Genomic DNA, 57,671 nt, shown 5'->3' with positions numbered 1-57,671 from the left:
CGTCGAGGCCCTCATAGGCCGCGTAGGGAACGCCGACCGGTGCATCGCTGGGCAGGTCGATGATGCCGTCGTGATCGTCGGAGATCTCCAGTTCCGCCGCGGAGCACAGCATGCCGGCGCTCTCGACACCGCGGATGGTGCCGACGCCGAGCGTGATGTTCTTCCCCGGAATGTACGTGCCGGGAGGCGCGAACACGCTCTTCATGCCGGTGCGGGCGTTGGGGGCACCGCACACGACCTGGATCGGCGCGCCTTCGCCCGTATCGACCATGCAGACGCGCAGGCGATCGGCATTGGGGTGCTGCACGGCGGAGATCACATAGGCCACCTTGTACGGCGCCAGCGTCTTCGCCTTGTCCTCAACCCCTTCGACCTCCAGGCCGATGCGGGTGAGCGTCTCGACGATCTCGTCGAGGGAGGCCGAGGTGTCGAGATGATCCTTCAGCCAGGAGAGGGTGAATTTCATGCTGTATCTCCTGCAATCGGCAGGTTGGATGGGATATTTGCGAAGATCGTATCGAGAACGCTGGCGAGCGCCGTCATGACGTCGTGGTTCCAAAAGCGAAGGACCTGATAGCCCTGCGCCTGGAACCAAGCATCTCTCGTCCGATCCTGATCGATATGCCGGTCGAAACCATGTTGGGCTCCATCAACTTCGATCACGAGCCTTGCGGCATGACAGATGAAATCCGCCACATAAGGTCCGATTGGCACCTGACGGCGGAAATGAAGCGCCTGAAACCGGTGAGCCTTGAGAGCATGCCAGAGCTTGCGCTCGGCAGGGGTCATCTCACGGCGCATCCGCCGGGCCTGCGACCGCATTTGCGGCTTCACGCGAGCATGCGCGGGGCCATCCCCTCCCCCCTTGTGGGGGAGGGCCAGGGAGGGGGGTACGGCGCCATCGGGTTGATCGGAGTACCCCGTCGACCCGTTGCTACCCCCCTCTCCATCTCTCCCCCACAAGGAGGGAGAGGGCTGCATGGGCTCGCGCGCGATCATCAGGACGTCAATCCGCTCACGAGGCTCGGGATGTCGAGCGGGCGGAAGCCGTAATGGTTCAGCCAGCGCACATCGGCCTCGAAGAAGGGACGCAGGTCCGGCATGCCGTATTTCAGCATGGCGATGCGGTCGATGCCCATGCCCCAGGCGAAGCCCTGGTACTCGTCGGGATCGAGGCCGCAATTGCGCAGCACGTTCGGGTGGACCATGCCGCAGCCGAGGATCTCGAGCCAGTCGGTGCCCTCGCCGAAGCGGATTTCGCCGCCCTTGCGCGAACACTGGATGTCCACTTCGGCGGACGGCTCCGTGAAGGGGAAGAAGGACGGGCGGAAGCGCATTTTCACCTGCTCGACCTCGAAGAAGGCCTTGCAGAACTCCTCCAGGACCCACTTCATGTGCGCGATGTTGGCCTGCCTGTCGATGACGAGGCCTTCCACCTGGTGGAACATGGGCGTGTGGGTCTGGTCCGAGTCGTGGCGATAGGTGCGTCCCGGAATGATCACGCGGATCGGCGGCGCCTTGGACGTCATCGTCCGGATCTGCACCGGCGAGGTATGCGTCCGCAGCACCTTGCGCTCGCCCTTCTCGTCGGGAGCGAGGAAGAAGGTGTCGTGCATCTCGCGGGCCGGGTGCCCTTCGGGGAAGTTGAGCGCCGTGAAGTTGAGATAATCCGTCTCGATGTCCGGCCCCTCGGCCACGGAGAAGCCCATATCGGCGAAGATCGCCGTCAGTTCCTCGATCACCTGGCTGATGGGATGGATGCGACCCCGGGCCTCGGGCGCCTCGGGGACGGGCAGCGTCACGTCGATGCGCTCGGCGGACAGGCGCGCTTCGAGCGCGGCTTCGGCGAGCGTGTCCTTCCTGGCCGCGATGGCGGTCTGCACCTTGTCGCGCAGGCCGTTGATGAGGGGCCCGCGCTCCTTGCGCTCCTCCGGCGTCATGGAGCCGAGGGTCTTCAGGAGTTCGGAGACGGAGCCCTTCTTGCCGAGAGCGGAGACGCGCACGGTTTCGAGAGCCGCTTCGTCGCCGGCGGCATCGACCTGGGTGAGCAGGTCACGTTCGAGTTGATTGAGATCGGTCATCGGTCCCTGGCCAGATGCGAGCGCCAAATGCAGGCGCCTTGAGTGAGGCGCGGCGCGGGAACCGTCAAGTCTTCCGAGCCGCGAAATGGCGACCGACAGCGCAAAAAGGCCGTCAGCGCGAATGGTCTCGGAGAAGGGGGAGAAAGGCGGTGCGGCTGAACCGGCCAGCCGCACCGAAATCTGGTCTATCCGACCTTAGGCAGCCTGCTGCGGCAGGGCGGCCTTGGCGGCGTCCACGTAGGCAGCGAAAGCCGCCGGCTCATGGATGGCCATTTCGGACAGGACCTTGCGATCGACCTCGATCCCAGCCTTGCCGAGACCGTCGATAAATCGGGAATAGGTCAAGCCATGCGTGCGGACGGCAGCGTTGAGACGCTGGATCCAGAGAGCGCGGAAGGTGCGCTTCTTGTTGCGACGGTCGCGAGTGGCATATTGCATGCTCTTCTCGACCGCCTGCTTGGCGATGCGGATCGTGTTCTTGCGGCGGCCGTAGAAACCCTTGGCGGCCTTGAAAACCTTCTTGTGCTTGGCGTGGGCGGTAACGCCCCGTTTGACGCGGGCCATGGAAAAACTCCTTCAAAATCCGGGATGTGGGAAAAGAACCGCCTTAGCCGTTCGGCAGGAAGTACTTCTTCACGTTGTACGCATCGCCCTCGAACAGGGTCGTGGTGCCGCGCAGGTTGCGGATCTGCTTCTTGGTCCGCTTGATCATCCCGTGGCGCTTGCCGGCCTGGGCGTAAACGACCTTGCCGGTGCCAGTGATCTTGAAGCGCTTTTTCGCGCCAGACTTCGTCTTCAGCTTGGGCATTTGGCTCTCCTTTGGACAGGCGTCCGGGGCGGCAAGCCGCACCTTGGCCTTTTCATTGCTGCATTGAGCAAAACGAACCGCCACGGCAGCCCTAACAGCCGGGCGGTTCAATGAAGGGCGGCTTATGACAGAAGGACGCCCAAAAAGCAATGGCCGCCGGAGCCCCGACGGCCATGAATTTCGCCTGAGAAAGCGTACCCTTAGCGCGGTGCCAGGACCATGACGACCTGACGGCCCTCGAAGTTCGGCTCCATCTCGACCTTGGCGAGATCGCCCACATCGGCCTTGACCCGGTCCAGAACCTTCAGGCCGAGGGATTGGTGCGCCATCTCGCGGCCACGGAAGCGCAGGGTGATCTTCACCTTGTTGCCTTCCTCGAAGAAGCCCTTCATGGCCTTCATCTTGACCTCGTAATCGTGGTCATCGATGCCGGGACGCAGCTTGATTTCCTTGACCTCGACCGTCTTCTGCTTCTTGCGCGCCTCGGCGGCCTTCTTCTGCTCGAGAAAGCGGAACTTGCCGTAATCGAGGATCTTGCAGACGGGAGGATTGGCGTTCGGCGAGATCTCCACGAGATCAAGGCCGGCCTCTTCGGCAACCTTGAGGGCATCGAAGAAAGGCACAACGCCCCGGTTCTGCCCTGCATCGTCGATCAGCTGCACTTCGCGAACACCGCGAATGTCTCGGTTGGCGCGCGGTCCGTCCTTCTGCGGCACCGGCATGGCTCTCATTGGTCTGCGAATGGCTCGTATCTCCTGTTGAGGGCTAGGCTGGGGACCGGGGACTCCGGAGGAATCCCTGCTGGTAGGCTCAGCCTTGCCACGAATGAATCGACATTTCGCGCAAATCTGCGGGAAGTCAACTCGTTCTATGAGTAAAACGGCCCGTCAGGAGGGCCGAATACACATCCAGGGTGCTGGATATCATGCGCTCGAGCGAAAAATGACGCTCCACATGGGACCGGGCCCTGGCCCCAAGGGCAATCCTCGCGCTCGCCCCCAGGCTCAGCGCCGCACCGACCGCCTCGGCCAGGGCCTCGACGTCTCCGGCCGGGATCCGCCAGCCCGTCCGCTCGTGCGGCGGAACGGCTGGCGGGGCCAGAACCGTCTCGGGCACCGCTCCGAGATCGGACACCACCACGGGCGTTCCCATGGCTTGGGCCTCCACGGCTGAGCGGCCGAAGGCCTCCGGCTCCGTGGACGGCACGGTGACGACGGAAGCCGCCAGGAAGGCGGCCGGCATGTCGGTGCAGTGCCCGACCCGGCGCACGATCCCCTTCAGCTTGCGCGCCGCGATCAGGCCGTCGAGATCCTTCACATAGGCATCCCTCCCCTGGGGGTCGCCCGCAAGGATGTAGGCCACATCGGTCAGGCCGGCATCGCGCAGCCGGGCCGCCGCTTCGATCAGGACCTTCTGTCCCTTCCAGCCGGTGAGCCGGGCCGCCAGCAGGACCACGCGCTCATGCGGGGCGACCTCCCAGGCCTTCCGCAGGGCCTCGATCCGCTCCGGCGCCACCGCATGGGGCGAGAAGACGGAAAAATCGGTTCCCCGGTGGATGACCCGGATACGGTCCCCGGCCTGGGGGTAGACCGAGCGGATCAGCTCGCCGGTATAGTGGGAATTGGCGATGACCGCGTCGCCGCGCGCCATCACGGAATTGTACAGGACCTTGACCGCCGAGCGGCCGGAATAGCTGCCGTGATAGGTGGTGACGAAGGGAATGTTCATGGAGCGCGCAGCCCCCAGGCCCACCCAGGCGGGCGCCCGCGAGCGGGCATGCACCAGGGAGACCCGCTCGTGATGGCAGATCCGGGCGAGCTTTCGCACGTTGACGAGCATGGCGAATGGGTTCTTCGTCGCGGCCGGGAACGGGATCCACACGCCGCCCTTGGTCTGAAGCTCGCCGACGAGCCGTCCGCCCTCCGTGGCCACGAGGGCGCGGGCGCCGGCATGGACGAGGCCTTCGGCGATATCGACCGTGGTGCGCTCGGCTCCGCCGGCCTCGAGTTCGGGCACGATCTGCAGGATGGTCCGACCCTCCAGCGGATGCACATGGGAGGACGGAAATGCCATCCCTCCGCCGGGTCGCGTTGAAAAACTCACGGATGTAAGAGCCTTCTCAAAGGAATCGTCTAGAAACGGTTGCTTCAAAGCAGTTGAGGATGAGTTAACCATGCCGCAAAGCGTCACGGTAGGCCAGGATGCCCGCCCCATCGCCGTTTTATCCCGGGAGGGCAAGGGGCCGCCCGTCGTGTGGCTCGGGGGGTTCAAATCCGACATGCGCGCCACCAAGGCGAGCGCCCTCGATGCGTGGGCACAGGCGAACGGCCGCGCTTTCCTGCGGTTCGATTATAGCGGCCATGGCGAATCAGGGGCGGCCTTCGAGGACGGGACCATCTCCCGCTGGCTCGAGGACGCACTTTCCGTGATCGAGCGGTTCGTGAGAGAGCGGCCCATCTTCGTCGGCTCGTCCATGGGGGGGTGGATCAGTCTGCTGGCGGCCCGCCATCTCATGGCGAAGCGGCCCGAGATCGCCCCTGCGGGAATGGTTCTCATCGCGCCGGCGGTCGACATGACGGAGCGGCTCATGTGGGACCGCTTCCCCGACGCTCTCCGCAAGAGCGTGCAGGAGACAGGGGTCTATCACCGGCCTTCCGCCTATTCGGACGATCCCTACCCGATCACATGGAAGCTGATCGAGGACGGGCGCCAGCACCTCCTCCTCGACGGCCCGATCCAGACCGGCTGCCCGGTTCATATCCTGCAGGGCATGGAAGATCCCGACGTGCCCTGGGACCATGCCCTCCGGCTCGTCGAGCACCTGCCTGGAGACAGCGTGTCGCTGACCCTGATCAAGGATGGCGACCACAGGCTCTCCCGGCCGGAGGACATCGAGCGACTTGTCGCGGCCGTGGAAGGAATGGCCTGAGCGAGGTCAAGAGCGGTCGCACCTTTTCGCTGACAAGCGCTTGGATCGGCGCGAGGCGCGAGGCCCTCCGCTTCCTGAAGAGCACGTCGTCGAGCGGTCACACGCCGCCTAAATCTCCACGCGGTCGAGGAGCGGGAAACCGTGGAGCCGGAGTCCAATCCTTCCACGTCCGACGCGCATGAGCCTGATCGGCGCTCCCTTCTCTTCCAGGCGGCGCCGGAGCAGCAGCAATCTCGTGTCGAGATTGTCCTTGACCTTGGGCAACCGCATCGTGGCTGAAAGCCGAAGCTCGCGGTTGGTGAATTCGTCTCGGCCCTCGCGCTGATGAGCATCGAGCATGAACATCAGCAAGCGGCCCGCGACGCCCTTGATGAGGTATTCGTTGTCGATGAAAATACTATCGTCCAGCGTGTGATACGACACTCGGAAAACGCGCCCCGCCGGTTGATCGAACGAAGTGTGAGCCTTAGAATCCTGCCCTTCGTTCGCCAGACTTTCCGCCAGGCAGAGGGAAGCTCCAGCCTGGGATGCGACGATCGTCATGATGGCCTTGTCGTCGGCGCTGAAGGCGAAGCGCTCCCGGCTTTCGGCGAGCAGAACACCCGTGACTTTTCCCTGCACGATCATCGGAATGCCGATCCGGCTCATTGAATCCGGCAAACTTGGCCATGCCGTCGCCCCGTGTGGCCGCCCTTCATGCCATCCGGACCGGGCCCTATCGGCATGCGGCGTCACGTCACTCATGTCAGCGGCATCAAGGATGCGCCCATCGGATGGAACCACGCCGATAAACCCGTCACCAACGGGCACCTGCGATCCGGCGCCCGCCCGTTCGTAACCGCGACTTCCGCGAGGGATCAGACCCCCGCGCGACGCATCGTGAAGAAGCAGCATGATATTCTCGTATCCGAAGCGTTCGCTGAGACCGTCGAGAACGGTATCGACGATCTTGTCGGCCTCATTCTGCCGTGTGATCGCCTCCACAAGTATGGCGGCATCCAACAATGGGGATGATTTCGGCATGGATGGCGGTCTGTTCAGATCAGGAGAAACCGGCCGCCCGAGCCTCGGACATGGCATGTGAACTCACATGCCATGTCCGAGGATCATCTTTTGGAAATGCACATCTTGGGGCGCGGCCGCGCGTGTTCGAACGATGCTCCGCTTTCTCAGCCGGGACATTGTCCGACATCGATCGGCGGAGCCGCTTCAGAGATCCATTGGACCAGGTTCGTGAAAACCGAACCTGCTCTTCACGGGTGCGCCCCCCAGATTCCGCACGATGCGCCAGGGCTGTTTCCACTGGCGTGGAGCCCTCTCTGCTTTTCGATGAGTCGCATTTTTTGGCGGTGAACCGGATCCACTTCACCGGAAAATGCTCTTGCGCGTCATGCGGGCCCGGAAGGCCATGCCAGTGATCCGAAGGACCGCGTGAGCGAAAGGTGGACGCGCTTCTCCGTGGTGAATGATGCGCAGGCTCAGAGAAGAAGCATCGGATGGGATGCCAAAAGGAGGTCCAGCTTTGGATCCGATGCCCTAGCGGAGCCGCGCGTAACGCCGAAATGGACAGCGGTGACCGGAGCCGATCATGCCGGTTTGCAATCAAGCGATCCAAAGAGCCCCGTCGATCATATGAACGATGGGCATTCACTCTGACGTCTCTGATCGTGCACAAAGGTCAGGTCAGAGATCGCGTTCCACCAGTTTGCGGAATCGTACGGGTCGCCTTGTTGAGCCAGAAAGCGGCCTTCTCGTGCCGCCAGTTCAATCGCAGGGCATTTCTGAAATCGTCTATGGCCTGATCATGTCGACCAACACTGAAGAGAATGCGGCCACGGATCAGGTAGAACCGCACAGTATGGGGAGAGGTGTGCTTAAGCTTTTGCAGGGATAATCCTAAGCTCCAGCGTGTGAAGAGGGCCGCAAGTGGCAATCTCGACAGTCCAATGCAGTCCCGATCTTTTGGCATTGCTTCTTCCCAAAAGTACATACCGGCCTGAGCCATCTCAGTTCGTCGAAGCTGATCGCCCCTCCCGGCTGAGCAGAAAAAGTGGCACCGCTCTTCCTCTGCGGAAATCGGAAAAGCGAACGACTTGTCGAGAATGCGCAGAAAACGCTTTGACTCCATCGGTTTGATGCTTGACCAGCATTCGGCAAGGCGGAAAACTGAAACATGGTTTCGCGGAACAGACCCATCTGGAACCACCTTTCATAGAGAGCCATTGATGTTCTCGTCAGGAACGGGCTACGGCAGTTTCCTCACCTTGACCTTTTGACTCCCGGAAAAGCCTGTGCAACGGAGCGTCGCCCGGCCTGATTATGGCGAGCCGTGGCTGTCCCTGCTGGTCCGGCACAGGTGGACTTCAACGATAGATCACCTTTGAAAGGGTCTGCCTCGGCGTTTCACCGAATGTGCGCTTGTAGAGAGCACCGAATTCGCCCAGATGGCCGAAGCCGCAGGCCAGCGCGATCTCCGTCACGGTGCCCACAGCCGGATCCGCCGCGAGCAAGGCCTTGTTCACGTGCTGCAGGCGAACCGACCGGAGAAAGGCCATGGGTGTCATGCCGCGGAAGCTCTGGAATCCATTCTGCAGGCTCCTGGCGCTCACCCCCGCATAGGTGGCAATGTCCGCGAGCGACAAGGGGTCGGAGTAATGCGCTTCGATGTAAGCTTCGGCGCGTTTCACATAAAATGGTGCCGCCGCGGATTGGGGTCGCAGGAGCGCATCGGTGTATGTGTGACGTTGAGACAGAAGAAGTCCGGTGATCAGAGACTGCTCGAATTGACGCCAGGCTATGGGCGATTGCCTGATAAGGGCTTCCGGATCGGACAACTCCGTCTCCACATATTCAAGAAGCCTCAGCCAGCTGTGTCCAGGCGGAGTTTCCAGATCAACGCCGATGTCGAAATCGAGAAAGCCCGGAAGATCATGGCCGAGGAGCTTGGCGCAGCATTCCGCGATCTTGTGCCGGCTCGTGATGAGGACACGATGCTCGGCATCCTTCGGGATCGTGAGGATCCGCTGCGGTCCGGAGGAGAAGATCACGCCATGACGCTGTGAGATCGTGAAGGATTCCCGGTTGATCTTAAGCTGACTGGGTTCGCTCGGGCCGACCACGAAAGCCATTCGATCGTCGGCCTCCTCCGGGGACTGATCGATCTCGACATCGCTTTCAACGTGGACCCGGAAGATGCCCAGGTCGAAGTGCCCCCGATACCCGAACATGCCGCCTGCCGGCCTGTCGCGCGATGCCGGGGTCAGACGCTGGGGCGACACGAAGGTGTTGAGGGCATTCTCCAGCTCCTCGAGCTTGGTCGAGCGCCAAGTCTGGTCAATGATGGAATCGATGTGAGGCGCCGCTTCGGCGTCCTGATCCAGCGTATCGTCCATGACCGTCTACTGAGGAGATATGACTTTTGCTTTTCTCACCGCGATATATGAGCCGCGAAGGCGGTGAACACCTCGCTTATCTTAAAAGCCAGCTAACCAAACCCTAAAAGAACGCTAATCCCTTTCAGGGAATGATCCGTCTGTCGACGATGTGTCTTTCTCGATTGCCGCCTTGTCGGCCGCAATGACAAAGCTCTCGCACCAAAGCCTCTCGACAGGTCCGGCTCGAAAGCTGTCAGCTCGGTCGTTGCCCCCCTACTCACTCCGATGCGCCATTCTTTGAAGAGCGAATGCCAAGCCGGAATTCATTCGGTGTGACAACGAAGAAGCCCCGGCAGGAGACCCGCCGGGGTTGAGGGTAAAGCCGATGGGGCTCGTCAGATGACCCAGATATCCGTGACCTTCAGGCCCTTGACCTTGACGATCTCGACCTCGCCACCATTAGCGGAACCGTTGGTGTCGTAGTAAAGAACGCCGCCCTTATAGACCAGGTAGTCGTTCTTGTCCTTGGCCTTGTTGATACGGAACATCGTGACGTCGAGCTTTGCAGGGACATCGAACGTACCGGTCGTCCCAAGCTTCTTGAAGATGGCGTTGTCGAGGAAGAGCTTGTCCTGACCCGACTTGAAGTCGAAGATCTGGTCGAAGTTCGTCGTCTTGCTGGTCTTCTTGTTGAAGACGAAGGTATCGTTACCCGCGCCGCCATAGAGCTTGTCGTTGCCTTCCTCGCCGTAGAGGACGTCGTCGTCGGCGTCGCCCTTCAGGATATCGTTGCCCTTACCACCGAAGAGAGCATCGTTGCCGAGGCCACCGAACATCTTGTCATCGCCTGCCTCGCCCTTGAGGAGGTCCTTGCCGGCCTCGCCCTTCAGGGTGTCGTTACCTGCGCCGCCAGACAGAGTGTCAAGGCCGTCACCACCCAGGAGAGAATCGTCGCCGCCCTCGCCGAAGAGCTGGTCGTCGCCGGCCAGACCCTTGATGGTATCCTTCGCGGTGCCGGTACCGCCTTTGAGGATGTCGTCCAAGGCGGAGCCGTTCATCTTGTCGGCCTTCTTCGTGCCGCGCTTGTTCAGGGTGAGCTGATCCCCAACATTGATGGTGAAGACCTGATCCTGCACACCACCCTTGCCGTCATCGACCCTCACCTTGATCTGGTGAGACTTGGCCTCCTCGAAGTTGACGCCAGGTCCCGCCAGCACGAGCTTATTGGTGCCCGAGGCAATGGCGAAACGACCGCCTGCATTGTCGAGAAGCGTGTAGGTGAGGACATCATTGTTCGCGTCGGTTGCGCTGAACGTGCCGATCTCCGCATTCGGACCCGGCAGAGTATACTCCAGGACGGAAGCATTGCTCAGCGTCAGACCTGTCGGGGCACTGTTGGGAGTGTTGACCGGCACATCCTTCACGACGACAGTGACCGTTTGTGTCACCATATCCCCGTCGCTGCCATCCGAAACCCGGATCGTCAGCTGATACGGTGTGTCAGCGCCGACCGGCAGCCGATCCGCATTGGCGATCTTGATCTTGCCGGTGGTGGCATCGATCGTGAACAAGCCATTATGCGTGTCGACCAGCGAGTAGGACAGCGTACGACCGTCCAGAAGGGCATCCTGGTCGGAAGCCGTCACGGTGCCGATCTCGACCGCGCCAGCATTCTCGCTAACGACGATCGTGTTGTTCGAACCGGCCTGACCGCTGCCGGACGCAGCGATCGAAGTGATCGCCGGGCCGACATTGTTCTTCACTTTGATTGTCACAACGCCGGTGACAGGAGTGACACCGTCAGTAGCCGTGATGCGGTAGGTGTCGGTGAAGTCTGCAGTGACGCCAACCCAGCCCGCACCATGCACACGGATCTCGTTTCCGACGATCTCGTACCGGTTGTCCGCGCTGACCTTGTCGTTCCCATTAATATGATCCGCGAAGGTGTAGCCAATCGTGGTCCCTTCGCCGTCGGTGGGTGCGAGCGTCTTGACGACGAAGCCATCGGTCTTGCTTTCGTGCACTTCGTGCATGCCAGACGGAGTTGGAGGCGGGTTGTTGCCCGGCACCGTGCCGACGACATTCACCGCGTTGGTGAAGGTCTTGAGCGGGTTGAACGTGTCCGTCAGGGTGAACGAGAAGTCCGTCTGTCCTGCGGAATCCGCCGTGAAGGTGACCGCAGCGAGCAGGGTCTCAATCGCATCCGCGGATCCCTTCAATGTGTACTGGCGAGTGCCGCCAGCCCCCCATTGTCAGTGACGGTCACGCCACCACCGGTCACCATCCCAGTGAGCGCACCCCTCACGTTCTGGAACGACACGGTCAGGGTGAGCTCGTCACCGTCGAGATCCTCGATGTCGACGCCTGCCAGGACATTGGCGATGGCGGTCCCGACATTGCCGCTATGCGAATCCTCTCCAGTACGGATCAGGAAGCTTGGAGCATTGTCATCATCGGTGATCGAGCCCGTCGCGCTGCCTTGGCCAGGGTTGATGTCCGCTCCTTGCAGATCAGACAGAGTGACCGTGAAGTTCTCGTTGAGTTCCGCAACCCGATCAGCCTTCACCTTCAGGACGATATCCTTGAAGGTATCGGTTGGACTGAAGGTAATGGTGTCGCTTAGGACTTCGAAGTCATCAGCATTGATCCCGGTACCGCTGACGGTCCACTTGACCGACGATCCACTGCCCGTGGAGTCACGGGTCACACGGAAGACATAATCGACGGTCCCGGCATCACCTTCTGTGACAGGACCGGTGGTGACCGCAGCGATGGACAGGAGCGGCACGTTCTTCACGGTGATGGACACGTTGCCCGTGACGGTCCCGTTCGGCGCACCCGAGTTGTCATCGGCGACGATGGCATAGTTCGGCAGGGTCGTGTCCTGCGCCACTTCCGAGAGCGTGCCGTTGACAACGATCTTGTTGCCCTCGATCCGGAACTTTCCGTCCAGGCTGATCTTATGAGCGGCATCCTGTGCGACGGCAAAGGTGTAGGAAATCGCCTCACCGTTGTCATCGAAGTCGTCCATCGCAAGAACGGTCGTACCGTTGCCGGAACGCTCATTGATGGTCGCAGCAGCCGTCGGGTCGGTTGGCGCCTGGTTGACGTTGTTGACCGTGATGCCCACCGTCGTCGCCGTGGCCGAGTCGAGCGCGCCGTCGGTGGCCACGACCTGGTAGCTGAAGGTGCGGCTGCTGCCCGTCGTCACCTGGATCTGGGTCGCGTCGTTGACCTGGATCTGGCCGCCCACGATCTTGAACGCGCCGTCCGAGCTGATCAGCCCGTTCGAGCCCGCCTGGGCGTTGACGAACTTGAAGGTCGGCGTGGTGCCGTCCGGATCCGTCGCGGCGAGCGTGCCCACCGGCGTGTTGTTCGCCGCCGTCTCGTTGATCGCACCGTTCGAGGTGTAGGTCGCCGTCCCCGGCGCCTCATTCACGTTCGTGACGTAGATCTTTACGTCCTTATCCGTCGAGACGTTGGGGCCGTCGCTGGCCACCACCTTCACGACATAGTACTTGCCGTTCGCGTCCGTCTGCAGGTCGGCCGCCTCGTAGTCCAGCGTCATGCCCGTCGCCAGGGTGATCTTGCCGTCTGCTGCCACCACGAAGCGGTTGCCCGGATTGGCGCCCGCCGTGCTCGACAGCGCGTAGGTGACCGCCTGCCCTTCCGGATCGGTCGAGCCGCCCACCGTCACGATCGTGCCCACCGTGGTCGAGCTCGCGTTCTCGGCCACCGTCGGCGTACCCGTGTAGCTCGGGGGCGAAGGAGGCTGGTTCCCCTGCGCCACATAAACCTTCACGGTCTCAACGCGGGACTGCGCGGGAGACGCGGTCGGATTCTGGGCTCCGCCGACATATCCGCCACCGTCGGTGACGCGGATATTGACCTCGTAATAATGGCCAGTCGCATCGGTTTTCGGCGCACCTGCATAGGTCAGTGCCTGGCCATCCTTCACCTTCAACGTAGGTCCACCGGCGCCAGCGACGATTTCGAAAAGGTTGCTGTTGAGGCCCGCATCAACGGCGTAGGTGATGACCGCAGCATCGTTGGTCCAGTAGGCGTCATCCTCGTCGTAAGCGCTCAAGGCGCCAACGACGACGCCCTGCTGGCCACTTGTAACCGGAGCGCCGTTGTGAACGACGTTCTTCGGCGCCTCGTTCACGTCAGTTAATGAAGTCGAGTAGTTGATATTCCAGGTGTGAGTTCCGCCGGTTCCCCGAAACTGCATGCCGGTCCCAAGCGGGTTCTCGACATCTTCATAGTCGAATTTGCTCGCACCGGTTACGGAATCCACGGCCTGATCGATCACCACGATCCAATCGCCGACAGCCCAGCGGCCACCAGGATCGGCAATCGTCGCCTTTATGATTTTGAAGCGATCTCCATTATTGCCATCGACGCCATTGGCGACATCCACGACTTCATTGAAGGCTAAGCCTGCAGCACCTTTGTCAGCGTTCCAAGCCGCAATCATGCCTGAATTGGCCGAATCAGGGATCAACTTACCGATAACGGTCCCAGACGTGATGTTTTCGCTGAATTGAAGGCTGGTCGCGCTGCCCGGTTGGGTTGAAATTCCCGGAATCGCTGCGACACGCAAAGTATATGTAGCCATGGTCCTGAGTCCCCAAGAATAGAGGTTTTAATCGTTATATCGTTATAAACGGGAGGTGGTCTAGTAAAAACCTGCCTCCCGTTACGTTTTTCCGTTACGCGATGATGTCGAAGTCGGCGAGGGTGAGTACCGGCTTGTGGAAAGGCGCCCGGAAGCTGAGGATCTCGACCTTGCTGAAGGTCGTCGCGCTGCCGTCCCGGTCGTAGTAGAGCCGCCCCACCGAGCCCGAGGTGTCGTAGATGATCCGCTGCTGACGCGTGGTCGCCTCGGTGCCCACTATGAACTGGCTGTCCAGCAGGTCACCCAGTGTGGCGCCTAGGTTAAACACGGAAGCGCTGAGCCGGATCTGGTCTGCGCCCTGGGCCTTGAAGTCCACGATCACGTCGCGGTTCGTCAAGCTTGCCGGCCGGTCGAACACGAAGACGTCGTCGCCCGCTCCGCCCGTCAGCTGGTCGCGCCCGGCTCCGCCCGAGAGCGTGTCGTTGCCGCCACCACCACCACTCAGGACGTCGTTGCCTAGATCCCCAAGGATCAGATCGTTACCCGCCAGACCCGTCGTGGTTTCCCCAAAGGTATCGAGCACTGTGATGGTGAGCTGCTGGTCCAGATGCCAATCGTCGGGATCGGTGGCATCCACTCTCATCATCCGCACGGTCACGAGGTAATCCGGCGTGGCTTCGTAATCGATCCCCACACGAGTGTCGTTCAGCAACTGCCCGCCTTCGATCTTGAAGTGACCGTCGCTGTCCACAAGCGTCCCGTCTTCCAGAACGATCTTGTAGACGTAGTCTCCAGCCACATCGGTCTCAAAGTCGCCTATCACCGTATCCGGTCCCGGGAACTCACCGATCACGTTATCCGTCAGATGGAACTCCGTCGGATCCGTCATCGTGCGGGGTGCAATCGTCACGGTCTGCTCTGCCGACGCCACCTGAAGCTCGGGATGAGCCGCATCGTAGGCTACGACAGTGAAGCTGTGACTGGTGTTCGCGTCCGTGTCGACGAGGGCGCGTGTCAGGCGCACCTGACCCGAAGCTTCATCGATCTCGAACAGACCGTCCGCGCTCGTGAGGCTCAGGCTACCGTTCACCAGGAACTTGTAGTGGTTTATCCGGAACTGATCGTTCAGCACGTCAGGATCGTTTGAACCAACAACGACAAGACCAGTGTCATCCTGATCTCCGACCCGGAGCGTCGCAAACGTCCCGAATGTCACCGCTGTCGGCGCCTCGTTGACGTCCTCCAGATTGATCGTGATGGCCTTGTGAACCGACTCGAGGCCGCTGCTGTTGCCCTGCTGGTCCTTCGCCCAGACGTTGAAGGTCCAGCTGAGCGTGGTCTGGGTCTCGAAGTCGAGTGCTCCCGTCAGCGTGATCTGGCCGGTGCTCTGGTCGAGGGTGAACAGGGTACCCGTATAGTCCCAGTAGTACCGCAGATCGGCCGGTCTGCCGTCGTCGTGCGCGACGATCTGCGCCACCGAGCTGGGTGGCCTGAAGCGTTTCCAGGAAGCCGATCGTCAGAGCCGGCGCCCCGCTGCCGTTGCTGACGCCGTCCACGATAGGTGCCTGGTTGCCGTCCACATCATCCACGTGGATGGAAATGGTGCTCTGGGCGAAGCCGCCGTGGGTATCGACCGACCGCACGACATAGTACAAGTCGCTGTTCTGATCGACAGCCGCGTTGAGCACCTTCACCACGCCATTGTCGATCAGGAACCGATTGTCCTGGCTGACCTGATGCAAGGCGTTGTTGTACCAGAACCCGATCGTGACCGTGTCGCCCGTATCCTGGTCCGAAGCGTTCAGGGTGCCGACCGGGGATCCAGCCGAAGCCGTCTCGAGGATGGATGGTGCAGGGCCCGACCAAGCCGGAGCGGACGGATTGTTGTTCACGTCGCCCGCCGAGCCTCCATCGGTCACGTTCACCGTGGCCGTGGTGGTGACCGACGGGTGGGTCGCGTCCTGGACCGAGATCGTGATGACATGCTGACCCACCGTGTGGTGAGCAGGAGTATCCTGATCAGGATCGTAGCGGAGAGCCTGCAGGATGCTCTCAATCTCGTCCGCCCTCCCGGTGAAGGTGAACGTGGCGATGCTGCCCGCATAGGTCAGCACCACGTCCGGATCGACTTCCCAACCGGTCAGGGTTCCCAAGTCGGAATCGAAGGAAACCTTGACGACCAGGAGATCGTTGTCGGTATCCGTCAGATCGATACCGCGGAAGGGAGCCACGGCCGGGCCGTCATCGGTCGCCGGCGTGACCTGCGTTCCGGGGAAGAACGCCACGGTCGGTTGCGCGTTGGCCGCATCCGTGCCGTGCCTCGTATGCACCGTCACCTGCGCCGGGTACGGCGGATGGAACGCGTCCTGGACCGAAATGTCGAAGATCGTGTCTACGCCACTTGATGCGTTCAGCGCCAGATCGTTGGCTGGATTGAACGCGAGGTCGTGCAGGAACGCGTCTAGTTCATCTTGGGTACCGGTGACGATGTAAGTCCGGATGCCGTTCACGAGCGACGTGATGACCTGTCGCGAGCCGAAGCCGGACAGCTGACCGTCCGCCTCGTTGAACTTGATGGTCAGGACAATCGAGTCGTTATCCTGCTCGATGATATCGACGCCACGGAAAAGATAGACTGCCGATCCATTGTCGGTTGCATCGGTCGTCTCCGTGCCGGCCGCAATATCGATGACGGGTGGAAGGTTCGTGGTGCCCTGACCACCCTGGGAGGTCACAACATCCACCGAATCCGTCACAGGGGCGTGATTTGCATCCTGTACCGAGATCGAGAAGCTGGTCGTGATCGGATCCGTGCTCGTCTGACCATCCGCCGGATTGAACGAGATGCCGTGCAGGATCGCGTTCAGTGCGTCAGCCGTACCGGTGAGGATGTAGGTTGAGAAACCGTTTCCTCCTATCGACGGCGCGGGAAGGCCTGCACCTGTGAGGCTGCCAGTGCCCAGAGCGACAGAGATCGTGAGCGTCAGAACATCATTTTCCGCGTCCGCGATATCGACCCCCCGGAAGGGATATACCGCCGGACCGTCGCTCGTCGCCTGGGTTGTCTCCGTCCCAAGTACGATATCGATGGTGGGCGCGTGATTCCCACTGTCGTCCCCGTGGGACGTGTGAACCGTGACGCTTTCCGAGGTCGGTAGGTGCCACGCATCGCTGACGGAGACCGTGATCTGCGTGTCACCGGGTTGATCGTTCGTGGGGTTGAACCGAAGGCCACGCAAGAGGACATCAAGAGCATCGGGAGTGCCGAAGAACGTGTAGGTCACCCGCCCAGGCATCTCCGTCTCGTTGCCGAGAAGAGTGTTGCCATCCTGGTCGATGAGGCCTCCTCGGCCCACCAGGAACGAGATCTTGACGGTAAGCTGGTTGCTCTCCGGATCTCCGACATCGATGCCGCGGAAAGGATAAACCGACAGACCATTATCCGTGGCATTCGTCTCCCTCGTGCCTTCGGCGAAGGTGATGGTCGGGCGTCCGTTGGCGCTCGACTCCGTCACGACCGTCACCGATTCCGGCGCATTGGCAAGCGGATGCAGGCCATCCGTCAAGGCGAAGGTGAATGTCGTCGTGACCAGCCCGCCGGCGGCGGAGTTGTTGGACGCATCGAAGGTGACGGCGTCCAGGAAGGCTTCGAGGTCAGCTGCCTTGCCGCTGAAGGTGTAGGTCACGAAACCCTGCGAATTGGGATTGGTGTGCCCGACGGTCACTCCAGTGCCCGAGGTCGACGGGATTCCAAGGGTTCCGTTGTCGCCGTCGAACGTCACCTTCAGGAAAATGGTGTTGTTCTCACTGTCGTCGAGATCAAGACCGATGAAGGGTTTCACCACACCGGCGCTGCCTTGGCCATTATCCAAAACAGCGAAGTGCTCGGCATCGTTGTCAATCGTCAGCGTCGGCGCAACGTTGGCAGGCGTATCTTCGACGGTGACCGTCAGCGGATTAGCCGAGACACCGTCACCGTCAGTCATGCTGATGGCGAACTGCGTTATCCTGTTCTGCGATCCCACATACTGATCCGTCGGATTGAAGGTCAGCTGCTTGACGATCTGGTTCACCCAACTGAGCGATCCCCTGACCATGAACGTGTATGGATCGCTCAATGGGTCATAGACATAATCGACCCCCTGCACGCCCAAGTCCAAGGCACTGGTGAAGATGCCATTGGCGCCGTCGAGGCTGATGAACACCGTAACGACGTCGCCCGGTTCAAAGTCGTCATCCTGGAAGGACACATCATGGAACGGCTGAACCGTCGAGGTATCGCCGATGGGTCCCCATTCCGTCGTACCGCCGGCGTCGACAACGATCACCGGCGCGATGTTGCCATCCCCGACATTGACCGTCACAGCCTGGATGAACGTATTGGCGGCTGCACCGACGCCATCGGAAATCTCGACGTAGAGCGTCTTGTTTCCGGCGGTCAGCGCACCGTTCACGACAATGTTGCCGCTCGCATCGACGCGGAAATCGGTGCCCGCGTAGGTGCTGCTATCCGTCTGCGACGTGACGAGCCTGTAGTGGAAGTCGCGGAAGGTCGGACGAGTGTCCGGATCGCTGATCGTGATGTTCGCGACGGCGATTCCCGTTTGAGTTCCCACGACGATCCCGTCAACCGGCGTGTAGCTCGCCTGCGGCGCCTCGTTTACGTCCTGAACGTAAACCTTGACCTCAGTCCAATCGGACGTATTGCCGGTGACTGTCTCCTTTGCCCGCACTCTGAGCAGGAAGTACTTCTCCTCGTTGGCTTGGCCTGCGTTCACAACTGTGAGGCCGTTGGTCGTCGCATCGTAGTCTGTATTGCCCGTGTAGATGATTCGACCGCTGTTCAGAACGGTGAACTTAAGTCCGAACCGATTCTCAAGCTCATAAGTAATCGATCCACCCTGACCATCATCATTTGAATGAACCTGGGCGATCACTTGTGAACTATATGCCATATCGTCGGTTAGTGTCATAATCCCGACGACAGTATTCACCTCCGGGGCTTCAGGCGGCGTGTTGGGCGCAGCATTGCCGATCTGAATGGTCACGGACTGAATGATGGTGTTGGCACCAGTCCCGATACCATCCGTGATCTTCACGAAGAGAGTTTTGGTTCCAGCCGTCAGAGCACCATTCACGACGATGTTGCCGTTGACGTCGACGCCGAAGTCGGTGCCGGTGTAGGCGGTATTGCCCGTCGCATCGGTCACGAGCTGGTAGTGGAAGTCGCGGAAGGTCGGACGGGTGTCCGGATCGCTGATCGCGATGCTGGCGACACGCGTTCCATCCCCGGCCCCTACAACGACGCCACTGACCGGGGTGTAGCTCGCCTCAGGAACTTCGTTCACATCGTTGATGTAAACCTTCATGTCGGTATAATTTTGGGAATACTCACCGGTTACCGTATCCTTGGCTCGGATCCGGAGCAGGAAGTATTTCTGCTCGGTGGCCTGACCTGCATTCACAACCGTCACGCCGGCAGCCGTCTCGTAGTTGACGGTTCCGGAGAAGAATACGCTTCCGTCGCTATCGACGGTGAACAAATTCCCGTAGGTATTCTCGAGCTCGTAGGTGACCGCATGTCCGGAGGGAGCATCGGAATGGACGCGCGCGACTCCCATTTCATCCCACGCGTCATCGGTGAGCGGCCCGACGAAATTGTTCACGATAGTGGGATCGGTCGGCTTGGTGCCGATCACGTCCACTGGATTTATCGTGAAGGTGATCGGCCGGATGATGTTGAAGGACGCACCGGATGCGTCGCTGACTCCGCCGTGGTCGGCGATCTTCACCCAGAGAGTCATTGGGGTCGGGGTGCTCACGTCCGGAAGCGTGCCGGACACCGTGATCTGACCGGTCGCAGCATTGATCTGGAACGGACCTGTGTAAGGCTGGCCGTTGGACTGAACAAGCGAGAACACGAAGTTCTCGTTCGGGCCTGGCAGATCCGGATCGTCAACGCTCGCAACCGTGGCGACGACGGTGGTGATCGGTGGCGCGTTCTCGGCAATCGAGGAGACGACGTTGAAGGTCGCGTTCGTCAGGGCCTCGTTCTTGTCGAGAAGGTTGATCTTAAGCTGCTGGACGATGCCTTCATTGCCGTTAGTATCGACCGCCCGCACGTAGATGGTGTAGGTCGACTTGTTCTCGAAATCGAGAGTCTGGGTGGAGGCCACGCTGATCTGGCCATCCGGGGCAATGACGAAGTAGGCGTTGTCGTCGCCCGGCATTGCGACGGCGACATAATGGATCGGATCGCCGTTCGGGTCCGTCGCCGTGAGATGGAACGGCAGCACGCCCGTGGAGTTCTCCGGGATGCTGGCCTCCAGTTGACCATTGTCCCAGGTCGGAGCGCTCGGCGCACTGGCCACCGTGGAATTGACGACGATATCCTGGTTGCTGACGGCCTGGTGAGTGGCGTCCTTCACCGAGATGGTGAACCTCGTTGAGTTGGTGGTTCCGTCCGCCGGATCGAAGATCGCGAGCTTCAGCACCTGTTCGATGTTATCGGCCTTGCCTCCGAGGGTGAAGCTGCGGATCCCGCCGGGATTGCTCGCACCGTTATCAGTGATGGTCACGCCCGTGATAGCAGCCATGCTCAAGGCGCCGCGCGCATCGAGGAAGGACGCCGTCACGGTCAGGTCGTCGTTCTGGTCATCGACGAGATCGATGCCATCGAACGGCTTCGTGGTCTGGATATCGGCGATATTCCAAGTCGTCTTGAGCGGATCTACCGTGATGCGCGGCGGCGTGTTGGTTGTCGAGGTGCCCAGAGAAGTCACCACCTGGACCTGCCTATTGGTCACGGGCTCGTGATAGCCGTCCTGCAAGCCGAGGGTGAAGGTGGTGGTGTTGGCGACCCCATCCGTGGGGTCGAAGGTCAGGTTGTTCAGGATGGTTTCGAGATCCTCTGCCCGACCGGAGAAGATGTAGGTGCGGATTTCGCCGAGATCGGAGATCCCGTTGGCGGCGCTGGTGTTCCGCAGCTCGCCGTCGGCCCGGCGGAAGGACACTGTGAGAGTCAGCCAATTGTCCTCGTAGTCGAACAGGTCAACGGTCGTGGAGGCATTCGCAAACGGCTTTACAGGCGCCCCTGTATCGGTCGCGTTCGTCACGCCGGTGCCGGCAACGGAAATCCACGGTGCCATGTTCGTGCCCGAGCCGTGCTGGGTCACAACTTGGATCGCGTTGTTGCCGACGGCCTGGTGCTGTTCGTCCTTCACCGTGATGGTGAAGCCGGTCGTGATATTCCCGTTCGAGGCCGAATTGTCGGTCGGGTTGAAGGTCAGGTTGTGCAGGAGGCCTTCGACGAAGCCGGCGCGGCCGGTGAACGTATAAGTGCGGAAGCCGCTGATGGGATCCAGCACACTAGTGCCGAACTCGGCATTGCCGAGAACCCCACGGGTGTCCTGGAACGTCACCGTCACCGTCAGCCAGTCGTTCTCCGTATCGTTCAGGCGAACAGCCATGAACGGATAGACGGCTGCACCGTTATCCTGAGCGTAGGTTGTCGCCTCACCCACGATGCGGATCGTCGGCGCGAGATTCGTGCCCGCGCCACCGCTTACCGAAGTCTCGACACGGATATCATGATTCTCGACCGCCTGATGCAGAGCATCCTTCGCGGTAATCGAGAATTGTGTCGTGTTGGCGACGCCATCGGTCGGATTGAAGGACAGTCCCTGTAGGAGGCTTTGAAGCTCACTCGCCGTGCCTTGGAAGAAATACGTCCGCAGATCGCCGTTGAGCGTCGTTCCGGAGTAAAGCGGCGACGTTGTATCAAGGTTGCCCAAGGCTCCATGCGAATTGGTGAAGGCGAGCGTGACGGTCAGGGTGTCGCCGTCCTGGTCCGTCAGCCTAACGCCCACGAAGGGGTTCACCGGAGTGCCGGTATCGGTCGCAGGAACCGTTTTCAGGCCCTCGACCACGTACAGATCCGGTGCGTGGTTGGATCCGGCGCCGCCGGCAATCTCGGTGACGACCTTGATCTGGCTGTTGGTGATCGCCTGATGCGAGTTGTCCTTCACCGTGATCTTGAAGACCGTCTCGTTCGCTTGCCCATCTAGAGGATCAAACTTTAGGCCCTGCAGGATGTTCTGAACGTCGGCGTACGTGCCTCTGAAAGTGTAAGTTAGTATATGACCATCGGAAATGCCGTTCACGGGCGAGTTCAACAGAAAGCCATGGAGCGGATCAAAAGAGACAGTTACGGTCAGAGCATCGTTTACCGCATCGAACAGAGTAACGCCCGCGAATGGCGAGACGGGGGCACCCGTATCCGTCGCGGGAGTAACACCCGAGCCCGCCACGGTAATCGTCGGCGCTGCATTGGTGTTGCCGGAAGCCGTCGACGTGATGACCTGCACCTCGTCAAGAATCGGCGTATGCGTTGCGTCCTCGACCGAGATATGGAACGGCGTGGTATTGGCAAAGCCGTTGCGCGGGTCGAACGTCACATTCCGCAAGATTGCGTCGAGGTCATTCGCCCTGCCGTGGAAAACATAGTACTTAAGTCCCGTCATGGGGTCGGAAAAGGTGGTCGCGCCTGTCGCCCCCGCCAAGACACCGTGATCTTCCGTGAAGGAGATCGTGACCGTTAGCCAATCGTTCTCGCGATCGTTGAGATCGATTCCCCGGAACGGCTTGACCGGATTGCCATTGTCAACCGCTGCGGTGCTCCTGGTGCCATCGGCGAAGTCGATGGTCGGCGCCGCATTGATCACCACCTCGCGCATGTTGTTCGTAACGGTGGTGTTTCCGTCAGAGAGAGTCAGTGTGAACCGGGTGTTGCTCAACACGCCATCCGTCTGGTTCCAGGTCAGCTGAGACAACAGATCTTCAAGGAATGTAGCGCTGCCGTGGAAGGTGTAGGTCCGTGTCGTCCCACCATCGGCCAGATCAAAGGCTACGCCATTCGGAATGCCGAGAGCGCCGTTGGCCTTCAGGAACGAGATCGTCAGCGTAAGGTCGTCGCCGTCCGCATCTCCGACCCAGATTAGTTCGAACGCCCGCATCGCTGGTCCGTCGTCCGACATATAGACCAACTCTTCGCCGGAATCGATGGTGAGCGTCGGCGCATGATTGAGGGCAGCGTCGACGTGGATTTGTTGGTTCGCGACAGTCTCAAAGCCGTCGCTGAGAAGGATATCAAAGTGTGTGCTCGTGGCCTGTCCGTCAGCCGGATTGTACCCGAGGTGCTGCAGAACATACTGGAGGGCTTCTGCCGTGCCCTGGAATTTATAGTACTTCCATGTGTCGCCCGTAATGACATCGACCGCCGCATCTGCGTTAGTCAAGTCCCCGTAGTTCTTATTGAACGCGATCGTAAGCGTCAGCACCTGCGGAAGTTGAGGAGCATCCAGATCGTCGGGGTCGAACAGCGTGACGCCGGTAAAAGGCATCGCGATGGCATCGTTAGATGACGAAATCGTGCGTTCCGTGCCTGGCGCCACATGGATCTCAGGCTTCTCGTTGATATTCCAGATACCAAAGGTGACCGACTGCTGAAGTGTCGTGTTCGTTGAGGGATCGTACACGGTCACCGTCACGGGGATACCGTTGGGATGTTCAGCAAGATCGATGTGAGCTCCCTGCTTCAACTTCAAGCCAGTGATGTAACCGTTCGTAGAGGAGAAATCGAAATACTGAGCTCCCAACCCCGACATGGTGAACTGGAGATTGGGCTTGTCGGCAAGCTCGTCGACCACCGAGATCGACGCCAGTACTGTACCGGCCTGATTGGTTTCGTCGATCGACCCAAGGAAGCTATTGCCCCTGACTTGGAGATTCCGCGGGGCATCATTCTTATCATTGAGCCTCAAGGTGAACGTCTTGAAGGCGACGGTCGCACCATCGACGCTCTTCGCCCTCATTTGGAACGAGAAGTTATGGTCCGCGTAGTTCTCATAATCGAGAGCCGCGGGATTGATCACCTCGAGATACGCGTTATTGGTGCCATTGTTGACGATACGAAACGTGGCCTGCCCTGCAGGGTCAATGAGCATCCATTCCAGAGGACCTCCCTCGTTCGAGGTTCCGGACAGATTCCCGGCAAAAGTTCCCAGCGGTGAATTTTCGTCAATCTCGGATATCGACAGTGAAAGGTCGGTCGGCGGCTCTGGAGCGTCCGTAATTGTGAACGTGACGATCAATGGTTCAGAAGGGTTCCCCCATTTGTCTGTCGCCCTGACGGTAACACTGAAGGTCTTGTCAGGGCCGAGATTCTCGTAATTCAGCAGAGACGGATCTTTAACGTAGAGATCCCATGTTCCGGCGCTGAACGATTTGACCCCGATACCAGCATTGCCGCCCGAGAACGAATACGAGCTGACGTCGTTGGCCAGCAACCGCCCTAGCCGAGTTCCCAAGCCAATGCTTTCGGATATCGTCGTGCTACCGGTAAAGCGAAGATCGGTCGGCGGATCGGTCTCTGGCTCCTCAATAGCAAGCAGACCGACCTGCGCCGGATACGCCTCAAAAGAGGCAGTCGAGGCCGCGTCGGATGCCTCGCCGACCACGACCTTCTCTTCATCGCCCGACGAAATCAGCGTGCCAGCAGCTTTATCTTGCTGCGGGAAGAGAGCCCCATCCGACTGCGACGAGGCAAAGTCAAAGGTCGCATCGGATACCGCAAGGAAGTCGCCATTGCCGTCATCAATCGCCGATGATGCGCCGGGCACCGGCGCCGGAGCGGAGGAACTTGCCTCACCGATGGACGAAGTCGCATGCCCCCACGATGAAGAAGTCGTCACTGGAGCAGCGTCCACGACGATGGAGCGCCGCCCGTCCAGCTCATCAGTCATAAAATCGAGAGCCGGCTTCGCAGCCTCTGTCCGCCCCGCATTGCCCGGGAACGTCTCGTCGATCGCATTGCTGACCTTGACAGGCTTGCCGGTGACCTTGTCGAAAACGGGCTTATTCATGGTGACGTCCCCTTCTGTCCTCTTACAGACGCCCAAGCCCCAACGGAATTCAGGCGAATGTTACAATGTTAAAGACATCTAAGGACAAACCAAACCGGCTGACAGCTCTCCAATTGGGGAGGTGCCTGTAGGGAATTACTGAGCCGGGATTATTTTCTGAAGCTAAAGCCTCGGGTCTTCTTGCAGTAAAACCCATATATTCCGCGAGGTAAGCAGAACATCCGCAGCGGACATCACGACGTGAACAGGGTCGCATTCTCAATAATATGAGACCATCCCGTTAACCATCTAACGGAATGAAAAAGATATACTGACAATAACTCAGATAATACTATCTATCTAAGGAATTCAGGCAGCCTGTCTCGATATTATCTTGCGTAAGCGCATGTTAGAATTGCAGCGATGCAAGCGGATAAATATTAACCTTTTCTTCATTTGCTGAGCGGAATCGCCCAATTGCAACTGTAAGTCAGATATCTCTACCTCTGGTGGTGAAGATCTCGATCCGTGCAAACGTGCAAAGTACTACGGCCAGATCGCGTCCGACTCCCGGGAGGCGTGGCGCGAACGTTCCATTCTATGGGACGCCCAACTTGCTTGTGTCGAAAGACCATGGGTGAACACCACAAGAGATCGACACTCAGCCTCCTTCGAACCTCACAAGCTCCGGGACAGGGGTCCTGCATTCGCAGACCGCATCGTCATCAATGGCGAGGCCATGATCAAAGGCGTGCCGGGAAACCTGATGACCCAGAACTCGAGCTTTGTGCCAAGAGACGCGTCATTCATCTGAGGCCGTGTCCCGGTCCTCTCCAGCATCGAGATGAGAAATCTGGGACAGCCTTGAAATGCGCCTCTTGCTTTTCGCGTCACCGTTCGGAAGACGAGCGCCCACCACTCCGGACAGATGATACAGATGATAATGCAAGCTCCATCCGCGTAGGCACCCGATAGGACATGGGTGTCGGAGGATCTCTGACGTCATCCAGCGGACAAGGACATCGCAATGGGTGCGGGACGAGAAGCCGCCCGTCACCCTTCGGAAGCGTAGCTCGATGTCATTGGTGCGGCTCCTCGCCCAAGAAGGCGCGGAACGCTCCATAACGAGCAGCCAAATCGAAAGATACTCACGGAAAGTGCTCGAACCTCCGAGACAAGGTGAGCTGCAGCTTCGAACCTTTGGCGCTCCCTAGGGGACGGAGAGAAGATTCCACGCTTAAGTTGTTGGAAAAGCTAACTTCTTTCCAGAGGCCTGTGTCGACACCTGTGTAGGCAAGCGTGGCTTAACTGTCAACGTTTGGAGGCCCCTTCAGGCACTCGCGACTCAGGGAATTAGACTGCCTCGGGTGAGCCACCCTGGTACTGCCCGTCATTGCCTTCTATCCCGCTGGCGAGGGATGGCGCCGTCCTTGGATAGAACCCTCCTACCTTTTATAAGGTGACCCGCAACGAAATCTGCTGGGCTGGGTAGGGGAACAAATTGGACGAGGACTTCCAGAGCATTCCAACTACGGACTTCACTGTCTCGATCAAGACCTCGATCGACGCCCAAGGACAGCGGGTGTATTCCTTCGGCGCCTCCTGCTCATCGCCATTTCCTTGGGCGATCTACGGGATCTGGTGTCTTCCTCAAGGGATCCCTGCGGGAGCATTTGGGTCTGAGCCAGCCCCCCAGCGTCCTCATCACACTTGCGTTCCAATCCTCATTGCGTCGGACCAGCGGGCAATGTGGGGCCGCAAGTGCCCCAAATGCGCCGGGTATTGGAGGACTGCCGCGCCAGGCCTAATCACAAATGCAGTCTGTCCCTACTGTGGGGTCCACATAGAGCCTCATCTGTGCTTGAGCGACGCCCAAGTAGCCTTTGTCGAATCCTGCTGCGCATTTTATCACCACGTGCAGAGCCTGGACCAAGATGGAGAGTTCTCCATCAAGGTTGCAGATTTGATCGAAAAGACGCACGGCTCCCGGGATGAGGGCAAATCTGCGCCTCCCGAGTTCTTCGTCGAGGTGACACGCCAGACTCGTTTCAGTTGCGACGCGTGTGGAACGCAGAATGACATTCTGGGAAGGTTTGGGTACTGTTCCACCTGTGGAACTCGGAACGATACCCAGATGCTGGAACAGGATATCGAGGCAATCCGGACAGAGCTTCTTGGGGGTGGCAAGGCAACCACGGCGCTCAAGGATGCAGTAGATGTGTTCGATTCTGTAGGTCGGAACTATGCGCGGCAGCTTGTTGCGCAAGTACCAATGGCTCCTGCCCGCAAGGAAAAATGGGGGCGAGCCAACTTCCAGCAGATTGACAAGATCCCTGAAGATCTGAAGCGCGATTTCGATATCGATATCTTGAAGAGAGTCAGCCCCTCCGATGCTGAACATGCCAAGATCATGTTCCATCGTCGGCACGTCTATACGCACAAGGGAGCGACCGTGGACCAGAAATACATCGATGACAGTGGGGACACCTCTGTCACCGTCGGGCAGCTTCTTAAGGGAGAAAAGAAGGAGGACATCATTCGGCTAACCCAAACCATCGTGAAGATGGCCAGGAACCTGCATGATGGTTTCCATTCCATCATTCCTGTACATGAGCAACCCATCGCCTACCATGCGAACCGGAAAGTGGTCAGGTAGGAAAGCGATGTGAGAGCAGGCTGCGGGGACCAGTGCCGCGTCGCGCTGGCCAGCCTGCCAATCTCCCGGGAGGCGGCAGCGCCCCTGACGTTTGGGCAGCCGATGCTCTAAGGATTCGGCGCCCGGCATCCCGCCAGCGGCGAAGGCATTGCGACGGACGTCGCCGTACCTCGCTGGCGAGACGCGGCCATCCGTCCTCGGGAACGGTCAGGAAATACGCCTGCAACGCCACATCCTGTGCGATGCCGAGGTGGTTTCCAAGAACCGGACACCACAACGCCCCTGGTTTCCGGAGACGGCGCCAATGCTCCGACTCCTTTGCGGTCCTCTCATCACACTTGATCCAACCGCCTAGGCCCGGCGCTACCTCCTCGAGCCGGACGAACTCAGCGGCAGGGATCTGCCCTGCGGCTCGTTCGAGCACATACCTGCGCAGCAGTTGGGCCTCGGGGTCACGCATCAGGGCACATCCAAGGGCGCAACGGCATGCTTGGCGACATCGGCACCGAAGTCCTTCGGCGGCGGATCGAAGCCAAGGCGGCTGGATTTTCCATTGTGATCCTCTGCTCTGCGCCGCTCGATCTGTTCCATCTCCCGTCGGCCAAGAGCCTTGAACCGATTGAGTTCGGGAACGACGTCGGCGACCTCGGATTGGGCCAATTCCAGGCGCTGGTCATCATCGAGATATGACCCGACGAAGACTTGGAGCTCCGGAGGCAGGCGGCCGAGTGCCGCGGGATCACCCCGGGTCCCCGCCAGGAGGTCCTGGGCCTCCCGGGCGCCGGCCCGCACAAGTCCAATGGTCTCAGCCTGCGCCTTGGAGGTTGCGGTCTCCCTCGCCCATGCCTGCTGTGCGGCGTCGGACGGGTGGCAGCCCTCGAGCACGACACCCTGGCGCTGGGCTTCAAGCCAAACGCGGTCCTGATCAGCCTGCGACCATGGGCCTGTCAGCACGGCGCCCCCACCCCAAGCCTCGCGCGCCTTCGTGACCAATGCCTTGATTGCGTCGTCGCTGACGGGGCCGTGAATCTCCAGGCAATCACCTGTATCCCTGATCCTTGAGGAGCCGGCACTGATCCAGCATCCGTCCGGTGCCGCCGTTGCACTGTAACCACGATCCTGCCACCACCTTACCAGGGCTTCTGCCTGAGCCTCGGACAAGCGTTCCTGGCGGGGTTCATGGGAACTCCTTGCAATCGTGGCAGTGCGGGTCAGACGTTTTGTGTCCCAGCCCCCAGAGGCCGCGAGGGCGGCCGCCAAGGCATCGGAGCGCCCCTGGGGTCCCCACGTCCGAACAACGCCTGCCGCCTCGTCAATCTCAATCCATCCGCCATCTCTCAAAAGGATCCTGCTGGTTCGCTGGCCAGGACCCGCAGGCCGGATCAGGTGGAGATCATCGCGCCAAGCGGCTGCATCGAATCCTTTCGGCGCCACGTCAGAGAGGAGCTGCGTTTTGTAGTCGAGATTGCGTGCGGGTTTCAGTCCGTGTGCCATCAATGCACCTCCGCTCAGTGAACCGAGTACATTATTGGACCTCCGGCTGCCGGCCGCGAGTGCGGCAGCCTGGAAAGTCAATTCCCGGACGTCGAGGCTTGCGAGGGCTGCGACGGCAGCACGCTGGCGGATACGGCCTCGAGGCGTGCGAGAACCTCGCTCTGGTTCTGTAATACGGACAGGATTGAGCCGAGAAGATTCTGGATTTCGTCCAACGGGTTCTTCTCGTCCTCCTGCTCTGCCACGAGCGAGAGGAGCGGCAGAAGCTGCTGCGAGGTTTCCCGGGCTGTCCTCGCCTCGCGGTAGATCGCCTCGGCCGGACTGGGTTTCTGCTTGATATCGACCATTGCGAACCTCCGCGATTGTAGGGATGTGCAACCCTGAGAGACGGGCGCGGACTGCGGCCGCGGTGATGCGGTCGCCGTCCTTGCGGGCAGCCGCAGACAGGCTGCGCGTCAGCCCGTGGGTCGCTCCGGAACGGTCGACGAGGACAGGACCACGGGTCCCCGAAGCGAGGCGTAGGCCAAGAGACCCGAGTGCAGTCGCGAATGTGGCGCCATCGTCTGAGGCACGCCACGCGGCAAGTACGCGGTTGCGAACCTCTGCGAGCGGAACTTGGGTGCGCTCAGCCTGCGCACGTTCCCGGGGGGTTGACGTTGCGATCGGCCGTCTGCCATCCAGAAGGCCGGCAGCTTTCATCGCCGCAGCGACGTCGGCACGTCCTTCGCGCTGGAGTGCCTGGGCTACCGCGCGGTTGTGCTTGCCTTTGGTCCAAGGCAGCCCGCACTGATACTCTACAAGGCGGCTGACCTTCTCCCGCCTGGCATGGTCATGTCTGAGATCGATGACCCTTCCGTCAGATCCGACAAGAGACCAAACTACATGCCAGTGATCCCGACCTTCCTTGCGGTGGCGCACACCGCAGCGGTGCGCTTCGGTGAGGCCAAATTCCAGTTCGTAGAGATGAAGGAAGCGCTTCATCACAGCCGCCGGATCAGAACAGCCGGGCGGTGGATCGATGTGGACGTGATGGACTGGGCGATCCGTCCGCCCGTGTGCTGCGGCCGCGACCAGTTCACGGAGTTGTCCACCGAGATCGGCGGCGGCCAAGCCCCGGGGTTCCATGAGCTCCACCGCCTGCCCTCCTTTCCGGGACAGGAGGTGACGGGCGAGCGCAGGCCCCCCTTGACCTCGGGTGGCGCCCGCGATCATGCGCGGCCCTCATGACCAGGTGCGCTCATCAGGGCAGGAGTCTCACGGAGCACAGATACAACAGTCACGAGGTCAGCTTGGGCCGACCGCAATCCCTTCAAGACCGCCTCGGTATCGGCGTGTGCTTCCATACTCCCACATTCCCGGAGGGATCGGGCGAGTTGGATCGTCGCTCCCGTGGCTCGGCCGACCTCCCCGATCAGGCGGGCGATGACGGCCAGATCCTCTTGAGGGGCAACGGCCGGGCGACGCCGGGGAGATGGAGGCAGTGAACAGCCATCACTACCGACGGGAAGTGCGCGGACCAAGGCAGCGCGTACCCAGCCCGTAGGTGAGACCCCCTCGGAGGTTGCGGCAGCATCAAGAGCGATCGCCAAGCCAGGAGGGAGCCGTACGTGCACTGCCCGCATTGTCATGCAGATGTTCCCGACTCATCCGCAGCCCTTCGCGCCAAGCGGATGCCCATCCAATATGCATGCGTCTTCCTCCAGCGAGCCAAGGCCGCATCACGCTCCGCCTCGCCAACTTCGCCGCAGAGAAAGGCAAGCACGGTGGCGTTCACTTCGTCCGTGGCTTCCTCCATGATTTCGTCGAGGACGGCTATGTCCGCATCACACATCATCGCTTGTCCTTTCAGTCGGCGGGGCCGACAGCGGTGGGGTCAACGGGGAGGCATTGCCTCCCCTTGCCAGCTTGGGGATGAGCCTCGGAGAGGCGATATCACTATGGCTGGCTATCTCATCGTGTCTGCCGGCGGAGAGTGGGACAAGCCATGGAGATACCGATGGTCAAAAAGGCGATGGATGGCAGCCAAGATCGGGCGGATCGCGCCATTGGTGCTGCCTCCCGAGGCATCCTGCCGCTCGACAATCAGTTCCTTGCCGGGCTGATAAGTGGGTCCTGATGGGAGACGTCTACGTGATCTTCGCCTTGGCGGTCCTGGCATGGATGATCACGACCTCCAGCCAGACTTTCCAGAAGGTGTGACATCCCGTGGATGGGCATGAGTGGTGCCGCAGCCATAGACGAGCCGGCGTAGTCCTCAACCTGTCGCGACCCCGATCATAGTGCGGTTCCGCCCCTCGCCCTTGGCGGCGTACAGGGCGCGGTCGGCCCGCCGTAATATCGAACTCCGGTCGTCCCCCGCCAAGGACTCGGCGATCCCAGCACTGAAGGTGCAGGGCAGCCCGGTCCCCTCCCCGTCGAGCCTGGCCGGGGGGAAGCCGTCCCTGATCCGGTCGACGATGGCGGAGGCCTGGCCGGGTCCGGCGCCCGGAAGGACCAACAGGAACTCCTCGCCCCCCATCCGGCCCAGCACGTCCCCGTCCCGCACCCTCTCGCGGCAGACGTCGGCGAAATGCCGAAGGACGGCGTCGCCCGCCTCGTGCCCATGCGCGTCGTTGACCGCCTTGAAACGGTCGATGTCGAGCACGGCGATCGAGAGGCCGGCTCCCGTGGCTGCATCCTCCGCCAGCGCCCCATCGAGCAAATCCAGGATGTGCCGTCTGTTCGGCAGTCCCGTGAGGGGATCGGTCCGGGATGCCTCGAGCGCCGCCTCGTGCGCCTGCCGCAGGGACTTCTCGTTGCGCTTCAGGGCCGTGATGTCGGCCCCGACGGATAGCACCCAGCCGTTCGGAAGCACCGTATGGTCGATCCAGAACCAGCGGCCATCGACCAGGTCGGTCTCGAACGACTTGCGGGGCACGCTCCGTCGCCGCGGCAGCGTCCGGGCGAGGAAGGCCTCCACGTCGTTGCCGTCGATCCGCACGCCGAGCCCGTTTCGGGCCGCATGCCGGACGATGCCGGTGAAGGTGAACGGGCCGTCGTAGTCGCCGAGGAACATGCCCTGGTAGGTCCTGTTGGCGTACCGCAGGTTGTCCTCGGCATCGAAGAGGGAGACCGCCTGCCCGTTTTCCGTGAGGGACTCCACGAGGCACCGGAGGGCCTCGTCATCGAGATCTGGAACGAACTTGGTCATCGGCCCCCGGGCAGGACAGGAAGTAAACACTGGACGCGAAAGGGCTGCCAAACCCCGAACGATCCCTTCCCATGGTCCGAATCGCCCGTCCAGGCCCGATCAGGCGTACCTTCCGGTCCCGATTCCCTCAACCCGGGACCGAGCCATGGGCCTCCCCCTCCGTGCGCGGCAGTCGACGGCTGCGTCCGGCCGCCGCCTTTCGCCCTGGAGCGAGGCGGAAAGGAGAGAACAAAGACTGCGGCCCGACGTTGTCACGGCACCGCTTGCCGAGGGAGGGTGCATGTTCAAGTGCCGGGTTCCACCTTTCAGCCCCACTCCCATGGCCCTCGGCTGTCTTCTCGCGATGCTGTCCGGAAGCGGGTCCGTCGCCGCGGAGGCCGGCGGTCCCATCGACCTTTTCACCCTCTGCCTTGCCAGCCTGCCTGAAGCCAGGCCGGACCGCATCTGGGCCGCGTGGAGCTTCGCTCCCGCGATCGTCATTCCCCTGGCCCTCGCCACGGGGCTGTATGCCCACGGACTGGCGGCGGCGGGCACCGCCTCAGGGACGGACAGGCCGCCCCTTGCCCGGGCCGCCCTCTTCGCGGCCGGGATCGGCTGCCTGGTCGTCGCCCTGATGTCGCCGCTCTGCCGGATGGCCTCGACCCTGGCCTGGGCCCACATGGTCCAACACGTCCTCTTGGTGGTCGGAGCTCCCCTGTTCCTTGCCCTGAGCCATCCCGGCCGAACGCTGCTGGCAGGCCTGCCGCGTGGCCTTCATGCAAGGGTTGCCGCTTTGGGATCCGCCGCGGCGGGGCCGCAGCCGCACGCCTATCTGGTCGTCGGCTTCCTGCTCTATGGCTTCAACATCTGGTTCTGGCATGTTCCGGCCCTCTACGAGGCAGCCCTCCTGAGCACCGGGATGCACCTAGTGATGTACGCCTCGCTCCTGGCGGTCAGCCTGATGTTCTGGCACGCGATCCTCGAGAGCCGCCGGATGCCGGGTGCCGCCGGGTTCGCGGCGGTGTTGCTCTTCTTCACCTTCCTGCACACGGGCGGCCTGGGCATCCTCCTGACCCTGTCGCCCCGGCCCTGGTACCCCCTGATGGCCATGCGCGGTGCCGCTTGGGGCATCCTACCGCTCGACGACCAGCGGCTTGCAGGGCTCATCATGTGGGTTCCTATGGGGGGCATCTACGTTGTGGTCGCGCTGGCTCTCGTGGCACGCCTCATCAGAACCTCCGGACAGATTCCGGTGGAGCGGCAATTCCGGGCCAAGGGCCCTTGAGGCCGCCCGCCGATCAGAACCAGATTTCCCTGATGCCGATGGCAACAAGCGCCACTCCGGTCAATCCTTCCAGCCATTGTGACAGCCGCTCGATGGAAGCCCCATGGTCTGCCACCTTGCGCATGAACCAACCGCGGGCCAGCACGACCAGCGCGGCGACCGCCGCGAGGGTCAGGCCGACGCCCAGGAACATCGAGAGCGCGAACGTCAGCCCGGCCTCCGGAACGCCGCGGGCCAAGGCGAGGAACATGGCGAACAGCGTCAGGGGACACGGGACAAGCCCGGCGACGACGCCGACCATGACCCCTTCATGATGGGCATGCTCCCGTCCCTTGAATGCACGAACGAGGAACCACAGGCCGACCAGCCCCAGCAGGCCCCGGCTCAGGCCCTCGAGGACCGGGGACTGCCCGGCCCCGCCAAGGGTGCGCGTGATCAGCGGGGCGGCGGTGAGCGCGATGATCACGGCCGAGCCGACGTGCGTCAGGGCGAGCGCCCCGGCGACGCCGACACCACGGAGGACCGCCAGGCGCGAGCCGACCAGGTACGAGGCGAGGACCGTCTTGCCATGGCCGGGCGTGAGCGCATGAACGGCGCCGAACGCGATTCCGAGCGGCAGGATGAGGAACAGGGCCGCCCAGTCGCGGGTCGCCGCGAAGGCGTTCAGGTCCGCGCTGATGGATTGGCGGATCCAGCCCTGGACCGCGATCAGGAACTCCATGCCTACATCCAGCCCAGCGTGAGTGCCGCGACCACCAGGTAGCGGGCCGTCTTGGCCACCACCACCAGGGCCAGGAATACCGGGAAAGGCTCGCGCAGGACACCCGCCACGATGGTGAGCGGGTCGCCGATGATCGGTGCCCATGACAGGAGCAGAGTCCAGCGGCCGTAGCGGTGATACCACTTCTCCGCCTTGGCGACCTGCTCCCTGGTGACCGGGAACCAGCGTCGGCCCTCGAAATGCGCGATGAAGCGGCCCAGGTACCAGTTCACGCAGGAACCCAGGATGTTGCCGAGGCTCGCGGCCAGAACCAGCAGCCCGACCTGGTAGTGCTCGGCCATCAGCATGCCGAGCAGGACCACCTCCGACTGAAACGGGAAGATCGTCGCCGACAGGAAGGCCGTCCCTGCCAGTCCGAGGTATTCAAGCCAGTGTTCCATGGGATGTCCGTGACAGGTTCCCTGCGCGTCCCAGGAGGAGACGCGCAGGGATGCCCGCTTACTTCGCCTGCTTGAGGCTGCCGAATTCCCCGGTCGCCGTCAGCTTGACCGTGACCGGGGCCGAACCACGGTTGCGCCAGAACCAGCCGTGGCCGCCGTCGAAGCCTGCCGTGAGCTCGCCCTCATCGCCGGGAACGCCGCGCCCCTTGGAGTAGGAGACCTCCTTGCCGCCCGGGGCTGCGCCGTGGGTGTCGTGGTTGACGGTGCCGCCCTCGACCTTCCAGGAATAGGTCAGCTTGGCACCCTGCTTCATGTCGGCCTTCACCTCAGTGCCCTCGCCGGGCTGGAGCGTGACCGAGATCTCCTGCGTCTTGGCCGCCGGGGTCTGGGCCTGTGCCGAACCGATCACGAGCTGGGCGAAGATGGAGCCGAGCAAACTCGACCGCTGCTCCGGGGCCGGCGTGGCCGGTGCCACCGGAGCGGCAGGCGTCTGGCCGGCCTGGTCCTTGACCCGGTCGGCCTCGGCTTCCTCCGCCAACTGGGTCTTGATCTCGCCCATCTCGGTGAGGCCCAGCGCCCGTCCGGCACCCGTCGGGTCAATGCCGTACTCGGACGGCAGGACGACGGTGACGAGGAGCGCCGCAGCGACCCCGGCGGCGATGAGGGTGGAGCGCACGAGCTGGGCCGAGGACGGGAGCTGGGCGCGGGTTGGCATGTCGGTGTTGTACATCGATAGGTTCCTTGGGTTTCGTTCAGAAGGATCAGGCGGCAGGTGTTGCGACGAAATAGCCCGTGAGCTGCATGCCGATCAGCACGAAGCCGGCGCTCATCATCGCGACGTTGGCGGTGTAGGCGTGGCGGAAGAAGCCGTCGGTGCGGCGCCAGTAGCCCATCAGGATCAGGATCGCGGACAAGGCGAGAAGCTGGCCGATCTCCACCCCGACGTTGAAGGCGAGCAGGTTCGGCAGCAGCCCGTCGGGCGACACGTCGTATTCCTGGATCTTCGCCGCGAGGCCGAAGCCGTGGAACAGGCCGAAGATCAGGGTTGCCAGCTTGGTGTTGGGCTGGAACCCGAACCAGCGCTGGAAGGCACCGAGGTTGTCGAGTGCCTTGTAGACGACTGAGAAGCCGATGATGGCGTCGATCAGGTAGGCGCTGACGCTGACCCCGTAGAGCACGCCGAAGATCATCGTCACCGAGTGGCCGATCGCGAACAGGCTGACGTAGAGCCCGATGTCCTTGGCCCGGTAGAGGAAGAAGATCACCCCGAGCAGGAACAGGATGTGGTCGTAGCCGGTCACCATGTGCTTGGCGCCGAGATAGACGAAGGGGATCAGGTGAACCCCGGTGATCTCCTGGATGTAGCCCTTGTCGCCTGCGGCGACGGCATGGGCGAGCGCCTCCAGGCTGGAGAGCGAGAGCATCAGGAGGGCTGCGGCGAGCGCGAGGAAGAAGGCGGTCGGCGGGCGCACGGCAGGCGGCCACGACCAGCCTCCGGGAAGAGGTCTGTGCATAGGAAATGTCCATAATTCGTTCGTCGGGAATGGCCGCGGTCACGCGGCCAGCATGTTCAGGCGACGAATAACGGACATGGTGGCCGGTCGAGCCGGAACGAGAGATGGGACGGCGGACGGCCCTCCTCCCACTGGCGCAGGAGCTTGCCGTCCGGAGCCTTCAAGGATGCCGGCGCAGCCGCGAGCCCCATCGTGACGTGGGAGTGGTCCTTGTGCTCGGAGCCGTGGCCGTGCCGATGGTCAGGCGGGTCCACATCGTCGTCATGGCTGTGCCCGTGCCCGATCTCATCCGGGGCATCTGCGGGCGCTAGGCTGTCCATGATCTGGGCTGAGCCGACCTCATGCATCGGTGGCGCCCCGCGCAGGAACGGCAACGCGCTCAGCATCACCGCGAGGGCGATGATGAGGCGAAGGCCATTCAGGAGGGACGCTTTGGTCATGAAGAGGATTTAAGATCGCGGTGTTGATTGGCGGTTAACGGACACAAGGAACAGGACACCCTGAGTTAGGACGCGGTCCGCCTGATGCAAGTCGCACGGCCTAGGTGTGCATCATGGCATTCCTGAGACAGGCGACGTGTCTCTCTCCATCCGCTGCCTCGCCGCGAAGTGATTCCCGCTCGGCGGCAACATGGATTATCCTGCGATCCGCGCTTAACGGGCCATGCACGCCCGGCTGGAGAAATCGTCCAACCAGGGGAGAAGCCGTGACATGACCGACCGACACGACGACCTCAAGCGCATCCTTGCCGAAGGCATGGAGCGGGAGGCGGGTCTCACGAACACCCTCAGACGGGTCATGGATCGGTACCCGGACGCGACGGCGGCGGAGATCGCCGATGCCATGCGCCCGGTCAACGAGGAGGCCTCCGATGGCCGACGACCAAGCAGCCCTTATGCCATGCGCCACCATGGCTCACCGCGATGACGGCCAGCGGCGGTGAAGGTCGTCGATCGTGAACGCATGGGCGTGGCCGTGGCCCCGATGTTCCCGCAGGTGCGGATGGTCCGGTGGCAGGTCGGGATGGGCATGGGCGATCTCCTCGGGATCGTCCGCAGGCCAGAGCCAAGCCGCTAGGATGAAGCCGACCAGGGTCACCAAGCCGAGCGCCCCCAGGGTTACGGGAATGCCGACCTCGCGTCCGAGCCAGCCGGCCAGTGGATAGGTCAGGAGCCAGCAGGCATGCGAGAGCGCGAACTGCGCCGCGAAGAGAGCCGGGCGATCCTCGGCTTGGGCCGAACGGCGCAAAAGGCGTCCGGTCGGAGTCTGCGTGGCCGAGTAGCCGATCCCGAGCACGGTCCAGATGACGAGCAGGTCGATCCAATCGATCCCGCCGCGCCAAGTCGCCGCGGCGAAGATGACGAGCACCGCCCCGAGCAGGCCAGCGGCCGGCAGCATCACCGATCGATCGGGCATCTTGTCGAGCAGGCGCGGCAGCAGGAGCGCCGCCACCATCGAGCCGCCGCCGAAGCAGCCGAGCGCCACCGCGACGTCGTTCTCCGGCAGCCCCAGTACGCCGCGGACGATGACGACGGTGTTGACGATCACCATGGCCCCCGCCGCCGCGACGGAGAGGTTGAGGGCGAGAAGGCCGCGCAGGCGGGGCGTCTTGAGATAGATGCGCAATCCGCGCGTGGTCTTGTCGTAGATCCCGCCTTTCCGCTCGGACCGGGCCGGCTGCGGCAGCCGGACGGAAAGGACGAGAGCGGCCGAGCACAGGAATCCGACCACCGTGCCGCCGAACAGCCAGTGAAAGCTGATCACTGTCAGAAGGGCAGCCGCCAGCGCCGGGCTGAGCAGGCTCTCCATGTCATAGGCCAATCGGGAAAGAGAGAGCGCCCGGGTGTAGTCCCTCTCCTCCGGCAGGACGTCGGGGATGGTGGCCTGGAAGGTCGGCGTGAACGCCGCCGAGGCCGATTGCAGCAGGAAGATCAGGACGTAGATCTGCCAGACCTCGGTGATGAACGGCAGCAGCAGCGCGATCGCCGCGCGTACGAGATCCATGGACACCAGGAAGGCGCGGCGCGGGAGCTGGTTGGCGAAGGCACCGACGACGGGCGCCACGCCGACATAGGCGACCATCTTGATGGCCAGCGCGGTGCCGAGAACCACGCCCGCGTCCGCCCCGGCGAGCTCGAAGGCCAGCAGGCCGAGCGCGACCGTCAGCAGGCCGGTGCCGGCGAGCGCGATGACCTGGGCCGCGAACAGGTGGCGATAGGTGCGGTTGGCGAGAACGTCGAGCATGGGTGATCCCTGACCGGATTGAATGTGCGGGGCCGCGACCTTGGAACGCGGCGAAGGCCTGCCAAGCAGCAACCCGCTTGCCTTATCCCCTCCAGGGGGATAGGACATCCGCATGATCCATGCAAGCCATCCCGACATCATCGCCCGCCTCAAGCGGGCCCACGGCCACCTCGCCTCCGTCATCCAGATGATCGAGGTGGGCCGCCCCTGCGTCGATCTCGCCCAGCAGCTCCATGCGGTGGAGAAGGCGATTTCCAACGCCAAGCGCGAGCTGATCCAGGACCACATCGACCACTGCCTGGAGGATGTCGCCGGCCAGAACGGCCGCGGGACGAAGGCCGCGCTCGCCGAGTTCAAGACCCTGACCAAGTACCTTTGAGACCCCGATGCCCGATATTGCCCAAATCCTTCAGTCCGGGGGCAACGGCTGGCTGTACCTTCCCTTTGCCGTCCTGCTCGGTGCCCTGCATGGGCTGGAACCCGGCCACTCCAAGACCATGATGGCCGCCTACATCGTGGCCATCCGCGGCACCATCGGGCAGGCCATCCTGCTCGGCGTCTGTGCCGCCCTCTCCCACTCGCTGATCGTCTGGATCGTGGCCATGCTCGGCCTGTCGCTCGGCAAGGAAATCCTGAACTCGCATTTCGAGGCCTGGCTGCTGATCGCCTCGGGCGTGATCATCCTCGGCATCGCCGCCTGGATGCTCTGGCGCACGGGCCAGAGCCTGGGCTGGTTCCGCCGTCACCCTCATGGGCACCATCACCATGGCCATGGGCACCATGATCACGACAGTCACCATCATCATGACGAGGTGAGGACCATCGACACGGGCCATGGCGTCGTGGAGCTCTCGATCTTCGAGGACGGCGTGCCGCCCCGCTGGCGGCTGCGCGCCGTGAGTGGCAACCCATGGAAGGCCGAGGACGTGCTGGTCACGACCGAGCGCGAGGACGGCTCGGGCGAGCGGTTCCGGTTCGTCGAGCGGGACGGCTACCTCGAATCCGCAGGCGAGATCCCTGAGCCGCATGAGTTCACGGCCCGGCTCCGTCTGGCGCACGGCGACCACGCCCACACCTACAAGGTGACCTTTGCCGAGCACGATCATGGGCATGAGCACAATCACGATCATGCCGAGCACGACGAGGACGCCCACGAGCGTGAGCACGCCGAGCAGATCGCCCGCCAGCTTGCAGCCAACGGCGGCAACGTCACCACGGCCCAGATCGCGCTGTTCGGCATCACCGGTGGCCTGATCCCCTGCCCGGCCTCGATCACCGTGCTGCTGATCTGCCTTCAGCTCGGCCAGTTCACCCTCGGCGCCGCGACGGTGGCCGCCTTCAGCCTGGGGCTGGCGATCACAATGGTGTCCATCGGCGTCGCGGCCGCCTGGGGCGTGCATCACGCCTCCAAGCGGATCAACCTGTCGGACCGACTGTTGCGGCGCCTGCCGCTGGCCTCGGCCGGCCTCGTGGGGGTGCTCGGCGCGATCATGCTGGTGCAGGGCGTCATCGACCTCGCAGCCCCGGCGACGGCCCTGTCATGACGGATGCGGTCAGCCGTCGCCATCCTCTGCCGTCAGCCCGCAAGCTGGCCGGCTCGGTTGCCCTTGCCGCCGCGTCCGCCGCCGCGATCCTGATCCTGCTCGTCCTCCCTGCCGAGTACGAGATCGATCCGACCGGGTTCGGGCGGCTGATCGGCCTCGTTCCGACCGACGAGGAGAGGGCAAGGGCCCTGACCTTCGACCCGCCGATGATCCCCGAGGCGCCGGCACCCCCCCGCCCCACCCGCTGAGGGAAGCGCCGGAACGCTCAGTCGGTAAGCACGTAGGCCATGCCGAGCACCCAGGCGACGGCCAGTGCGGCCACGACGAGGTCTGCCGCCAGCAACAACCGTGTGGTCAACACGCTCATCAGCGTTCCTCCGGCGGCTTGATGGCCGAGAACTGCCATAGCAGCGTCAGGTCGTACGCCGCCTTCAGGGTGCCGGCGAGCACGAGCGGCCAGCCGAAGGGTGACACCGTCAGCAGCCAGCCGGACAGGAGCGGGGCAACGGCTGAGGCCAGGCTCCGGGGCACGGCCGTCACGCTCGCGGCCGCCGGCCGCTCCTCCGGCGTGACTACCGCCATGACGTAGGAGGACCGGGTCGGGACATCCATCTGGGACAGCAGGCTGCGCAGGATCAGGAGCCCGAACGCCATCCAGATCGTCGGCGCGAAGGCGGTCAGCACCAGGAAGACGCTCGACGGCAGGTGGGTGAACACCATGGTGTTGATCAGCCCGAACCGCTTGGCCAGCGGCACCGCCGCGAAATACGACACGGCGGAGCACAGGCTGGTGACGAAGAAGATCGCCCCGATGGTGGCGACGCCGATGCCGAACCGCTCGCTGAGCCAGATCGTGAGCAACGCGTTGATGACCAGCCCGCCGCCGAAGGCGTCGACCGAGAACAGGGCCGCCAAGCGGTAGACGATCCCGCGCGAGGGACCCAGCGGCGCCGGCGGGTTGTCGGTGCCCGCCTCGACCTGAGGTGAAAGGTGGCGGTAGAGCAGGAACGTGAGCAGCCCGATGCCGCCGTACAGGCCGAACAAGGCGGTCACCATGGTCGATGGCGCAACGACCGGAGCAACCCAATCGACGGAACCCACCGAGAGTGCTCCCAAGGCGCCGAAGAAGGCCCCGACGAAACTGTAGCGGGCGAACGCCGCCGTCCGGTTCTCGTCGGCGACGACATGCGAAAGGACGGTGTGCTCGAGGGGCAGGAAGACGCTGACGTCGCCGCCGGACGGATTGAGCGTGCCGACAAAGGCGATCACGAGCAGCGGCCAGAAAGCCTCGATCCCGGCGAACCCGAGCCCGGTCGCCGCCATCAGGAGGCCCGCGGCCAGCAGGGCCCGGCGCCGCTGGACGCGGTAGGCCACCATCCCGAGGGCGAGCGTCAACAGGGCCGAGCCGAGCAATGACGCGGTCGAGATCAGGCCGACCCCGAAGGCATCGTAGCCGAGCCGCGAGAGATGCACGGGCAGTAGGATCGCAACGTAGCCGTCGCCGAACGCCCGCAGCGACCGCGCCACGAGAACCCGCCTGATGTCGGGCGGGAGTCCCTTGCGGGGCAGGATTCGGGAGCCTGTCCCGGGAACGGTCCTGCCGCCTGCTCCCGGCTCCGCATCCCCGGGCTTCCGGAGCATGGTCCCCGGCGCGATGCCGCTCACCCCTTGGCCACCTTCACCTGGTCAAGCGCGGCCCGCAGCCCCTTGGCCAGCTTCTGCGCATCGTCGTTGGCCCAGAAGTGCATGAAGAACAGGCGCGGCTCGTCGTTGAGCATGTGGTTGTGGAGCGCCGTCACCTCGATGCTATTCGATTGCAGGGCCTTGATGACCGGGTTCACCTCGTCCGCCGTGAGCACGAAGTCCCCCGTGATCGCGGCCTTGCCGGATCCGGTCGGCTGGAAGTTGATGGCGATGGCCGAGCCCATCGCCTCCGGCACCTCCATGCCGCTGTCCTTGACCGCCTCCGCCCGGGGCACGCTCACCTGATACACGCCCCCGTTCATCTTGCCCTTGCGTCCGAGCGCCTGATCGATGGCGGCCGTATCGAGGTCCGGTGCCGATCCGGTCGACGCGGTCGTCGTCGCCTGCGCGGCCGCCTGCGGCGAGATGCCTGCGGTCTCGGCCCCGAACGGCGTCTTGCTCGCGTTGAGCGCCTCCCGCAGGGTCGTGGCCAGCTTGCCCGGATCACCGTGGCCGTGGACGTGCATGTACATCGTGGCCGGCGAGGCGCGCAGGAGGTGATTGTGGAGCGCCGTGATCTCCACCCCGCCCTGCTCCAGGCGGGCCAGCACCGGGTTGATCTCCTCCTGGGTCAGGACGAGATCGCCCATGACCATCACCTCGTTGCCCATCGGCTTGAACGCGAGCCACGAGCCGAGGGCCAGGGCCGGCTTGATCCCCACGCCATCAAGGGTGACCTCGAGGTCGGTCCGCGGCAGGCCCACGCGGTACACGCCGCCGGGCATCTCTGCGCCCTGCTTGCCGAGGCCGCTGGCGATGGCCTGCTGCCATTCCTCGGCACCCAGCGCAGGCGTGCCGACAAGTAGTCCAAGAACCGCAACACTGGTCAGGATCCGCATCATACTCTCCCTGTGTCGCCCCCGTTTCTCCCGCTCCTGGGCGGCTGGTGCCCCGGCAGGCTCTCACTGCCGCTTCTGCGGCTTCTGAAGGATTCCCTCCTCGGGCAGGGCCGGCTCGTACCGGAGCTGAACCTTCGTGCCGGAGTTCCAGACCTCGTAGCAGCGCGGCTCGTCGGGCGGTCGGTTCAGGCACAGCTCGTCCTTGTCCACCTTCCAGGTTCCCGTGCCCGCCTTTCCCATCGCCACGGACTTCAGGTGGCCGCCCTTCTCGAAGACGTAGGCCCAATGAATTTCGTCGGTCAGCTCCATGCCGATGAAGCGGGAAGCGATCTCGCGCCCCTTCATCCGATGGTACGCGTCGGCAGCGTCCCTTCCCTGCGCCAGAGCCCAGCCCGGCAGAAGCATCATCGCAATGACGAGGATAGGGAGTTCCGTTCCTGGCCTCATGCGATCACCCCGAGCAGGTAGAGAACGATGCCCGCGGCCGAGCAGGCGGCAAGCGTCGGGATCATGCCGGCCTTGAACCGGAACATGGCGATCACCGCCGCCGCCGAGAGCAGCAGCGCCCAGGGATCGACGCTCGCAAGCACGGGGGCATCGAAGGACAGGCCGAGGCTCCGGACGGGCCACGTCTCACGGAACACCGTGTGGATCGCGAACCAGACCGCGAGGTTCAACACCACGCCGACCACGGCCGCCGTGATGGCGGACAGGGCGCCGTGCAAGGCCTGGTTGCCCCTCAGCGCCTCGATGAACGGGGCGCCCAGGAAGATGAACAGGAAGCACGGCACGAAGGTCACCCAGGTGGCGAGCAGTCCCCCGAGCACCCCTGCGGTGAGCGGCGACAGCAAACCGGGATCGCGGAACGCGCCCATGAAGCCGACGAACTGGAGCACCATGATCAGCGGACCTGGCGTGGTCTCGGCCATGCCGAGGCCGTCGAGCATCTCGCCGGGCTGGAGCCAGTGGTAGTTCTCGACCGCCTGCTGGGCGACGTAAGCCAGGACCGCGTAGGCGCCGCCGAAGGTCACGACCGCCATGGTCGAGAAGAAGGTGGCAATCCGGCTGAACACGTTGTCGGGGCCGAGCGTCACCAGCAGCAGCGCGACGGGCACCAGCCACAGGGCAAGGCAGACCGCGGAGACCCACAGGGCCCGGGCGACTGTCGGGCGGGCGTGCTCGGGCAGCTCCTCGCCCAGCAAGGCATCGGCATCCGCAACCTGCTTGCCGTCCTTGGCGGCGCCGTGCCCGCCCCCGACCTGGAAGGCCGGGATCCCGGCCCGTCCGCCGAAGAACCCGATGATGCCGGCCGTGAGGACGATGACCGGGAACGGCACGCCGAGGAAGAAGATCGCGACGAAGGCGGCCGCCGCGAGGCCGACCATGATCCGGTTCTTGAGGGACTTCGACCCGATCCGCACCACCGCCTGGAGCACGACAGCGAGCACCGCGGCCTTGAGGCCGAAGAACAGGGCCGAGACGATGCCGACCTTGCCGAACAGGGCGTAGACGATGCTGAGCGCCATGATCGAGATCACGCCCGGCACGACGAACAGCACGCCGGCGATGAGGCCGCCGAGGGTGCGGTGCATGAGCCAGCCGATGTAGGTGGCAAGCTGCTGCGCCTCGGGGCCGGGCAGGAGCATGCAGTAGTTCAGGGCGTGCAGGAAACGGTTCTCGCCGATCCAGCGCTTCTCCTCGACAATGATCCGGTGCATGACCGCGATCTGGCCGGCGGGGCCGCCGAAGCTGAGCATCGCGACGCGTGCCCAGACCCGGAAAGCTTCGGCGAGGCTCACGCCATGGGATGCTTTCACGGTGCCTCCGTGCGCCTTCGCGATCGTCGCTGTGTCCGTCATGTCAGGCTCCGGGCTTTCTCACAGGCCAGTTGTGGGTCTCGTCGGTGGCATCCCGGCACCAACGGTAGAAGGCGTCGTACAGTGCCATCCCGGCCTCGAGCTGCTCGAGGTCGTCGGCGTACATGCGCGACAGCCCGAGCGAGGCCGCCAGCAGGCCCGAGGCCTCAGGCACCAGATCGGGCCGGGCCGTGTCGGCGCCGCGCACGATGGCGGCGAGCCGCAGGAGCGGTTCCGTCGCGAGGCCGAACTCCTCGACCATGGTGTCGAAGGTGCATTTCTCGCCGCGATGGCTCCAGAACACGTCATCGCCCTCGATGTCGAACGCGGCGGCCCCGAAGCGCTGGGCCACGGTCGGGACCTCGGATGGGGCGACGAACAGGAACACGGCCTGCGGGTCGACGAAGCGGCGGATCAGCCAGGGACAGGCGATCCGGTCGACCTTGGGGCGGGCCCGCGTCACCCAGACGGTGCGTCCCTGGGCATCGCGGGGCGGCAGCACGGCCTCCGGCACCATCGGGAGGCCGGCCTGCGCCCATGCAAGGGCACCGCCCTCGAGTGAATCGGCCGGAATGCCCTCGTGCCGGAGCCAGGCGGCGACACCCTGGCTGATCTTCAGCCCCTTCTGGCAGATGACGATGACGGAGCGACCCGTGAACTCCTTGGCCCACTCGGAGGCCTGGGACCACGGGCGGCGAACGGCACCCGCGATCAGGCGCGGGTCGGCGGCGAAGTCCTCGTCGGTCTGGACATCGATGAGGACCGGGCACTTGGGCGTGCCGATCAGGCGGGCGAGCTTGTCGATGGAAATGGCGTTGATTGACGGCATGATGACGCGTCCTTGCTGAAGGAGAGCTGGACGCGATTCTTGGGCCTGGCGCCTCGTGAGGGGATCGCAGCCCCCATGCACCGATTAAAGAACTCCGCCTTCAGCCTGTCAATCCATTCGACGCTGACCGCTGATCTCGCTCCCTCGGAACACGCGCTGAGGGAGTGGGAAGGGCCTCTTCCTCATCACCATCATCTATCTATTGATATGGGAAATCGGGACACGATCCTAAATATGATTACCTTTCAGCGAGTTATCATGGCATGGTGTGTCACATCCCTCAGAACGGGATGTCATCTTGCACTTCGAGCGCCTTCGCAAACGTTGGTTCGGGCCTGAGAAGGTGGCCATCAGCAGGCGTCCACTGCCCAGCCTCCTCAGCCAAGGCTAGCTGTCTGCACGCCACTACGGCAGCCTTGGGATCCATCCTGTCGTCGTTTTCCCAAAGCGCTTCAATAATCGCTCGGAGCATGTCGATCCGGGTCCGGGCACTCTCATCGACATGATCCAGGTAATGCGTGACGCGCAGGGCCGTGTCCAAGGCATCTGGTGCCGGCCTTCCCCAGTACCCATCCTCTGTAAGCAAGTGAATGCTGTTCACTAGCCTATGTAGAGGCCCGTACAGATAACGCCGCCCATCATTCCATCGCGGATCGATGAGATGCGAAGCCTTGCGGCGCATCTGCTCCAGCATCCCGTCCCGGGAATACTCGGGCTGAGAGAAGCGCCACGCGATATCCAGCAATGGCTGAGGATCAATCACCAGCCTATGGGCATGGATGAAGCGTGCGAGAGGGTGAAACGGCAGGCGCTCCTGTGCCGCAATCCGGAGCATCATCATGACGTCTTGGATTTCAGGTGAGGCCCAGAACGAGCCTCCAACTGGACGCTCTGGAAGCGCATCGATCGGGTACAAGAGGCCTGGCGCTGCCTCCGCCGCAGCGAGCGCTGCGTTCGCCTGCCCAGGCTTCCAGCGGCGTCCCCGTTGAACGGCAGCGAGCGTGGAGGACGGGACGATGTTGAATCCTAAACGAGCCGTCTCGATCTCGGACAACGCATCCCTGATGCGCTTCCGGTGCTGCCGGCCAGTTGCTTCATTGGTTGACCTGGGCCAGATCCGGCCAGCGAGATCGTCCAAGCTGACCACAGTACTTGATTCCCGAGGCAGCATCGCCTCCAGGGTCTTGAGAACCTGAAGAGCCACAGAACGGAGAGGTGCCTTCCGCCGATCCCGGACTGGAGCAACGTCTTCCCGGGCGAGAAGACGCCCGGCCTTGCTTTTCGATACCCCCATAGCACTAGCAACGCGGCGGGTCGTCGGTCGCTTCCCCTCCCTTCGAACCTCGTCGGCAGCCCATGTCGATAATCGCTGTTCGGTTAATCGCTGGTCCCGCGTCGACTTCGGCGGCGCTCGATGCGGCTTGTAGTTCTTCGATACATACTGAGCCACGCTGCGCGCTGTTGCGGCGACGTGGGAGGGTTCTATCTCCTCCCTTTCTGGATGCTTTGCGAGCCAAGCCTGGAGTTGCTGGTTACACCAAGCCTCTAGCGCATTCTTTTCACGACCAGATTCGCCGCATGTCCTTGCATGCGCATAAGTGCGTTTCCGGAGCCACTCGAAGGCTTCCAGGTTGATACTCACGGCGTCCCCCTCACTGGCCTATGCCAACCATGACGATCCTTCACTACGACCCGTCGCCAATGATTGCTTGGAGCAGGGCTCTCTTTGAGGGGAATGCCGAACCGCGCGAGGGTCAAGCCCTGCGCCTGAGATGAGTTATTCCTATTGATATGGGAAAACGGGACACATCCGAATAATTAGTGTCCCGTCAATGGGTTGGTGCGCTCCGGCCTGTCACACAGGGTCTGTCACGGCATGACTTGCGCTACCTATTGGGATCCGCATCGCACTCCGCGTAAAGACGCAATGCACCGCGGAGATTCGACTTCCTTGTCGTACCCAAAACCTTGAACTCGGGGACCGTTTCAAGGAACGACAGTGCCGCGTCGACGTCTAGGAACGTACGCTGCCCTACAAGCTGCTGAACAGCCTTGAACTCCGAGAGAACCTGTTTCCGCCGATCCTCGTCCATCGGCTTGTTCCTCCGGAGCCAAGTCACGAAGGGTTTCGGTACTTTCATATCGATCACGGCCGGCCGCTCGCCTTTGGAATGAGCCATGATGCATTTCCCAATTGCCTCGGCGAGCGGCGGAGGAACGGCGTTTGCCAAAGCCTGCATTTTGTTCGACTCCGACTTGCCAGGCGACCAGTCCCACTTTGAAGGAAAGCCTCCAATGAGTGAGAGCTGCTCAAAGGTCGGAATCGGTAGCTTGTCCAAATCAATGACGTCATTGGCCTTCGGCCGGTAGCTTGCCCCAGGACGCTCGCGGACTCCATGTGAGATCGTTGGAGCAGGCTGATCCGCTCGCCGCGTTCCGGCGCTGCTCATCCCGCCTGGCATAAGCCAAAAGAGACGACAGGTTTCCTGAAGCGCTGTCTCATCAAGCGTATCCAGCACACGGATATCTGCTTCCCTCAGCGCATATCCGGCATCGCCAGTACTGCGCCTGAACGTGGAAGTGATCGATGGTGCTGGCTCAGCCGAGGACCACAGCGAACGTCGCTCTCCCTCGTTGTGACCACGGCGAAAATAGACTCGGCCGAAATCCGGGCCGAGGACATCGGCAACGGTCATCTGCTTGGGAGATTTTGCTGCGTCGAGATGATCAAGGAGCCAGCCATCTGCTTCGCCGAGACATCCCGCCAGGATCAGCCTTTTACGCGATTGGCCGACGCCATAGTACGATGCGTCCAAGACCCTCTCCGTCAATCCATATCCGGCGTTTCGAAGGATTGCCGTGATGCGGTTGAAGATGCCGTAACGCCTGAGACCCTGCACGTTCTCCATGACGAAGTACCTGGGCTTCACCAATGCCACAATGTAGGCAAACGCATCAGTGAGCTTGGCACGCTCGTCTTCTTCCCCTTTCCGCTGCCCTGCCGAGGACCACGGCTGGCAGGGAGGGCCACCGACGATGACGTCCGGAGCCAACTCCAAGATTTCTGGGATGATGGAGAGAATGTCTCCGAGTTCTGGGGATTCTCCGTCAAACCGCCCTAGGTTGGCTTGACGAGCCTTCTTGTACCCGTTCACCTTGCGAAGCAGGGATCCCAGGTTTGCTTCGTGGATATCGAGTGCGGGCTGCCAATAGTCGTAGCCTCTTATGATAGCGAATCCCGCGCGCTTGAAGCCCAGCGACATCCCACCTGCGCCGCAGAAAAGTTCAACCAGTCTCATCAGTCAGCCCGTTAAGTAGTGAAGAGCCCTCACTATGCTCAGGGTCTGTGCGACCTGGGCTTCGAGGGCAGTGAAGGGGTTTCATTGTGGATCAGGCGTAACCCTGACCTTCCGCACAGGACTTGGAATCCTGTTCCCGCGGAGGACGGTAGTACGGTTCAGGACCAGCCCACCCGTTGTTCAGGAACGGCACTAGGTTCCAATTGCAGATGCCTTCCGGGGACGACCTATCTTCCTGGCAGGCATTGGCGAGAACGGTGCGTAGTATGGTGAGAGGTCAAGACCTTCTGGCAGGGGCACTGTGGCAAGAGTTCGGATCTCGTCGACACGAAGAGACTTGGAGCCATATGTGGCACCGACATCCTTGTGAGCATGTCCAAGTTGGATGTCGATCGTTCGAAGGTCCACTTTTTGCGACCTGAGCCAGTCCTTGCAGCCATGCCGAAGGCTGTGAAACGTTTGGCCGCGCGCTTCGTGGATCCCAAGCTCCTTCATGGTACGTGCCATGCGCTTCGAGGCTGTTGCATGGGGTCGTACGGCACGCGATAGCTGCGGCCACAAGGTACCGGAACGAAGGCCAGCAACCCACTCGAGGAAGCCAGTGCCGAGAATCGCGTCAGGAAGTGCTATCACGCGCCGGCTACCGTCATTCTTGATCTGTCGTTCCTCAACCTCCCCATCCTCGCCCTCAATGTCCTCGACGAGACTGAGAGTCCAGTGAGACTGGAATGGCTGCACATCCGCAACTTGAAGGCCCACGAGCTCTCCCAAGCGCGCACCTGTCAGCACCCCAAGCAAAGGAATGAAGCGATCATCAGGGCGCCTTTCCCTTGCTGCCCGGGCGAGAAAGATATTGAGCTTTTCAACGTCAAGCCCCTCGCGCGTGACCGGGCGGGCCGCCGAGCGGGGCAATGTGATGGGCACATCTTCGTGTCCAAGCGCGCGTACATGATCCGGATACGTCGCCCGGATCACTTTCCAGACATGGCGGAATTCAGCCAAGTATTCTGATACAGTTGTCTTCGAAATGGGCTTCAGGTCACGGATCGATTTGGCCCTCTCGATGATGTCCAACGGCTGCAAGTCTCGGAGCCGCTTGTCCGTATTCCAAGTTGAAGGGAGGCGTCCAAGGACTGCTGTGAAGGTTTGGAGATCGCTGGGAACATAGGCGTCGACAGCCTTGTCACCGATGATTGCAACGAAGGTTCGAACGGCACGCTGGAGCCGCGCGATATATCCCGACCCCTCTCCAAGAGCGTCACTCTTGGTCTTGATGATCTCGGCGGCACAGACACTGAGGAGAGGCAAGTCCTCTGCAACTTTGCCTTTCAGGGTCGCAAGGCGGTCAACTGTTCGATCATATATTGCACGCTCTTGGTGCCATTCCTCACCGTCTTTCCTGATCTCGGCTCCAATGATGTCGAGGCGGGCACGGGCGGAACGGATGGCATCGCGATGCGCTATGTGCTTAGCCTCAGCGGCCTTGAAGATCTGGATGATCTCCGGATCACCTGATCCGTGCTCGGCCTCCTCACGCCATTGGGTGTTGGCAGTCAAACTCTTGAGACCCGCCCCCCACTCCTCCCGGCGAAGGGCCTCAAGCTGCGCAGCTACGGCGGCTAGTCCCCGGGACACCAATTCCCTCGACACGTCCCTACTCTCCATTCTGGTAACGGCATAGCCTGCAAGGATGCAGGCACGACGCCGTGCCTCGGCCGCAGGTATACGGCCAAGTTTGATCCGGAAGGGTGTAGCACTGAAACGGTCAAGGAATCGTTGAGGTGGGGTGATTTGAAAAACGTAGCCTGAGGCTCTCTGCCAGAGGTATCGCGGCATGTGTAGAATCCTGTGTAGCCACAGGGTTCTCAGAAGCTAAAACGCAGCGATTTCAACAGCTTACCTTTGGCGCTCCCTAGGGGACTCGAACCCCTGTTTTCGCCGTGAGAGGGCGACGTCCTAGACCGCTAGACGAAGGGAGCTAGCAAGGTGGAGGCCGCTCGTATAACCACCCTTCGGAATCCCTTCAAGTCCTTTTGCTGAAAAAAGCGAACGGCCCAGGTAAAACGAGGATGCGGTGAACGAAGCGACGCGCCAGGAATGGCTCTTGGAAGACGATATGCCGGCCGAACGGCTGGACCGGGTATTGGCGCGCCTTCAGGTCGATCTGTCGCGAAGCCGACTGCAGGCGCTCATTCGCGACGGACAGGTTGCGGTCGACGGCGCGCTGGTGCTCGACCCTAACCGGAAGGTCGGCGGCGGCGCCCGGATCGCCCTGACGGTACCGCCGGCCGTTCCGGCCGAGCCGGCCGGCGAGGCGATCGATCTCACCATCGTATACGAGGACGCCGACGTGATCGTCATCGACAAGCCGGCGGGTCTCGTGGTGCATCCGGCCGCGGGTCACGATTCCGGCACGTTGGTGAACGCCCTCATCGCCCATTGCGGGGAGAGCCTGTCGGGGATCGGCGGCGTGAAGCGGCCCGGCATCGTCCACCGCCTCGACAAGGACACGTCGGGTCTCCTGGTGGTCGCCAAGAACGATCTCGCCCACCAGGCGCTGGCGGCGCAATTCGCCGACCATGGCCGGACCGGCCCCCTGGAGCGTGCCTATCTGGCGATCCTCTGGGGCGTGCCGGAACGGCGCCGGGGAACCGTGGAGGCGGCGCTTGCCCGCAGCACGCACAACCGCGAGAAGATCGTCGTAGTGGGCGAGGACCGCGGCCGCTATGCGATCACCCATTACGAGGTTCTGGAAGGCCTGCCGCCGGCGCAACCCATTGCGAGCCTGGTTCGATGCGAGCTGGAGACGGGGCGCACCCATCAGATCCGGGTCCACATGGCCCATCTCGGCCATCCGCTTCTCGGAGACGCGACCTATGGCTCCGGCTTCAAGACCAAGGCGAACCGGCTCTCGGAGCCGCAGAAGGAGGCGTTGCGCGCCCTTGGCCGGCAGACCCTGCATGCCGCGATCCTCGGCTTCGAGCATCCGCGCAGCGGGGAATTCCTGCGCTTCGAGAGCCCCCTGCCCCCGGATATGGCCGGGCTTCTCCAAGCCTTGCGAACGGAGATTTAGCGTCAATCCGTCGCAAAATCAGGTCACGCTGGCACCCTTGCGAGCCTGGAGCGTTCACCACGTCTTGAAGCCTGACGCCTCTATTCTGACACGGTGAAACCGCTTATATAGGGGGAAGGGTGGCCGGCCATGGAGGGGGCCGCCCCAGGCTTGCCTCGTGGTGAGGGAGCCAAAGGAGGAGAAAAGATGGCTACAGCGCTTCCGGTGCTTGCCAATGAAGGGGGCCTTTCGCGCTATCTCGACGAAATCCGTCGCTTCCCCATGCTTGAGCCGCATGAGGAATACATGCTCGCCAAACGTTGGCGCGAGCATGGAGATCGCGAAGCGGCCCATAAGCTCGTGACATCACATCTGCGCCTCGTCGCCAAGATCGCCATGGGCTATCGCGGCTACGGTCTGCCGATCGGCGAGGTCGTGTCGGAAGGCAATGTCGGCCTCATGCAGGCCGTCAAACGCTTCGAACCCGATAAGGGCTTCCGTCTCGCCACATATGCCATGTGGTGGATCAAGGCGGCCATTCAAGAGTACATTCTGCGATCCTGGTCCCTCGTGAAGATGGGGACCACGGCGAACCAGAAGAAACTGTTCTTCAACCTGCGCAAGGCGAAGGGCCGCATCTCCGCGTTCGAGGAAGGCGATCTCCGTCCCGAGCACGTGAAGCAGATCGCCACGCAGCTCGGCGTGACCGAGCAGGACGTGGTGGATATGAACCGCCGTCTCGGCGGCGACGCTTCCCTCAATGCGCCTTTGCGCGATGAAGGCGAAGGCGGCGGCGAATGGCAGGACTGGCTGGTCGACAACGGCCAGAGCCAGGAGCAGGTGCTCGTCGAAGAGGAGGAAGGCCAGAACCGGCTGTCCGCTCTGCGCTCGGCGCTCTCCGTGCTCAATCCGCGCGAGCGCCGCATCTTCGAGGCGCGCCGTCTCTCGGACGATCCGATCACCCTCGAGGAACTCTCCACCGAGTTCGGCGTGTCCCGCGAACGGGTCCGTCAGATCGAGGTCCGGGCATTCGAGAAGATCCAGGAAGCGGTCAAGAAGAACCTGACCCAGATCGAGACTTCGTCGGCCGACGCTTAAGCCCGGCCGATCTCGGTACCATTAAAAAAGCCGCGCTGGATGCGCGGCTTTTTTGCTGTCGCGATGGGACGGCCTATTGCCACTGATTGAAGGCATCGTTGAGGATCTGGGTGCCGGAGCCGCCCTTCTCGAAGCTCAGGATCGCCCGTTGGCCGGAGGCCATCCGGACCGGCAGGTCGATCCAGTTGCGGCGCACGAACAGCTGGGTGTTGCGCGCCACATCGACTTGCAGATTCGAAAGGCCGATCAGGAACAGGTTCTCGCGCACCGGCACAGGCAGCCCGGCCACGGGGGTTCCACGGGCGGCTTCCTCGTCCTTGAACTGCAGCAATCCCACATCCCGGATGACGCGATTGGCGTCACCCTGACGGGTGGTGAAGGTGAGTTCGACCGTGTGCGAAGCGGGCAGCGTCGTGTCGAGGTTGCGCCTCAGCACCATGCGCATGGTCAGTCCGGCGTCAGGCACCTCGATCAGCGCGTTGACTGCTTTCTCGAGCGGCTGGCCCTGACCGGGATTCACGTCTTCGAGACGCCACGTGACGCGCCCGACCAGCGCCTTGGGCGCCTGCGGATTGGTCGGGTCCTCCTCGTAGAAGACCGCGCGCTGCACCGCGCCCGCCTCCTGGCGGGGCGCCGTGACGGGAGCGGTCGCGGGAGGAGCCTGACCGCCGACGCGCTCGTTGATCTTGGCATCGGCGGGCGGAGCCGACGGCTGCGGCGCCTCGGCGACAGGAGCTTCGGGAGTGAGGTCCTCGGGCCTGTCGCGCCACAGGAACGCGAAGGCCGCGATGGCAGCGATCACGAGCGCCAGCACCGATCCGAAGATGATGGTCCGCGTCCGTCCCTTGCTCTGCATGGCCGGATGGGGACGGCTGTCGACCTTGGGGCGCGCCACCGCGGGCTCGGGATAGGTCTCTTCGGCTGCCGTCTCCGCGGAGGCCCGGGGAGCCGGCGCGCGCAGGCCGTGGACCGAGCCTGCGCCCCGTGAGCCTGATGAGGCCGGCTGATCGTCCACCAGCATGTTCGAGAATGCGTCGGCATCGAAGCCGGCCGGAGGTGCAGCGTAATCCGCCTCGACGCGGGTGATGGCCTCGTCGAGGGATCGGCCCTCCTGCTGGATCTCCGCCTCGGAGAGCGGCGGATTGAGGGAGCGCAGCTGCCCGATCAGAGCCGTGCGGGCGCGCTCGTAGACGGCGCGCCGCTTATCGGGGGTCTGCTCGGGCAAGCCTTCGACGGCTCGGGCGATGAGAGGGTAATAATCTGCCATTTCGCTTTGGGAATGACCCGCCGTGGCTCCGTCGTCAACCCTCAAAGGGGTTCTTCATCAGGATTGTGTCGTCACGCTCCGGCGAGGTGGAGAGCACGGCGACGGGCGCCCCGATCAGTTCCTCGATGCGGCGGACATATTTGATGGCCTGGGCCGGCAGGTCGGCCCAGGAGCGCGCCCCTGCGGTCGACCCGCTCCAGCCCTCGATCTCTTCATAGATCGGCTCGACGCGCGCCTGAGCGCCCTGGCTGGCGGGGAAGTAGTCGATCGTCTCGCCATCGAGCTTGTAGCCGACGCCGATCTTGATCGTCTCGAAACCGTCGAGGATGTCGAGCTTGGTGAGCGCGATGCCGTCGATGCCGGAGGTGCGCACCGTCTGGCGAACGAGCGTGGCATCGAACCAGCCGCAGCGGCGCTTGCGGCCCGTCACCACGCCGAACTCCTTGCCCTTCTGGCCGATCAGCTCGCCGGTCTCGTCGAACAGCTCGGTCGGGAACGGCCCCTCGCCCACGCGGGTCGTATAGGCCTTGGCGATCCCGAGCACGTATCCGACACCGCCCGGGCCGAGGCCCGAGCCGGTCGCCGCCTGTCCGGCCACCGTGTTGGACGAGGTGACGAAGGGATAGGTGCCGTGATCCACATCGAGCAGCGCGCCCTGCGCGCCCTCGAACAGGATGCGCTTGCCGGCCCGGCGCTCGTCGTCGAGCAGGCGCCATACCGCATCCATGTAGGGCAGCACCTTCGGCGCGACGGAGGCGAGCTCCTCGTAGATCGTGTCCGCGCCGAACTCATCGAGGCCGAACCCGCGGCGGAGCGCATTGTGATGGGTGAGCAGCCGCTCGATCTTCTCCGGCAGGGTCGAGAGATCGGCGAGGTCCATGAGGCGGATGGCGCGGCGGCCGACCTTGTCCTCGTAGGCTGGACCGATGCCGCGCTTGGTGGTGCCGATCTTCGTGCCGGCGCTGCCGCTTTCGCGCAGCGCATCGAGTTCGCGGTGGATGGAGAGAATCAGCGTGGCGTTCTCGGCGACGCGAAGGTTGTCGCGGGTGATCGAGACGCCCTGCTCGCCAAGCCGCTCCACCTCGCTCGCCAGCGCATGCGGATCGAGCACGACGCCGTTGCCGATAACCGAGAGCTTGCCCGGACGCACCACGCCGGAGGGCAGCAGCGACAGCTTGTAGACCTTGTCGCCGATCACGAGGGTATGGCCGGCATTGTGCCCGCCCTGGAACCGCACGACTACGTCCGCCTGTTCGGACAACCAATCGACGATCTTGCCCTTGCCTTCGTCGCCCCACTGGGCGCCCACGACAACCACGTTCGCCATCGTTCAAGCCTCACATAAAAAAACCCCGGCGCAAGGCCAGGGTTGGGTCAAAAACCTTGCAAACCCTCATGGTGGATCGCGCGCCTCAGGTCAAGGCGGAATGAGCCTCGATCCCGCGATCATAGGGGACCCGGGCGGCGGGAATGTGGTTGCCCGGCGCATCGATAGGGCGTCTGTGACCGGCAGCCGGATGGGAGCGGGGCGATTTCTCTCGGCATGTGGTTTGGCCGAGCCTTGGCTCCGTGGTCCATCCGGGTCGGATGCCGGCTATCGCACCGGCACCGGCGCCTTGTCATTCCCGCGCAGGCGGGAACCCAGAACCGCGACGTCTCGAGACAGGGCGAGCCGCGTCGCGTCTCCTGCTGCATCATCAGCGGTTCTGGGTCCCGGGTTCCGCTGCGCGGCCCCGGGATGACGGTGGATGTGTCTCTGTCAAAGAGCCAGCACCTGTGGGCCCGCAGCTTGCGCTGCGAGCCGTCAGGGTTCGAGGGTGGCGCGTCGGGCAGCCCGGCTCGCTACTGGTGTGTTGATGGAAGAGCCGGACGGCCGCTTCGCGCACGGTTCTTTTAGGCGTTTAGACTTGGACCAGCACACGGCTGCCAAGGGCCTCCTGGCGCCGGCTGCGTGACCGGCGGACAGGACCGTGCCTGCTCCCACAACTTGCGACGCCTCGCGAAGCGCGCCCCTCGTCAGGAGCAGATCTGGGCAATGATATAGCTAAGGTTGCACGGCCTGTCAAGAACAAAGTGAGAACACAACAGTGATCTCACCCACCACGTCATCACCGGCCTCGTGCCGGTGATCCCGATCCGAAGAGCGCCGCGCGTCAAACAATCGNAACAGTGATCTCACCCACCACGTCATCACCGGCCTCGTGCCGGTGATCCCGATCCGAAGAGCGCCGCGCGTCAAACAATCGGGATGGCCGGCACAAGGCCGGCCATGACGGGGAGAGGATGGAAGCGGAACGCTCATCTCCTATCCCACAGCCCTCATCCTGAGGAGCAGCGCAGCGGCGTCTCGAAGGATCGTCCAGAGAACACTGGAGACGCCCTCGTGCCCGGACATCGTCCGGGGCCTCGAGACGCTTCGCTCCTAAGAGATCCTATGGGGGTGGATAGCGGTCCACTCTCTGGCAGAGTGAGGTTGCGATATCCACTCACGCTGGAGACCAACCGATGTCCGTTGAGCCCCGATTTGAGCAAACCGCTATCCGCACCCATCTTGGCGCAATCTTCGTCTCACTGGAACTCAGTCGTTCGGTCTGGCTGATCACGTCCCTGTCGCCCGGGGCCGGGGAGACAATGTCCAAGCACAGCGTGCGCGGCGGCGATGTGGCCGGCCTGCTGACGCGGCTTGCTCAGTTGCAGGAGAAAGCGCGCACTCGAACCGGTCAGCTATTTCCGATCATTGTCATCCAGGAGGCGGGTCTGGATGGGTTCTGGATCCATCGCGTGCTGGAGAGCGAGGGGATCGAGAGCCATGTGGTCGATCCCGCCTCGATTGCGGTCTCGCGCCGCTGCCGGCGGGCCAAGACCGACAAGATCGACGGCGAGGCCCTGGTGCGCACGCTGCTGGCCTACAAGCGTGGGGAGCCGCGGGTGTGTGCGATGGTCCGGGCTCCCACGCCTGAGCAGGAGGATCGGCGCCGCATCAGCCGCGAGCGCAAGACGCTCACGGCCGAGCGCGTTCAGCACGTCAACCGGATCAAGGGCCTGCTGTTCGCGCAGGGGATCGGCGACTATGAGCCCCTGCACCGCGACCGCAGAACACGGCTCGAGGCGCTCACGACCGGTGATGGCCGGCCGCTGCCAGTGCACCTGAAGACCCAGATCAGCCGCGAACTCGATCGGCTGGAGCTGCTGCTGGAACAGATCAAGGCGGTGGAAGCCGAGCGGGACCAGCTGCTTGCCTCTGCCCATGAGGAGGCCGGCGCCGTGCCACCGGGGCGACTGCTTCCCCTGAAAGGCATCGGTCAGGAAGCCGCCGCTGTTCTGTGGGCGGAGGGCCTGTTCCGCACCTTCGCCAATCGCCGGCAGGTGGCGGCCTATGCGGGCCTGGCCCCCACCCCCTGGAAGAGCGGATCGATTGATCGCGAGCAAGGCGTGTCGAAGGCCGGCAACCCACGCCTGCGCACCACCATGATCCAGCTCGCCTGGTTGTGGCTGCGCCATCAGCCCGCCTCAGCCCTGAGCCAGTGGTTCCAGGAGCGTGTCCGGCGCAACGGCGGGCGCCTGAAGAAGCCGATGATCGTGGCGCTGGCCCGCAAACTTCTCGTCGCGCTGTGGAAGTATGTGACCGCTGGGGTGATCATCGAGGGTGCCGTGATGAGGTCTGCGTAAGGCACGGCACGACTGAGTGGATGTGCTTCGCTGGACCCTGATCAGGTCCGGCGGATCCAGGAGGACGGACCGATGTGCAATAGGGCTTGGCATGCCGCACTACAGAAGGGTCCCGTCGCCTGAGCCCTCGTCCGCTGCAAGCGGGATGATGGTGCGGCTGCGTGCGCGCAGCGACCGGATGTGAGTGGGAGCTGGCGCTGGACACGGGCCAGATCATGCAACGGGCTCAGACCTTGGATGT

The 57,671-nt window shown here is 62.7% G+C and carries 43 protein-coding genes, 1 tRNA gene and 1 pseudogene (1 of these 45 running past the window's edge); 10 read left to right on the top strand and 35 right to left on the bottom strand.

All coding sequences use genetic code 11. From position 1 onward, the window contains the following. The 7 genes from pheT to DDF70_RS09580 form a co-directional block, all read right to left on the bottom strand. A protein-coding gene (gene pheT, locus DDF70_RS09610) for a phenylalanine--tRNA ligase subunit beta (RefSeq protein ID WP_114944652.1) crosses the window boundary here: on the bottom strand, positions 1-466 show its beginning. It extends 1,946 nt beyond the left edge of the window; only the first 466 of its 2,412 coding nucleotides appear in the window; its start codon is at positions 464-466; the stop codon falls past the left edge of the window. Further along, entirely contained in the window at positions 463-822 is a 360-nt protein-coding gene (locus tag DDF70_RS09605; RefSeq protein ID WP_114944651.1) for an endonuclease domain-containing protein, read from the bottom strand. The genes pheT and DDF70_RS09605 overlap by 4 nt, the downstream gene beginning before the upstream one ends. A gap of 176 nt (positions 823-998) precedes the next feature. Next, a complete protein-coding gene (gene pheS / locus DDF70_RS09600; protein WP_114944650.1) occupies positions 999-2,081 on the bottom strand; it encodes a phenylalanine--tRNA ligase subunit alpha in 1,083 nt (360 codons plus the stop codon). A 195-nt stretch (positions 2,082-2,276) separates the two neighbouring features. Then, a complete protein-coding gene (gene rplT, locus DDF70_RS09595) occupies positions 2,277-2,645 on the bottom strand; it encodes a 50S ribosomal protein L20 (RefSeq protein WP_009494554.1) in 369 nt (122 codons plus the stop codon). Between the two features lie 43 nt (positions 2,646-2,688). Continuing rightward, positions 2,689-2,889, bottom strand: coding sequence for a 50S ribosomal protein L35 (gene rpmI / locus DDF70_RS09590; protein WP_009494553.1), 201 nt, complete (start codon positions 2,887-2,889; stop codon positions 2,689-2,691). 200 nt (positions 2,890-3,089) lie between these two features. Continuing rightward, positions 3,090-3,611, bottom strand: a complete 522-nt coding sequence (infC, locus tag DDF70_RS09585) for a translation initiation factor IF-3 (protein ID WP_245435431.1) — start codon at positions 3,609-3,611, stop codon at positions 3,090-3,092. A gap of 136 nt (positions 3,612-3,747) precedes the next feature. Continuing rightward, the gene (locus DDF70_RS09580) at positions 3,748-4,962 is read right to left on the bottom strand and encodes a glycosyltransferase family 4 protein (protein ID WP_114944648.1); all 1,215 of its coding nucleotides are present in this window, start codon (positions 4,960-4,962) and stop codon (positions 3,748-3,750) included. 100 nt (positions 4,963-5,062) lie between these two features. Between DDF70_RS09580 and DDF70_RS09575 the strand changes: the two genes are divergently transcribed. Continuing rightward, positions 5,063-5,818: an alpha/beta hydrolase gene (locus DDF70_RS09575; RefSeq protein WP_114944647.1), complete on the top strand. Its 756-nt coding sequence runs from the start codon at positions 5,063-5,065 to the stop codon at positions 5,816-5,818. Positions 5,819-5,926: 108 nt separating this feature from the next. Here the strand turns inward: DDF70_RS09575 and DDF70_RS09570 are convergent, their stop codons facing one another. The 7 genes from DDF70_RS09570 to DDF70_RS09540 form a co-directional block, all read right to left on the bottom strand. After that, complete coding sequence (locus tag DDF70_RS09570) at positions 5,927-6,841, bottom strand: GAF domain-containing protein (RefSeq protein WP_162820317.1); 915 nt, start codon at positions 6,839-6,841, stop codon at positions 5,927-5,929. A gap of 655 nt (positions 6,842-7,496) precedes the next feature. Further along, the gene (locus DDF70_RS09565) at positions 7,497-7,946 is read right to left on the bottom strand and encodes a tetratricopeptide repeat protein (protein ID WP_114944645.1); all 450 of its coding nucleotides are present in this window, start codon (positions 7,944-7,946) and stop codon (positions 7,497-7,499) included. Positions 7,947-8,181: 235 nt separating this feature from the next. Beyond that, positions 8,182-9,210 (bottom strand): AraC family transcriptional regulator, encoded by a 1,029-nt coding sequence (locus DDF70_RS09560; protein WP_114944644.1) that lies wholly within the window; start codon positions 9,208-9,210, stop codon positions 8,182-8,184. Positions 9,211-9,587: 377 nt separating this feature from the next. Beyond that, positions 9,588-11,411 (bottom strand): cadherin domain-containing protein, encoded by a 1,824-nt coding sequence (locus DDF70_RS09555; RefSeq protein ID WP_114944643.1) that lies wholly within the window; start codon positions 11,409-11,411, stop codon positions 9,588-9,590. Next, positions 11,408-13,612, bottom strand: coding sequence for a Calx-beta domain-containing protein (locus tag DDF70_RS09550; protein WP_162820316.1), 2,205 nt, complete (start codon positions 13,610-13,612; stop codon positions 11,408-11,410). The genes DDF70_RS09555 and DDF70_RS09550 overlap by 4 nt, the downstream gene beginning before the upstream one ends. Before the next feature lie 292 nt (positions 13,613-13,904). Beyond that, positions 13,905-14,942, bottom strand: a complete 1,038-nt coding sequence (locus tag DDF70_RS38715) for a M10 family metallopeptidase C-terminal domain-containing protein (RefSeq protein ID WP_281024353.1) — start codon at positions 14,940-14,942, stop codon at positions 13,905-13,907. Between the two features lie 37 nt (positions 14,943-14,979). Then, complete coding sequence (locus DDF70_RS09540) at positions 14,980-24,732, bottom strand: cadherin repeat domain-containing protein (protein WP_114944640.1); 9,753 nt, start codon at positions 24,730-24,732, stop codon at positions 14,980-14,982. A 1,840-nt stretch (positions 24,733-26,572) separates the two neighbouring features. Between DDF70_RS09540 and DDF70_RS09535 the strand changes: the two genes are divergently transcribed. Continuing rightward, positions 26,573-27,367: a hypothetical protein gene (locus tag DDF70_RS09535; RefSeq protein ID WP_162820315.1), complete on the top strand. Its 795-nt coding sequence runs from the start codon at positions 26,573-26,575 to the stop codon at positions 27,365-27,367. Positions 27,368-27,826: 459 nt separating this feature from the next. Here DDF70_RS09535 and DDF70_RS09525 read toward each other — a convergent pair whose 3' ends face one another. The 4 genes and pseudogenes from DDF70_RS09525 to DDF70_RS09500 form a co-directional block, all read right to left on the bottom strand. Next, entirely contained in the window at positions 27,827-28,861 is a 1,035-nt protein-coding gene (locus DDF70_RS09525) for an LPD7 domain-containing protein (RefSeq protein ID WP_114944637.1), read from the bottom strand. Between the two features lie 77 nt (positions 28,862-28,938). Further along, positions 28,939-29,208: a hypothetical protein gene (locus tag DDF70_RS09520; RefSeq protein WP_114944636.1), complete on the bottom strand. Its 270-nt coding sequence runs from the start codon at positions 29,206-29,208 to the stop codon at positions 28,939-28,941. A 490-nt stretch (positions 29,209-29,698) separates the two neighbouring features. Beyond that, positions 29,699-29,986 (bottom strand): annotated as a pseudogene (locus DDF70_RS39180) (relaxase/mobilization nuclease domain-containing protein); the annotation flags it as partial. 1,129 nt (positions 29,987-31,115) lie between these two features. Then, complete coding sequence (locus tag DDF70_RS09500; RefSeq protein WP_114944632.1) at positions 31,116-32,051, bottom strand: GGDEF domain-containing protein; 936 nt, start codon at positions 32,049-32,051, stop codon at positions 31,116-31,118. A 280-nt stretch (positions 32,052-32,331) separates the two neighbouring features. Here DDF70_RS09500 and DDF70_RS09495 point away from each other — a divergent pair, with 280 nt between their 5' ends. Next, positions 32,332-33,315 carry a cytochrome c oxidase assembly protein gene (locus DDF70_RS09495; RefSeq protein WP_162820313.1) on the top strand — a complete coding sequence of 328 codons (984 nt, stop codon included), beginning with the start codon at positions 32,332-32,334 and terminating at the stop codon, positions 33,313-33,315. Between the two features lie 13 nt (positions 33,316-33,328). Here the strand turns inward: DDF70_RS09495 and DDF70_RS09490 are convergent, their stop codons facing one another. Genes DDF70_RS09490 through DDF70_RS09470 form a run of 5 tightly spaced genes read right to left on the bottom strand, consistent with a single transcriptional unit; the run spans position 33,329 to position 36,430 of the window. Next, entirely contained in the window at positions 33,329-34,036 is a 708-nt protein-coding gene (locus DDF70_RS09490) for an ABC transporter permease (protein WP_245435430.1), read from the bottom strand. A 2-nt stretch (positions 34,037-34,038) separates the two neighbouring features. Continuing rightward, positions 34,039-34,476 carry a YqaA family protein gene (locus DDF70_RS09485; protein WP_114944630.1) on the bottom strand — a complete coding sequence of 146 codons (438 nt, stop codon included), beginning with the start codon at positions 34,474-34,476 and terminating at the stop codon, positions 34,039-34,041. A 58-nt stretch (positions 34,477-34,534) separates the two neighbouring features. After that, a complete protein-coding gene (locus DDF70_RS09480) occupies positions 34,535-35,206 on the bottom strand; it encodes a transmembrane anchor protein (protein ID WP_114944629.1) in 672 nt (223 codons plus the stop codon). A 31-nt stretch (positions 35,207-35,237) separates the two neighbouring features. Continuing rightward, positions 35,238-35,990 (bottom strand): HupE/UreJ family protein, encoded by a 753-nt coding sequence (locus DDF70_RS09475; protein WP_245435429.1) that lies wholly within the window; start codon positions 35,988-35,990, stop codon positions 35,238-35,240. A gap of 56 nt (positions 35,991-36,046) precedes the next feature. Then, on the bottom strand, positions 36,047-36,430 hold the full coding sequence (locus tag DDF70_RS09470) for a hypothetical protein (protein ID WP_114944628.1): 384 nt from the start codon (positions 36,428-36,430) through the stop codon (positions 36,047-36,049). Positions 36,431-36,701: 271 nt separating this feature from the next. On the opposite strand from DDF70_RS09470, the gene DDF70_RS09465 reads away from it, so the two are divergent. Next, complete coding sequence (locus tag DDF70_RS09465) at positions 36,702-36,917, top strand: hypothetical protein (protein WP_114944627.1); 216 nt, start codon at positions 36,702-36,704, stop codon at positions 36,915-36,917. On the opposite strand, the gene DDF70_RS09460 is transcribed toward DDF70_RS09465, so the two are convergent. Next, entirely contained in the window at positions 36,906-38,234 is a 1,329-nt protein-coding gene (locus DDF70_RS09460; protein WP_114944626.1) for an MFS transporter, read from the bottom strand. The genes DDF70_RS09465 and DDF70_RS09460 overlap by 12 nt on opposite strands. A 112-nt stretch (positions 38,235-38,346) precedes the next feature. Here DDF70_RS09460 and DDF70_RS09455 point away from each other — a divergent pair, with 112 nt between their 5' ends. The 3 genes from DDF70_RS09455 to DDF70_RS09445 are packed head-to-tail and all read left to right on the top strand — an operon-like array spanning position 38,347 to position 40,026. After that, positions 38,347-38,613, top strand: coding sequence for a metal-sensing transcriptional repressor (locus DDF70_RS09455; RefSeq protein ID WP_114944625.1), 267 nt, complete (start codon positions 38,347-38,349; stop codon positions 38,611-38,613). A 7-nt stretch (positions 38,614-38,620) separates the two neighbouring features. Beyond that, positions 38,621-39,778, top strand: coding sequence for a HoxN/HupN/NixA family nickel/cobalt transporter (locus tag DDF70_RS09450; protein ID WP_114944624.1), 1,158 nt, complete (start codon positions 38,621-38,623; stop codon positions 39,776-39,778). After that, positions 39,775-40,026 (top strand): hypothetical protein, encoded by a 252-nt coding sequence (locus DDF70_RS09445; RefSeq protein ID WP_114944623.1) that lies wholly within the window; start codon positions 39,775-39,777, stop codon positions 40,024-40,026. Before DDF70_RS09450 ends, DDF70_RS09445 begins: the two co-directional genes overlap by 4 nt. A 118-nt stretch (positions 40,027-40,144) precedes the next feature. Here the strand turns inward: DDF70_RS09445 and DDF70_RS09440 are convergent, their stop codons facing one another. The 9 genes from DDF70_RS09440 to DDF70_RS09400 all read right to left on the bottom strand — a co-directional run bounded on the left by DDF70_RS09440 (position 40,145) and on the right by DDF70_RS09400 (position 50,323). Then, a complete protein-coding gene (locus tag DDF70_RS09440; protein ID WP_245435428.1) occupies positions 40,145-41,443 on the bottom strand; it encodes an MFS transporter in 1,299 nt (432 codons plus the stop codon). Further along, positions 41,440-42,360, bottom strand: a complete 921-nt coding sequence (locus DDF70_RS09435) for a DUF1259 domain-containing protein (protein ID WP_425374066.1) — start codon at positions 42,358-42,360, stop codon at positions 41,440-41,442. The genes DDF70_RS09440 and DDF70_RS09435 overlap by 4 nt, the downstream gene beginning before the upstream one ends. Positions 42,361-42,423: 63 nt before the next feature. Further along, positions 42,424-42,807, bottom strand: a complete 384-nt coding sequence (locus DDF70_RS09430) for a hypothetical protein (RefSeq protein ID WP_162820312.1) — start codon at positions 42,805-42,807, stop codon at positions 42,424-42,426. Further along, a complete protein-coding gene (chrA, locus tag DDF70_RS09425) occupies positions 42,804-44,219 on the bottom strand; it encodes a chromate efflux transporter (protein ID WP_114944620.1) in 1,416 nt (471 codons plus the stop codon). The genes DDF70_RS09430 and chrA overlap by 4 nt, the downstream gene beginning before the upstream one ends. A 1-nt stretch (position 44,220) precedes the next feature. Then, positions 44,221-45,045, bottom strand: a complete 825-nt coding sequence (locus tag DDF70_RS09420) for a chromate resistance protein ChrB domain-containing protein (protein ID WP_114944619.1) — start codon at positions 45,043-45,045, stop codon at positions 44,221-44,223. 280 nt (positions 45,046-45,325) lie between these two features. Further along, on the bottom strand, positions 45,326-46,687 hold the full coding sequence (locus tag DDF70_RS09415) for a hypothetical protein (RefSeq protein ID WP_162820311.1): 1,362 nt from the start codon (positions 46,685-46,687) through the stop codon (positions 45,326-45,328). Between the two features lie 244 nt (positions 46,688-46,931). Then, a complete protein-coding gene (locus tag DDF70_RS09410; protein WP_114944617.1) occupies positions 46,932-48,344 on the bottom strand; it encodes a DNA cytosine methyltransferase in 1,413 nt (470 codons plus the stop codon). A 192-nt stretch (positions 48,345-48,536) separates the two neighbouring features. Further along, on the bottom strand, positions 48,537-50,180 hold the full coding sequence (locus DDF70_RS09405; RefSeq protein WP_114944616.1) for a tyrosine-type recombinase/integrase: 1,644 nt from the start codon (positions 50,178-50,180) through the stop codon (positions 48,537-48,539). A 67-nt stretch (positions 50,181-50,247) separates the two neighbouring features. Continuing rightward, positions 50,248-50,323 (bottom strand) — tRNA-Glu (locus tag DDF70_RS09400). Between the two features lie 137 nt (positions 50,324-50,460). Here DDF70_RS09400 and DDF70_RS09395 point away from each other — a divergent pair. Together DDF70_RS09395 and rpoH are read left to right on the top strand one after the other, a co-directional pair. Beyond that, the gene (locus DDF70_RS09395) at positions 50,461-51,417 is read left to right on the top strand and encodes an RluA family pseudouridine synthase (protein ID WP_114944736.1); all 957 of its coding nucleotides are present in this window, start codon (positions 50,461-50,463) and stop codon (positions 51,415-51,417) included. A 186-nt stretch (positions 51,418-51,603) separates the two neighbouring features. Continuing rightward, positions 51,604-52,494 (top strand): RNA polymerase sigma factor RpoH, encoded by an 891-nt coding sequence (gene rpoH, locus DDF70_RS09390; RefSeq protein WP_114944615.1) that lies wholly within the window; start codon positions 51,604-51,606, stop codon positions 52,492-52,494. 73 nt (positions 52,495-52,567) lie between these two features. On the opposite strand, the gene DDF70_RS09385 is transcribed toward rpoH, so the two are convergent. Together DDF70_RS09385 and DDF70_RS09380 are read right to left on the bottom strand one after the other, a co-directional pair. Continuing rightward, positions 52,568-53,761 (bottom strand): histidine kinase, encoded by a 1,194-nt coding sequence (locus tag DDF70_RS09385; protein WP_114944614.1) that lies wholly within the window; start codon positions 53,759-53,761, stop codon positions 52,568-52,570. Positions 53,762-53,795: 34 nt separating this feature from the next. Further along, positions 53,796-55,088, bottom strand: a complete 1,293-nt coding sequence (locus DDF70_RS09380; protein ID WP_114944613.1) for an adenylosuccinate synthase — start codon at positions 55,086-55,088, stop codon at positions 53,796-53,798. Positions 55,089-56,266: 1,178 nt separating this feature from the next. Between DDF70_RS09380 and DDF70_RS09375 the strand changes: the two genes are divergently transcribed. After that, positions 56,267-57,430, top strand: coding sequence for an IS110 family RNA-guided transposase (locus DDF70_RS09375; protein ID WP_114944612.1), 1,164 nt, complete (start codon positions 56,267-56,269; stop codon positions 57,428-57,430). The last annotated feature ends 241 nt before the right edge of the window (positions 57,431-57,671 follow it).

The organism is Microvirga calopogonii (assembly GCF_003347665.1).
GTDB lineage: Bacteria > Pseudomonadota > Alphaproteobacteria > Rhizobiales > Beijerinckiaceae > Microvirga > Microvirga calopogonii.
This window is presented reverse-complemented; position numbering and strand designations above follow the sequence as displayed.

Excerpts from the sequence above, each read along its gene's own strand:
- DDF70_RS09445 (WP_114944623.1), top strand. The coding sequence starts at position 39,775 with ATGACGGATGCGGTCAGCCGTCGCCATCCTCTGCCGTCAGCCCGCAAG.
- rpoH (WP_114944615.1), top strand. The coding sequence starts at position 51,604 with ATGGCTACAGCGCTTCCGGTGCTTGCCAATGAAGGGGGCCTTTCGCGC.
- DDF70_RS09580 (WP_114944648.1), bottom strand. The coding sequence starts at position 4,962 with ATGGCATTTCCGTCCTCCCATGTGCATCCGCTGGAGGGTCGGACCATC.
- DDF70_RS09375 (WP_114944612.1), top strand. The coding sequence starts at position 56,267 with ATGTCCGTTGAGCCCCGATTTGAGCAAACCGCTATCCGCACCCATCTT.
- infC (WP_245435431.1), bottom strand. The coding sequence starts at position 3,611 with ATGCCGGTGCCGCAGAAGGACGGACCGCGCGCCAACCGAGACATTCGC.
- DDF70_RS09525 (WP_114944637.1), bottom strand. The coding sequence starts at position 28,861 with ATGGCACACGGACTGAAACCCGCACGCAATCTCGACTACAAAACGCAG.
- DDF70_RS09480 (WP_114944629.1), bottom strand. The coding sequence starts at position 35,206 with ATGTACAACACCGACATGCCAACCCGCGCCCAGCTCCCGTCCTCGGCC.
- DDF70_RS09490 (WP_245435430.1), bottom strand. The coding sequence starts at position 34,036 with ATGGAGTTCCTGATCGCGGTCCAGGGCTGGATCCGCCAATCCATCAGC.
- DDF70_RS09495 (WP_162820313.1), top strand. The coding sequence starts at position 32,332 with ATGTTCAAGTGCCGGGTTCCACCTTTCAGCCCCACTCCCATGGCCCTC.
- DDF70_RS09380 (WP_114944613.1), bottom strand. The coding sequence starts at position 55,088 with ATGGCGAACGTGGTTGTCGTGGGCGCCCAGTGGGGCGACGAAGGCAAG.
- DDF70_RS09485 (WP_114944630.1), bottom strand. The coding sequence starts at position 34,476 with ATGGAACACTGGCTTGAATACCTCGGACTGGCAGGGACGGCCTTCCTG.
- DDF70_RS09385 (WP_114944614.1), bottom strand. The coding sequence starts at position 53,761 with ATGGCAGATTATTACCCTCTCATCGCCCGAGCCGTCGAAGGCTTGCCC.
- DDF70_RS09430 (WP_162820312.1), bottom strand. The coding sequence starts at position 42,807 with ATGAGGCCAGGAACGGAACTCCCTATCCTCGTCATTGCGATGATGCTT.
- DDF70_RS09465 (WP_114944627.1), top strand. The coding sequence starts at position 36,702 with ATGACCGACCGACACGACGACCTCAAGCGCATCCTTGCCGAAGGCATG.
- DDF70_RS09405 (WP_114944616.1), bottom strand. The coding sequence starts at position 50,180 with ATGCCGCGATACCTCTGGCAGAGAGCCTCAGGCTACGTTTTTCAAATC.
- DDF70_RS09565 (WP_114944645.1), bottom strand. The coding sequence starts at position 7,946 with ATGGAGTCAAAGCGTTTTCTGCGCATTCTCGACAAGTCGTTCGCTTTT.
- DDF70_RS09410 (WP_114944617.1), bottom strand. The coding sequence starts at position 48,344 with ATGAGACTGGTTGAACTTTTCTGCGGCGCAGGTGGGATGTCGCTGGGC.
- DDF70_RS09570 (WP_162820317.1), bottom strand. The coding sequence starts at position 6,841 with ATGCCGAAATCATCCCCATTGTTGGATGCCGCCATACTTGTGGAGGCG.
- DDF70_RS09540 (WP_114944640.1), bottom strand. The coding sequence starts at position 24,732 with ATGAATAAGCCCGTTTTCGACAAGGTCACCGGCAAGCCTGTCAAGGTC.
- DDF70_RS09460 (WP_114944626.1), bottom strand. The coding sequence starts at position 38,234 with ATGCTCGACGTTCTCGCCAACCGCACCTATCGCCACCTGTTCGCGGCC.
- DDF70_RS09455 (WP_114944625.1), top strand. The coding sequence starts at position 38,347 with ATGATCCATGCAAGCCATCCCGACATCATCGCCCGCCTCAAGCGGGCC.
- DDF70_RS09475 (WP_245435429.1), bottom strand. The coding sequence starts at position 35,990 with ATGCACAGACCTCTTCCCGGAGGCTGGTCGTGGCCGCCTGCCGTGCGC.
- chrA (WP_114944620.1), bottom strand. The coding sequence starts at position 44,219 with ATGACGGACACAGCGACGATCGCGAAGGCGCACGGAGGCACCGTGAAA.
- DDF70_RS09395 (WP_114944736.1), top strand. The coding sequence starts at position 50,461 with ATGCCGGCCGAACGGCTGGACCGGGTATTGGCGCGCCTTCAGGTCGAT.
- rpmI (WP_009494553.1), bottom strand. The coding sequence starts at position 2,889 with ATGCCCAAGCTGAAGACGAAGTCTGGCGCGAAAAAGCGCTTCAAGATC.
- DDF70_RS09560 (WP_114944644.1), bottom strand. The coding sequence starts at position 9,210 with ATGGACGATACGCTGGATCAGGACGCCGAAGCGGCGCCTCACATCGAT.
- DDF70_RS09575 (WP_114944647.1), top strand. The coding sequence starts at position 5,063 with ATGCCGCAAAGCGTCACGGTAGGCCAGGATGCCCGCCCCATCGCCGTT.
- DDF70_RS09605 (WP_114944651.1), bottom strand. The coding sequence starts at position 822 with ATGCGGTCGCAGGCCCGGCGGATGCGCCGTGAGATGACCCCTGCCGAG.
- DDF70_RS09470 (WP_114944628.1), bottom strand. The coding sequence starts at position 36,430 with ATGACCAAAGCGTCCCTCCTGAATGGCCTTCGCCTCATCATCGCCCTC.
- DDF70_RS09520 (WP_114944636.1), bottom strand. The coding sequence starts at position 29,208 with ATGGTCGATATCAAGCAGAAACCCAGTCCGGCCGAGGCGATCTACCGC.
- DDF70_RS09450 (WP_114944624.1), top strand. The coding sequence starts at position 38,621 with ATGCCCGATATTGCCCAAATCCTTCAGTCCGGGGGCAACGGCTGGCTG.
- DDF70_RS09420 (WP_114944619.1), bottom strand. The coding sequence starts at position 45,045 with ATGCCGTCAATCAACGCCATTTCCATCGACAAGCTCGCCCGCCTGATC.
- DDF70_RS09435 (WP_425374066.1), bottom strand. The coding sequence starts at position 42,360 with ATGCGGATCCTGACCAGTGTTGCGGTTCTTGGACTACTTGTCGGCACG.
- DDF70_RS09500 (WP_114944632.1), bottom strand. The coding sequence starts at position 32,051 with ATGACCAAGTTCGTTCCAGATCTCGATGACGAGGCCCTCCGGTGCCTC.
- pheS (WP_114944650.1), bottom strand. The coding sequence starts at position 2,081 with ATGACCGATCTCAATCAACTCGAACGTGACCTGCTCACCCAGGTCGAT.
- rplT (WP_009494554.1), bottom strand. The coding sequence starts at position 2,645 with ATGGCCCGCGTCAAACGGGGCGTTACCGCCCACGCCAAGCACAAGAAG.